Annotated in this window: 51 protein-coding genes (1 of these 51 cut by a window edge); 21 read left to right on the forward strand and 30 right to left on the reverse strand. The window is 71.6% G+C overall.

Features of this window, described 5'->3' with window-relative positions; genetic code table 11:
• Positions 1 to 306: 306 nt before the first annotated feature.
• Positions 307 to 1314, reverse strand: coding sequence for a stage II sporulation protein M (locus IE273_RS06495; protein WP_189814197.1), 1008 nt, complete (start codon positions 1312 to 1314; stop codon positions 307 to 309).
• Between the two features lie 143 nt (positions 1315 to 1457).
• Here IE273_RS06495 and IE273_RS06500 point away from each other — a divergent pair, with 143 nt between their 5' ends.
• The gene (locus IE273_RS06500; protein ID WP_189814198.1) at positions 1458 to 2429 is read left to right on the forward strand and encodes an RDD family protein; all 972 of its coding nucleotides are present in this window, start codon (positions 1458 to 1460) and stop codon (positions 2427 to 2429) included.
• Between the two features lie 56 nt (positions 2430 to 2485).
• Here the strand turns inward: IE273_RS06500 and IE273_RS06505 are convergent, their stop codons facing one another.
• Both IE273_RS06505 and ahcY read right to left on the reverse strand, forming a co-directional pair.
• Entirely contained in the window at positions 2486 to 3100 is a 615-nt protein-coding gene (locus IE273_RS06505; RefSeq protein WP_189814199.1) for a hypothetical protein, read from the reverse strand.
• 293 nt (positions 3101 to 3393) lie between these two features.
• Entirely contained in the window at positions 3394 to 4851 is a 1458-nt protein-coding gene (ahcY, locus tag IE273_RS06510; protein ID WP_189814200.1) for an adenosylhomocysteinase, read from the reverse strand.
• Positions 4852 to 5366: 515 nt separating this feature from the next.
• Between ahcY and lepB the strand changes: the two genes are divergently transcribed.
• On the forward strand, positions 5367 to 5924 hold the full coding sequence (lepB, locus tag IE273_RS06515; protein ID WP_189814609.1) for a signal peptidase I: 558 nt from the start codon (positions 5367 to 5369) through the stop codon (positions 5922 to 5924).
• 21 nt (positions 5925 to 5945) lie between these two features.
• Here the strand turns inward: lepB and IE273_RS06520 are convergent, their stop codons facing one another.
• From IE273_RS06520 to IE273_RS06545, 6 genes are all read right to left on the reverse strand, one after another.
• A complete protein-coding gene (locus IE273_RS06520; protein ID WP_189814201.1) occupies positions 5946 to 6926 on the reverse strand; it encodes a cation diffusion facilitator family transporter in 981 nt (326 codons plus the stop codon).
• 168 nt (positions 6927 to 7094) lie between these two features.
• The gene (manA, locus tag IE273_RS06525; RefSeq protein ID WP_189814202.1) at positions 7095 to 8246 is read right to left on the reverse strand and encodes a mannose-6-phosphate isomerase, class I; all 1152 of its coding nucleotides are present in this window, start codon (positions 8244 to 8246) and stop codon (positions 7095 to 7097) included.
• A gap of 94 nt (positions 8247 to 8340) precedes the next feature.
• The gene (locus IE273_RS06530) at positions 8341 to 9468 is read right to left on the reverse strand and encodes an SIS domain-containing protein (RefSeq protein ID WP_189814203.1); all 1128 of its coding nucleotides are present in this window, start codon (positions 9466 to 9468) and stop codon (positions 8341 to 8343) included.
• Positions 9469 to 9523: 55 nt separating this feature from the next.
• A complete protein-coding gene (locus tag IE273_RS06535; RefSeq protein ID WP_014673093.1) occupies positions 9524 to 9694 on the reverse strand; it encodes a Trm112 family protein in 171 nt (56 codons plus the stop codon).
• A 73-nt stretch (positions 9695 to 9767) separates the two neighbouring features.
• Positions 9768 to 11132 carry a phosphomannomutase/phosphoglucomutase gene (locus tag IE273_RS06540; RefSeq protein ID WP_189814204.1) on the reverse strand — a complete coding sequence of 455 codons (1365 nt, stop codon included), beginning with the start codon at positions 11130 to 11132 and terminating at the stop codon, positions 9768 to 9770.
• A 208-nt stretch (positions 11133 to 11340) separates the two neighbouring features.
• Positions 11341 to 11766 carry a DUF3499 domain-containing protein gene (locus IE273_RS06545; protein ID WP_014673095.1) on the reverse strand — a complete coding sequence of 142 codons (426 nt, stop codon included), beginning with the start codon at positions 11764 to 11766 and terminating at the stop codon, positions 11341 to 11343.
• Between the two features lie 351 nt (positions 11767 to 12117).
• Here IE273_RS06545 and IE273_RS06550 point away from each other — a divergent pair, with 351 nt between their 5' ends.
• A complete protein-coding gene (locus IE273_RS06550) occupies positions 12118 to 12504 on the forward strand; it encodes a metallopeptidase family protein (protein ID WP_189814205.1) in 387 nt (128 codons plus the stop codon).
• 109 nt (positions 12505 to 12613) lie between these two features.
• On the opposite strand, the gene IE273_RS06555 is transcribed toward IE273_RS06550, so the two are convergent.
• The 3 genes from IE273_RS06555 to IE273_RS06565 all read right to left on the reverse strand — a co-directional run bounded on the left by IE273_RS06555 (position 12614) and on the right by IE273_RS06565 (position 18370).
• The gene (locus IE273_RS06555) at positions 12614 to 14122 is read right to left on the reverse strand and encodes a DUF5719 family protein (protein WP_189814206.1); all 1509 of its coding nucleotides are present in this window, start codon (positions 14120 to 14122) and stop codon (positions 12614 to 12616) included.
• Positions 14119 to 17910, reverse strand: coding sequence for a glycosyltransferase family 2 protein (locus tag IE273_RS06560; RefSeq protein WP_229887108.1), 3792 nt, complete (start codon positions 17908 to 17910; stop codon positions 14119 to 14121). Before IE273_RS06560 ends, IE273_RS06555 begins: the two co-directional genes overlap by 4 nt.
• Positions 17911 to 18106: 196 nt before the next feature.
• Positions 18107 to 18370 carry a WhiB family transcriptional regulator gene (locus IE273_RS06565; protein ID WP_003975777.1) on the reverse strand — a complete coding sequence of 88 codons (264 nt, stop codon included), beginning with the start codon at positions 18368 to 18370 and terminating at the stop codon, positions 18107 to 18109.
• 689 nt (positions 18371 to 19059) lie between these two features.
• Here IE273_RS06565 and IE273_RS06570 point away from each other — a divergent pair.
• The 4 genes from IE273_RS06570 to IE273_RS06585 all read left to right on the forward strand — a co-directional run bounded on the left by IE273_RS06570 (position 19060) and on the right by IE273_RS06585 (position 23065).
• The gene (locus IE273_RS06570) at positions 19060 to 19614 is read left to right on the forward strand and encodes a cysteine dioxygenase (RefSeq protein ID WP_229887109.1); all 555 of its coding nucleotides are present in this window, start codon (positions 19060 to 19062) and stop codon (positions 19612 to 19614) included.
• Between the two features lie 34 nt (positions 19615 to 19648).
• Positions 19649 to 20608: a 2-phospho-L-lactate transferase gene (cofD, locus tag IE273_RS06575; RefSeq protein WP_189814207.1), complete on the forward strand. Its 960-nt coding sequence runs from the start codon at positions 19649 to 19651 to the stop codon at positions 20606 to 20608.
• Positions 20605 to 21930, forward strand: coding sequence for a coenzyme F420-0:L-glutamate ligase (locus tag IE273_RS06580; protein ID WP_189814208.1), 1326 nt, complete (start codon positions 20605 to 20607; stop codon positions 21928 to 21930). Before cofD ends, IE273_RS06580 begins: the two co-directional genes overlap by 4 nt.
• Positions 21931 to 22042: 112 nt before the next feature.
• Positions 22043 to 23065, forward strand: a complete 1023-nt coding sequence (locus IE273_RS06585) for a DNA-3-methyladenine glycosylase family protein (RefSeq protein ID WP_189814209.1) — start codon at positions 22043 to 22045, stop codon at positions 23063 to 23065.
• A 363-nt stretch (positions 23066 to 23428) separates the two neighbouring features.
• Here the strand turns inward: IE273_RS06585 and manB are convergent, their stop codons facing one another.
• Both manB and IE273_RS06595 read right to left on the reverse strand, forming a co-directional pair.
• Complete coding sequence (gene manB, locus IE273_RS06590) at positions 23429 to 24511, reverse strand: mannose-1-phosphate guanylyltransferase (protein WP_189814210.1); 1083 nt, start codon at positions 24509 to 24511, stop codon at positions 23429 to 23431.
• Positions 24512 to 24666: 155 nt separating this feature from the next.
• Positions 24667 to 26184 carry a peptidoglycan recognition protein family protein gene (locus IE273_RS06595; RefSeq protein ID WP_189814611.1) on the reverse strand — a complete coding sequence of 506 codons (1518 nt, stop codon included), beginning with the start codon at positions 26182 to 26184 and terminating at the stop codon, positions 24667 to 24669.
• Positions 26185 to 26295: 111 nt separating this feature from the next.
• Here IE273_RS06595 and IE273_RS06600 point away from each other — a divergent pair, with 111 nt between their 5' ends.
• The 4 genes from IE273_RS06600 to IE273_RS06615 all read left to right on the forward strand — a co-directional run bounded on the left by IE273_RS06600 (position 26296) and on the right by IE273_RS06615 (position 32135).
• A complete protein-coding gene (locus tag IE273_RS06600; RefSeq protein WP_189814211.1) occupies positions 26296 to 27051 on the forward strand; it encodes a TIGR03089 family protein in 756 nt (251 codons plus the stop codon).
• Between the two features lie 138 nt (positions 27052 to 27189).
• On the forward strand, positions 27190 to 28371 hold the full coding sequence (locus IE273_RS06605; protein ID WP_189814212.1) for an LCP family protein: 1182 nt from the start codon (positions 27190 to 27192) through the stop codon (positions 28369 to 28371).
• A 244-nt stretch (positions 28372 to 28615) separates the two neighbouring features.
• The gene (locus IE273_RS06610) at positions 28616 to 30394 is read left to right on the forward strand and encodes an LCP family protein (RefSeq protein WP_189814213.1); all 1779 of its coding nucleotides are present in this window, start codon (positions 28616 to 28618) and stop codon (positions 30392 to 30394) included.
• A gap of 82 nt (positions 30395 to 30476) precedes the next feature.
• Positions 30477 to 32135: an LCP family protein gene (locus tag IE273_RS06615; protein WP_229887110.1), complete on the forward strand. Its 1659-nt coding sequence runs from the start codon at positions 30477 to 30479 to the stop codon at positions 32133 to 32135.
• A gap of 61 nt (positions 32136 to 32196) precedes the next feature.
• Here the strand turns inward: IE273_RS06615 and IE273_RS06620 are convergent, their stop codons facing one another.
• Entirely contained in the window at positions 32197 to 33228 is a 1032-nt protein-coding gene (locus tag IE273_RS06620; protein WP_189814214.1) for a glycosyltransferase family 2 protein, read from the reverse strand.
• Between the two features lie 128 nt (positions 33229 to 33356).
• Here IE273_RS06620 and IE273_RS06625 point away from each other — a divergent pair, with 128 nt between their 5' ends.
• The gene (locus IE273_RS06625; protein WP_444545919.1) at positions 33357 to 34877 is read left to right on the forward strand and encodes an LCP family protein; all 1521 of its coding nucleotides are present in this window, start codon (positions 33357 to 33359) and stop codon (positions 34875 to 34877) included.
• A gap of 33 nt (positions 34878 to 34910) precedes the next feature.
• Here the strand turns inward: IE273_RS06625 and IE273_RS06630 are convergent, their stop codons facing one another.
• Complete coding sequence (locus IE273_RS06630) at positions 34911 to 35471, reverse strand: acyl-CoA thioesterase (RefSeq protein WP_189814216.1); 561 nt, start codon at positions 35469 to 35471, stop codon at positions 34911 to 34913.
• A 119-nt stretch (positions 35472 to 35590) separates the two neighbouring features.
• On the opposite strand from IE273_RS06630, the gene IE273_RS06635 reads away from it, so the two are divergent.
• Positions 35591 to 36916 carry an LCP family protein gene (locus IE273_RS06635; protein ID WP_189814217.1) on the forward strand — a complete coding sequence of 442 codons (1326 nt, stop codon included), beginning with the start codon at positions 35591 to 35593 and terminating at the stop codon, positions 36914 to 36916.
• A gap of 62 nt (positions 36917 to 36978) precedes the next feature.
• On the opposite strand, the gene IE273_RS06640 is transcribed toward IE273_RS06635, so the two are convergent.
• From IE273_RS06640 to IE273_RS06655, 4 genes are all read right to left on the reverse strand, one after another.
• Positions 36979 to 37353 carry a four-helix bundle copper-binding protein gene (locus IE273_RS06640; RefSeq protein WP_189814218.1) on the reverse strand — a complete coding sequence of 125 codons (375 nt, stop codon included), beginning with the start codon at positions 37351 to 37353 and terminating at the stop codon, positions 36979 to 36981.
• A 294-nt stretch (positions 37354 to 37647) separates the two neighbouring features.
• Positions 37648 to 38562, reverse strand: coding sequence for a hypothetical protein (locus IE273_RS06645; protein WP_229887111.1), 915 nt, complete (start codon positions 38560 to 38562; stop codon positions 37648 to 37650).
• 23 nt (positions 38563 to 38585) lie between these two features.
• Positions 38586 to 39041 (reverse strand): NUDIX domain-containing protein, encoded by a 456-nt coding sequence (locus IE273_RS06650; protein WP_189814219.1) that lies wholly within the window; start codon positions 39039 to 39041, stop codon positions 38586 to 38588.
• 360 nt (positions 39042 to 39401) lie between these two features.
• Positions 39402 to 39632 carry a DUF7848 domain-containing protein gene (locus tag IE273_RS06655; protein WP_189814220.1) on the reverse strand — a complete coding sequence of 77 codons (231 nt, stop codon included), beginning with the start codon at positions 39630 to 39632 and terminating at the stop codon, positions 39402 to 39404.
• 443 nt (positions 39633 to 40075) lie between these two features.
• On the opposite strand from IE273_RS06655, the gene IE273_RS44915 reads away from it, so the two are divergent.
• From IE273_RS44915 to IE273_RS06665, 3 genes are all read left to right on the forward strand, one after another.
• Entirely contained in the window at positions 40076 to 40279 is a 204-nt protein-coding gene (locus tag IE273_RS44915; RefSeq protein ID WP_308437028.1) for a helix-turn-helix domain-containing protein, read from the forward strand.
• Between the two features lie 596 nt (positions 40280 to 40875).
• The gene (locus tag IE273_RS44920; RefSeq protein ID WP_308437029.1) at positions 40876 to 41223 is read left to right on the forward strand and encodes a hypothetical protein; all 348 of its coding nucleotides are present in this window, start codon (positions 40876 to 40878) and stop codon (positions 41221 to 41223) included.
• 225 nt (positions 41224 to 41448) lie between these two features.
• Positions 41449 to 41706, forward strand: a complete 258-nt coding sequence (locus tag IE273_RS06665; protein WP_229887112.1) for a site-specific integrase — start codon at positions 41449 to 41451, stop codon at positions 41704 to 41706.
• A 199-nt stretch (positions 41707 to 41905) separates the two neighbouring features.
• On the opposite strand, the gene IE273_RS06670 is transcribed toward IE273_RS06665, so the two are convergent.
• Positions 41906 to 43063 (reverse strand): acyl-CoA dehydrogenase, encoded by a 1158-nt coding sequence (locus tag IE273_RS06670; protein WP_268257494.1) that lies wholly within the window; start codon positions 43061 to 43063, stop codon positions 41906 to 41908.
• Between the two features lie 191 nt (positions 43064 to 43254).
• Here IE273_RS06670 and IE273_RS06675 point away from each other — a divergent pair, with 191 nt between their 5' ends.
• Positions 43255 to 44598, forward strand: a complete 1344-nt coding sequence (locus IE273_RS06675; RefSeq protein ID WP_189814221.1) for a UDP-glucose dehydrogenase family protein — start codon at positions 43255 to 43257, stop codon at positions 44596 to 44598.
• Positions 44599 to 44689: 91 nt separating this feature from the next.
• Here IE273_RS06675 and IE273_RS06680 read toward each other — a convergent pair whose 3' ends face one another.
• Complete coding sequence (locus IE273_RS06680) at positions 44690 to 45196, reverse strand: CGNR zinc finger domain-containing protein (protein ID WP_189814222.1); 507 nt, start codon at positions 45194 to 45196, stop codon at positions 44690 to 44692.
• An 86-nt stretch (positions 45197 to 45282) separates the two neighbouring features.
• On the opposite strand from IE273_RS06680, the gene IE273_RS06685 reads away from it, so the two are divergent.
• Together IE273_RS06685 and IE273_RS06690 are read left to right on the forward strand one after the other, a co-directional pair.
• Complete coding sequence (locus IE273_RS06685; RefSeq protein ID WP_189814223.1) at positions 45283 to 45651, forward strand: VOC family protein; 369 nt, start codon at positions 45283 to 45285, stop codon at positions 45649 to 45651.
• A 21-nt stretch (positions 45652 to 45672) separates the two neighbouring features.
• Positions 45673 to 46065: a VOC family protein gene (locus IE273_RS06690; protein WP_189814224.1), complete on the forward strand. Its 393-nt coding sequence runs from the start codon at positions 45673 to 45675 to the stop codon at positions 46063 to 46065.
• A 60-nt stretch (positions 46066 to 46125) separates the two neighbouring features.
• On the opposite strand, the gene IE273_RS06695 is transcribed toward IE273_RS06690, so the two are convergent.
• The 3 genes from IE273_RS06695 to IE273_RS06705 are packed head-to-tail and all read right to left on the reverse strand — an operon-like array spanning position 46126 to position 48985.
• Positions 46126 to 47319: a dipeptidase gene (locus IE273_RS06695; protein ID WP_373309314.1), complete on the reverse strand. Its 1194-nt coding sequence runs from the start codon at positions 47317 to 47319 to the stop codon at positions 46126 to 46128.
• Positions 47320 to 47324: 5 nt separating this feature from the next.
• Positions 47325 to 47849 (reverse strand): 5-(carboxyamino)imidazole ribonucleotide mutase, encoded by a 525-nt coding sequence (gene purE, locus IE273_RS06700; protein WP_079082684.1) that lies wholly within the window; start codon positions 47847 to 47849, stop codon positions 47325 to 47327.
• Complete coding sequence (locus IE273_RS06705; RefSeq protein ID WP_189814226.1) at positions 47846 to 48985, reverse strand: 5-(carboxyamino)imidazole ribonucleotide synthase; 1140 nt, start codon at positions 48983 to 48985, stop codon at positions 47846 to 47848. The genes purE and IE273_RS06705 overlap by 4 nt, the downstream gene beginning before the upstream one ends.
• Before the next feature lie 182 nt (positions 48986 to 49167).
• On the opposite strand from IE273_RS06705, the gene IE273_RS06710 reads away from it, so the two are divergent.
• On the forward strand, positions 49168 to 49680 hold the full coding sequence (locus IE273_RS06710) for a GtrA family protein (protein WP_189814227.1): 513 nt from the start codon (positions 49168 to 49170) through the stop codon (positions 49678 to 49680).
• Between the two features lie 29 nt (positions 49681 to 49709).
• Here the strand turns inward: IE273_RS06710 and IE273_RS06715 are convergent, their stop codons facing one another.
• Both IE273_RS06715 and IE273_RS06720 read right to left on the reverse strand, forming a co-directional pair.
• On the reverse strand, positions 49710 to 50981 hold the full coding sequence (locus IE273_RS06715) for a sensor histidine kinase (RefSeq protein WP_189814228.1): 1272 nt from the start codon (positions 50979 to 50981) through the stop codon (positions 49710 to 49712).
• 35 nt (positions 50982 to 51016) lie between these two features.
• On the reverse strand, positions 51017 to 51694 hold the full coding sequence (locus IE273_RS06720) for a response regulator transcription factor (protein WP_030653180.1): 678 nt from the start codon (positions 51692 to 51694) through the stop codon (positions 51017 to 51019).
• 491 nt (positions 51695 to 52185) lie between these two features.
• Here IE273_RS06720 and IE273_RS06725 point away from each other — a divergent pair, with 491 nt between their 5' ends.
• Positions 52186 to 53691 (forward strand): peptide MFS transporter, encoded by a 1506-nt coding sequence (locus IE273_RS06725; RefSeq protein WP_189814229.1) that lies wholly within the window; start codon positions 52186 to 52188, stop codon positions 53689 to 53691.
• Positions 53692 to 53782: 91 nt separating this feature from the next.
• Here the strand turns inward: IE273_RS06725 and IE273_RS06730 are convergent, their stop codons facing one another.
• From IE273_RS06730 to IE273_RS06740, 3 genes are all read right to left on the reverse strand, one after another.
• Positions 53783 to 55075: a hypothetical protein gene (locus IE273_RS06730; protein ID WP_373309309.1), complete on the reverse strand. Its 1293-nt coding sequence runs from the start codon at positions 55073 to 55075 to the stop codon at positions 53783 to 53785.
• Complete coding sequence (locus IE273_RS06735) at positions 55072 to 56190, reverse strand: hypothetical protein (RefSeq protein WP_189814230.1); 1119 nt, start codon at positions 56188 to 56190, stop codon at positions 55072 to 55074. The genes IE273_RS06730 and IE273_RS06735 overlap by 4 nt, the downstream gene beginning before the upstream one ends.
• 122 nt (positions 56191 to 56312) lie before the next feature.
• Positions 56313 to 56668: the 3' portion of a COG1470 family protein gene (locus IE273_RS06740; protein ID WP_229887113.1), read on the reverse strand. Its footprint extends 679 nt past the window's final position; the window shows 356 of its 1035 coding nt (coding positions 680-1035); the start codon falls outside the window, past its right edge; it ends in the stop codon at positions 56313 to 56315.

The following is a 56668-nucleotide window of genomic DNA, read 5'->3' on the forward strand; positions in this document are numbered from 1 at the left end:
GCGATCCGATTTCCTCGGTGCTTTCCAGGTTCCCGCTCTCGCGTTTCCCTTTCCGGCGTTTCCGACTTTATCAGAAGTTTTCGGCCGGTTGAACCAGCCGCTCATTTCTGAGTAATCGGGGGGTGCTTCTCGGAATATCACTCAGGACTTCTGAGGAAGCTCATAGATTCTATCGGCTGCCGGGGAGCTTGTCCAGCTCCGGGCAACTGTTTGAATCTACCTCCCCAGTCCCTCCGTGTCAACGGCTCTCGTGGGGCGAAGAGGAGATTAGCAGCTCACAGGGGTCGAGCGCACATCCGCCGGCCGTCAGGCGGACGCGGGGACCGAGGCGCTGCGGTCCATCGCTTCGAGATCGCCGGTCTCACCGGCGCGCGCGGCACGTCCGCCCAGTACGTAGACGTACGCCAGGAACCCCAGCTCGGCCGCGACGCCGATGCCGATGCGGGCCCAGGTCGGCAGGCCGGAGGGGGTGACGAAGCCTTCGATGGCTCCGGAGACGAACAGGACCAGGGCGAGTCCGATGGCCATGCCGACGGCGGCCCGTCCCTCCTCCGCGAGCGCCGCGCGCCGGGTGCGCGGGCCGGGGTCGATGACGGTCCAGCCGAGGCGCAGGCCCGTACCGGCGGCGACGAACACGGCGGTCAGTTCGAGCAGGCCGTGCGGGAGGACCAGGCCGAGGAAGGTGTCGAGGCGGCCGGCCGAGGACATGAGGCCGAAGCCGACGCCCAGGTTGAGCATGTTCTGGAAGAGGATCCAGAGGACGGGCAGCCCGAGGAAGACGCCCAGGACCAGGCACATCGCCGCCGCTTGGGCGTTGTTCGTCCACACCTGGGCCGCGAAGGCGGCTGCCGGATGGCTGGAGTAGTAGGTCTCGTACTCGCCGCCGGGCCGGGTCAGCTCGCGCAGCTGGCTGGGTGCCGCGATGGACGACTGCACCTCGGGGTGGGTGCCGATCCACCAGCCCAGGAGCACGGCGACGGCGGTGGAGACCAGCGCGGTGGGCACCCACCAGTGGCGGGTGCGGTAGACGGCGGCCGGGAAGCCCTGGCCGAGGAAGCGCGTGACGTCTCGCCAGGAGGCGCGGCGGGTGCCGGCGACGGTGCTGCGCGCGCGTGCCACGAGCCGGCTGAGCCGCCCAGTCAGTTGCGGGTCCGGAGCGCTCGACTGGATGAGGGACAGGTGGGTGGCGGTGCGCTGGTAGAGGACGACGAGTTCGTCTGCTTCGGCGCCGGTGAGCCGACCTCGGCGGCCGAGCAGCGCATCGAGCCGGTCCCATTCGGCTCGATGTACGGAGACGAAGACGTCCAGGTCCATCGGGTCTGCCTGCTCCTCGGCTGGTCGTCCACGGCTCGTCGTGGGTGCTCGGGCTTGCTGTCAGCTTGTCGTACTGCGGCGCGACGCGCCCTCAGCTTGGCAGACTTGCGGTTCAGGGGGCAGACCAGGGAAGGGCGGCGGGCGTGAGTGAGCTGGTGACGGGCGAGGCGGTGGCGCTCGAACTGCGGCCCGCGAAGCTGCCGAGCAGGGCGCTGGCCGTTTTGTTGGACCTGGTCGTGGCGGTGGTCGCGTACGTCGTCGTGCTGATGGTGCTGGCCGTGTCGACGGCTTCGCTGGACGAGGCCGCGCAGCTGGCGCTGTCGATCGCGACGTTTCTGCTGGTGCTGGTCGGCGGGCCGATAGCCGTCGAGACGCTCAGTCGCGGGCGTTCGCTGGGGAAGCTGGCGTTCGGGCTTCGGGTGGTGCGGGACGACGGTGGGCCGATCCGCTTCCGGCACGCACTGGTGCGGGGCGCGATCGGGGTGGTGGAGATCCTGATGACGTTCGGGGTGGTGGCCTGTATCGCCTCGCTGGTCTCGGCCCGGGGGCGACGGCTCGGGGACGTTTTCGCGGGCACCCTGGTCGTGCGGGAACGGATACCCGCCGGGCGGGCCGGTTTCGTTCCGCCTCCGCCGCCGTGGCTCGTGGGGCGGTTCGCCGGGCTGGACCTGTCGGCGGTCCCGGAGGGGCTGTGGCTCGCCGTCCGGCAGTACCTGACGCGGATGCAGCAGCTTGATCCGCAGGTGTCGGCGGGTATGGCGCAGCGGCTGGCGGCCGATCTCGCGGAGCGGACCGGGACGCCGGTGCCGCGGGATCTGCCTCCCGCCGCTTTCCTGGCGGCCGTGGTGCACGAGCGGCAGGCCCGTGAGGCCCGGCAGGCGTTCGGAAGGGGCGGCGGCGCGCCGTCCGGCGGCTTCGCTCCGCCGGTGACAGCGCCCGCGACCCAGCCGGTGGCAGCGCCCGCAGCACCGCCGGTGGCGCAGCCGTCGGTACCGCCGATGGCATACGGTGCCGCACCGCAGCCGCCGCAGGCCCCTCTCGCTCCCTCGTCGGCGCCGCCGCGGGAGGAGCCGCGGGCCGACCGGCCGGCCACGGGGTTCGCGCCGCCGGCGTAGCCCGGAGTGCGGTCCCACCGTGCTCGCCGCACGCGGGGCCGCCGGAGGTAGTGGGGTCAGTCGAATCGCGACGGTGGGGACTGGAGGTCTTCCAGTTCGATCCCGGGCGCGGCGAGGACGACGTCGCCGGCGATGTGGACGGTGTGCTGTTCCCCGGTGTCCAGGGCTGTGACCTGGTATTCGTCCACGGTCAGGGGGCCGTTGTCAGTGGCGTGTGCTTCGCTGTTCACCAGAGCCCAGGACTGGTCCACGGTGCGGGGGGCGAGGACGGGGTCGGTGAAGGCCACGAGGCGTACACGGGTCGCGGCGGACGAGGGGGTGAGGCGCAGGAGCCGTGCGGTGGCGACGAGGAACGCGGGGGACGTGCCGGTGAAGGCGTGGGCGCGCACATTGCCTTCGGTGGCCTGGGTGCCGGTGGGGTCGGTGCGGACCCAGGTGACGCCGTCGAGGGCGGCGCCGCGCACCTGCCAGTCACCCGCGTGGAGTTCGAGGCGGAGGGGACGGCCGAGGTCGTCCAGGGCGAGGTCGACCGAACCGCGGTGGTCGCCGGCGGGGCCGGTCAGCCGGGAGACATAGCGCCAGCCGGACGGGCCGGGGGCGCACTGGAAGTGTTCGTCCGCGAGGGGGGTGTGATCGTGCGGATCGTGGAGCGAATAACGGCCGCGGGGCATGGGGGTCCTGGGTCTTGACGGGCTGATCCGGCCGGGAGGTATGGGTCCGGAAGCGGTGCGGCGAGGGGTCCCGCAGATTCCTGGCTCCCTAAGGCTTCGGGGCCCGGAAGCCATGGGTCAGGGCGCCGGAGGACAGGCGCTCCGGTGGCCGGAGGGGCTGGTCCTCAGGGAGCCAAAGGGGCAGGCCCCCGGCACGGGGGTGCGGGGGCCTGCCTCGGAGGACCTGCTGCCGGGGAGGGTGCGTCGGTGCACCGGCGCACTCCCCCGGCGGGCCGGACTACGCGCTCACCGGATCAGTAGCGGTAGTGGTCCGGCTTGTACGGGCCGTCGACCTCCACGCCGATGTACGCGGCCTGCTCCGGGCGCAGCTGGGTGAGCTTGACGCCGAGCGCGTCCAGGTGGAGGCGGGCGACCCTCTCGTCGAGGTGCTTGGGCAGCACGTAGACGCCGATCGGGTACGCGTCGGGCTTGGTGAACAGCTCGATCTGGGCCAGGGTCTGGTCCGCGAAGGAGTTGGACATCACGAACGACGGGTGGCCGGTGGCGTTGCCCAGGTTCAGCAGGCGGCCCTCGGACAGCACGATGATCTTCTTGCCGTCGGGGAAGGTCCAGGTGTGGACCTGCGGCTTGACCTCGTCCTTGACGATGCCGGGGATCTTGGCGAGGCCGGCCATGTCGATCTCGTTGTCGAAGTGGCCGATGTTGCCGACGATGGCCTGGTGCTTCATCTTGGCCATGTCCGAGGCCATGATGATGTCCTTGTTGCCGGTCGTGGTGATGAAGATGTCGGCCTTGTCGATGACCTCGTCGAGGGTCGTGACCTGGTAACCGTCCATCGCGGCCTGGAGGGCGCAGATCGGGTCGATCTCGGTGACGATCACGCGGGCGCCCTGGCCGCGCAGGGACTCGGCGCAGCCCTTGCCCACGTCGCCGTAGCCGCAGACGACAGCGGTCTTGCCGCCGATCAGGACGTCGGTGGCGCGGTTGATGCCGTCGACCAGGGAGTGGCGGCAGCCGTACTTGTTGTCGAACTTCGACTTGGTGACGGCGTCGTTGACGTTGATCGCCGGGAAGAGGAGGACGCCGTCGCGCTGCATCTCGTACAGGCGGTGGACGCCGGTGGTGGTCTCCTCGGTGACGCCGCGGATCTCCGAGGCGAGCTGGGTCCACTTCTGGGGGTTCTCGCCCAGGGTGCGGTGCAGCAGCTGGAGGATGACGCGGTGCTCGTCGGACTCGGCGGTGTCGAGGGCGGGGACCTCGCCGGCCTTCTCGTACTCGACGCCCTTGTGGACGAGGAGGGTGGCGTCACCGCCGTCGTCCAGGATCATGTTCGGACCGCCGGTGGGGCTGTCCGGCCAGGTCAGCGCCTGCTCGGTGCACCACCAGTACTCCTCCAGGGTCTCGCCCTTCCAGGCGAAGACCGGGACGCCCTGCGGGTTGTCCGGCGTGCCGTTCGGGCCGACGGCGATGGCGGCGGCGGCGTGGTCCTGGGTGGAGAAGATGTTGCAGGAGGCCCAGCGGACCTGGGCGCCGAGGGCGACCAGGGTCTCGATGAGCACGGCGGTCTGCACGGTCATGTGCAGCGAGCCGGTGACGCGGGCGCCGGCGAGCGGCTGGGCCTCGGCGTACTCCTTGCGGATCGCCATCAGGCCGGGCATCTCGTGCTCGGCGAGGGTGATCTCCTTGCGGCCGAACTCGGCCAGCGAGAGGTCGGCGACCTTGAAGTCCTGTCGGTTCTCGACAGTCGTCATTACGAGCTGCTCCTCGGGGTTGGGTCGAGGTGGGTACGGCTGGTCTGCGCGGCGGCGGACACAGGGGTGCCCAAGAAGAGGACACAGGCATGCCCGCGTACGCGCAGCGCAGTCCGTCGGAGGCCCTCTCTCCCTCGGTCGGTCCGCGTGGGACCGCCCGACCGCCATCAGCAGCGACGTCTGGCTCCGTCCCAAGCTACACGGTCGGCCCGGTCGGCCCCAGTCCGCCTGAGCATTCGATGGGCCGGGTGCGCGGCGTTTTCGTCAGTGGGGCCTGGTGACGGACGGGGTGCGCCGGGCGGTCACGGCGAGCCCGGCGCACGGAGCGTTCACAGAGGGCCGCTATGCTCCGCGCCGCGGACGGGCCGCATGGACAGGGGCGGGACATGGCGGGCAGAGGGCGGGGACTGGGGATCGCGGCGCTGGTGGTGGGGCTGCTGGGTGTGGTGCTGGCCCGGGGTGCCTTCGTCTACGGGCGTGGCGCGTACGGCACGGGCACGCAGCCGAGCCGGAGCATGGAGCCGACGTACCAGCGGGGTGACCGGATCATCTGGGAGCGGGTGGACGGGAGTGAGGTGCGGCGCGGGGACGTCGTGGTGTTCTCGATGCCGGGGCGCTACCGGGCCGAGGGTGTTTTCATGCAGCGGATGATCGGCGTGGGCGGTGACCGTGTGGCGTGCTGCACGACCGTGGGCTCCGAGGAGCGGGTCACCGTGAACGGCGAGCCGGTCAGGGAGCCGTATGTCTATGAGGGCGACGCCGACGGTGTGCACCGGCCGTACGACGTGAAGGTGCCGCAGGGCCGGCTGTTCCTGATGGGTGACCACCGGTCCGACTCGATGGACTCCCGCTTCTTCGCCGCCGATCACGGCGGGACCGTGCCGGTGGACGCCGTGCGGGGGCGGGTGACGGACGACCGTACGGGCCCGGCTCTGCTGGGCACGGCCCTGCTCGTGGGCGGTCTGCTGGTCCTCACCGGTGCCGGGCTGGGGATCGCCGCCGTGGTGGTGTGGCGGCGGAAGGCGCCGACGGTGCCGCCGGCGCCTTGGCCCACGCAGCCGGCTCAGGGCTGAGGGGCGTACCGCCCGGCTTGCTCAGTGACCCGCCGGGTGCGGGGTCGGGCCGCCCGGGGTCGCCTTCGGGTCCGGGCCCTTGGCGGCCTCAGCCTCGCTGTAGATGTCCGGTTCCAGGTAGATGACGCGGGCGATGGGGACGGCGGCGCGGATGCGGGCCTCGGCGGCGTTGATGGCGCCGGCGACCTCGGTGGCCGTGTCGTCGTGCTGGACGGCGATCTTCGCGGCGATCAGCAGCTCCTCCGGGCCGAGGTGGAGGGTGCGCATGTGGATGATGCGGGTGACCGTGTCGCCGTCGACGATCGCGGCCTCGATCTTCTTTATGTCGTCGAGCCCGGCGGCCTCGCCGAGCAGCAGCGACTTGGTCTCGGCGGCCAGGACGAGGGCGATCAGGACGAGCAGGACTCCGATGCAGAGGGTGCCGATGCCGTCCCAGACGCCGTCGCCGGTGAGCAGGGAGAGGCCGACGCCGCCGAGGGCGAGGACCAGGCCGATGAGCGCGCCGAAGTCCTCCAGGAGGACGACGGGCAGCTCGGGTGCCTTGGCGCGGCGGATGAACTCCTTCCAGGAGAGCGTGCCGCGCAGCCCGTTGGACTCCTTGATGGCCGTGCGGAAGGAGAAGCCCTCGGCGATGACCGCGAAGACGAGGACGCCGACCGGCCAGTACCAGTGCTCCAGGTCGTGCGGGTGGCGGACCTTCTCGTAGCCCTCGTAGATGGCGAACATGCCGCCGATGGAGAAGAGGACGATCGAGACGAGGAAGGCGTAGATGAACCGCTCGCGGCCGTAGCCGAAGGGGTGCTGCGGGCTCGCCTGGCGCTGCGCCTTCTTGCCGCCGACGAGCAGCAGGAACTGGTTGCCGGAGTCGGCGAGCGAGTGGACGCCCTCGGCGAGCATCGAGGAGGAGCCGCTGAACGCGAACGCCACGAACTTCGATGCCGCGATGGCGAGATTGGCGCCGAGTGCCGCCACGATCGCCTTGGTACCGCCTGACGCGCTCATGTGGTCGCGTTGTCCCTTCGCCTCTGTCGTCCTGGTGCGTCCGTCCGGACGAGTGCCCGGCTTTGCCCGGCCTTTGCCGGTGGGCCATTCTTGCAGCCCGGCCGGGCACTGGTGCGTCAGGTATCCACAACCCCGGTCATATGATCCACAGGCCGTCCGCGGCCTCGGTCACACGATCACGGTGGCGCGGAAGACGGTGCCCGCGCCGCTGATCTTCGCCTGCTCGCCGGCCGGGACGAAGACCGACTGGCCGGGGCGCAGTTCGTACTCGCCGGCCCGGACGGTACCGGCCGTGCAGAGCAGGATCTGCGAGGTGTCCCGGGTGAGGTCGTGGGCGGCGCCGCCCTCGGGGAGGACGTACCGGGAGAGCCGGAACTCGTCGATCGGGGTCTCGTAGACCTCCTCCCCCTCCGGGGAGGCCTCCGGGCGCAGCACGCCCGGGTCCATGGGCTCGAAGCGGACGATCCGCAGGAGTTCGGGGACGTCGACGTGCTTGGGGGTCAGGCCGCAGCGCAGGACGTTGTCGGAGTTGGCCATGATCTCGACGCCGAGGCCGTTGAGATAGGCGTGCGGGATGCCGGCGCCGAGGTACAGGGCCTCGCCGGGCTGGAGCCGGACGTGGTTGAGCAGCATGGCCGCGATGACGCCGGGGTCGCCAGGGTAGTGCCGGGCGATGTCGGCGTAGGGGGCGTAGGCACCGCCGAGGCGGGTGCAGGCGGCGGTGGTCTCGGCGACCGCGTGGGCCATCTCCTCCGGGTCGGCGCTGAGGATCGCGGTGAGGACCTCGCGCAGGGCCGCTTCCGCGGGGTGTGCGTGCAGCAGGTCGACGTACGGCTTGAGGGAGTCGACGCCGAGCCCGTCGAGCAGGTCGGCGGCCTGGACCGGGTCGCGGAAACCGCACAGGCCGTCGAACTCGGTGAGGGCGCAGATCAGTTCGGGCTTGTGGTTGGCGTCCTTGTAGTTGCGGTAGGGGGCGTCGACCGGGATGCCGCGCCGCTCCTCGTCGGCGTACCCCTCCTTGGCCTGCTTCAGGTCGGGGTGCACCTGGAGGGACAGGGGCGCGCCGGCGGCGAGGATCTTGAGCAGGAACGGCAGGTGGGGGCCGAACCTGGCGACCGCGCGGGCGCCGAGTTCCCGAGCCGGGTCGGCATCGATGACCTCGGCGAGGGTCCCGCGCGCGGTGCGTGACGGGGCGCCCGGATGCGCGCCCATCCACATCTCCGCCTGGGGTTCCCCGGTCGGCTCGACGCCGAGGAGGTGCGGTATGGCTGTGGGAGAACCCCAGGCGTAGGGGCGGATGGTGTTGTCGAGGCGGTCCATGTGTCTTCTCTGTCTCCGTACGTACGCTGCTCGGCCGCACCGGCGACTGTGCCGGGGGCAGGGGCGGGCTCGGGTCGTCCGGCCCGGAGCAGGATCAGGCCCCGGAAGCGAGCGCCAGGTAAACGGCGGCGAAATCCGTGACGGCGATCAGTTCCGCGAGGGTCTCCAGTTCGCCGCCCTCCTCCGGTTCGAGCTCGCTGATCGCGGTGTCGTGGCTGAGGGCCACGTCACGGGCGGCGGGGGCGGCGGTGAGGCCGCTGAGCGGGCGGTCGCGGAGCAGCACCACGCGCGCGTGCAGCGCGGGCGGCTCTTCGACGCGGTCGCGGAAGAAGTCCTCCGGGTCGGCGCTGGCGGCGAGCGGGCCGGCCAGCAGGGCGCTGTGCGCGGCGAGCGCCTCGGGCAGTTCGGCGACCAGGGCGGGGCGGCCGGCGAGTTCGGCGAGCGCGGCGGCGAAGCGGCGGCCCGCCGGACCGGCCGAGGGCCCTTCCGTCCACACCAGGGGGAGCGCGTCGGCGAGTTCGGCGGCGAGGGTCTTCGCCGGGTTGCTGTACGTCGCGATGGCGGGGCCGCAGCGCTCCGCGATGTGGTCGAGGCGGTCGGCGGCCTTCTCCAGGGCGTCCGGCGGGGCGACGATCAGGCCGATCCGGTCCAGGAGCGCGAGCAGCGGGGTCAGCAGCGCCCAGAAGACGCCCGGGGAGGACGCGGCGAGCGGTTCCTCCTGGTCGTACGGCGCCGTCGCCATCGGTACGAACAGACCGTGCGCGCCGGCGACCGCTTCGGCGAGCGGGGTGCGGGGCGGGGCCACGGCGACGACCGAGCAGCCACGGCGGTAGGCCTGGTCCGCGAGGAGGGACAGGCTCGGTTCGCTGCCGTCCGGGGTGGCGATCAGCAGCAGGTCCACGGAGCCGGCCCAGCCCGGGAGTTCCCAGCGCAGGGCGCCCGCGGCCGGGGCGACGCCGGTCGGGGCGAGCCGGACGACGGGGCTGCCGGGGCCGGCCAGGGTGCCGAGGAGGTCGGCGGTGTGGGTGGCGGCGGCGCCGGGGCCCGCGATGAGGACCGCGCGGGGGCGGCCGTCGGGCTTGAGCTCGCCGACGCCGGCCTCGGTGGCGTGCCGGGCGGCGGTGCGCACGCGGGCGCCGGCCTCCGCCGCGCCGCGGAGCAGACCCCGGTGGTCGGCCTCCGCGAGGCCCTCCGGGGTGTCGAGCAGCGATTCGTCCAGCATGGGCGGCAGCCTCCGATCGCCGGGATCCTGGGGTGCTACGAGGTGACGGGCCCCGTCACTCGGGGCGGCGGGCCTCGTCGACCAGCAGGACCGGGATGCCGTCGCGGACCGGGTAGGCGAGGCCGCAGTCCTGACCCGTGCAGATCAGCTCGGTGTCCTGCTCCTTCAGGGGGGCGTGGCAGGCCGGGCAGGCGAGGATCTCCAGGAGGCCGGCTTCGAGCGGCATGTGCTGTCCCTTCAGAGGGCGTACGGGTGTCTGTGCATATGCCTGGTCAGCGTACCGCTCATGGGCAGGCCGCTCAGCCCCTGATGATCGCCAGTGCCTCGTCGCGGATCTTCGTCATGGTGGCCTCGTCCTTCGCCTCGGCGTTCAGGCGGAGGAGCGGCTCCGTGTTGGACGGGCGGACGTTGAACCACCAGTCGGCCGCGGCGACCGTGAGGCCGTCGAGGTCGTCGAGGGTGACGCCGGCGCGGCCCTCGTACGCGGTGCGGATCGCGGCGAGGCGGGCGGACTGGTCGGCGACGGTGGAGTTGATCTCGCCGGACCCGGTGTAGCGGTCGTACTGGGCGACCAGGGCGGACAGCGGGCCCTCCTGGCCACCGAGGGCGGCGAGGACGTGCAGGGCGGCCAGCATGCCCGTGTCGGCGTTCCAGAAGTCCTTGAAGTAGTAGTGGGCGGAGTGCTCGCCACCGAAGATCGCGCCGCTGCGGGCCATCTCCGCCTTGATGAAGGAGTGGCCGACGCGGGTGCGGACGGGGGTGCCGCCGTTCTCCTTCACCACCTCAGGGACCGTGCGGGAGGTGATCAGGTTGTGGATAACCGTGCCCTTGCCGCCGTTGCGGGCCAGTTCGCGGGCGGCGACCAGCGCGGTGATCGCGGACGGGGAGACCGGGTCGCCGTTCTCGTCCACGACGAAGCAGCGGTCGGCGTCGCCGTCGAAGGCGATGCCGAGGTCGGCGCCCTCCGCCGGGACCCGCTTCTGGAGGTCCACCAGGTTGGCCGGGTCGAGCGGGTTGGCCTCGTGGTTCGGGAAGGTGCCATCCAGTTCGAAGTACATCGGGACGAGGGTCAGGGGCAGGCCGGCGAAGACCGGGGGGACCGTGTGGCCGCCCATGCCGTTGCCGGCGTCGACCACGACCTTCAGGGGGCGGATGGCGGTGAGGTCGACCAGGGAGCGGAGGTACGCCGCGTAGTCCTCCAGCGTCTCGCGCGCGGAGAGGGTTCCCGGCCGGTCCACTGAGTCCGGGGCGCCCTCCGCCAGCCAGCGCTCGACGCGTTCGCGGATCTGCGCGAGGCCCGTGTCCTGGCCGACGGGGGCGGCGCCCGCGCGGCACAGCTTGATGCCGTTGTACCGGGCCGGGTTGTGGGAGGCCGTGAACATCGCGCCCGGCAGGTCCAGCGCGCCGGAGGCGTAGTACAGCTGGTCCGTGGAGCACAGGCCGATCTCGGTGACGTCCGCACCGCGGTCCGCCGCGCCGCGTGCGAAGGCGCGGGAGAGGCCGGGGGACGAGGGCCGCATGTCGTGGCCGACGACGATGGCCGCCGCTCCCGTCACCTCCGCGAAGGCGGCGCCGAAGAGTCCGGCCAGTGCCTCGTCCCACTGGTCCGGGACCACTCCGCGCACGTCGTACGCCTTCACGATCTGCGACAGATCAGCAGTCACGGCCAACCCTCCTGAAGTCCTATGGGTGCCCACAAACTACCCGGCGGGAGCGAGGGCGCCCGCGCGGACACCAGCCGGACGCCCGGTGGGCCCTCTTCCGTAACGTCCGGAGGGTCCGGACCGTCACGCGGGGCGGGGGTGGCGCGGGGTGGCGTTCGGCCGTGGCGCGCGGTGGGGCCTCAGGCGTGGTGCCGGCCGGTCGACGCGCTCAGTTGTCCGGGGAGCGCAGGACCCTCAGGTGGCCGCGGCGGGCGACCTCCATGGGGTCGGCGGCGCGCGATCCGCCGCCGCCCGCCTCGGCCGCGCGCTCCTGCGGGCGGGCCGCCTCGCGCACGGCGTTGGCAAGCGCTTCCAGGTCGTCCCCGCTGGGCCGCGCGGGCGCGGAGGCGTCGAGGAGTCGTACGACCTCCCAGCCGCGCGGGGCGGTGAGGCGCTCGGAGTGTTCGGCGCACAGGTCGTAGCAGTGGGGTTCGGCGTAGGTGGCGAGCGGGCCGAGGACCGCGGTCGAGTCGGCGTAGACGTACGTCAGCGTCGCGACGGCGGGTCGGCCGCAGGCGGTGCGCGAACAGCGACGTACAGGGCTCACGACGTTGGACGGTACCGCACTCTTGAGCGGGCCGCGACGACTCTCCACCAGGTCACTCCCCCGTGTCGTGCTGTGAAACGCCCCACACACCCCTTTGAGCGGACTTCGTTGACCTGCATGGACGCATGTCCGGCGGGTGCCGGGCGGGACCGCGTCCGGTCATGAGCCGGTACAAACACCGTCAATTGCCTTGAGTTCGGCGGTCTCGGAGAGTTACGGAATCGAGCCAGACCTTGGCTGAAATGGTCATCCTGTGACATGCGGAGGCATGGGCCGGTTGCCGCGCGGAGCCGGACGTGCGGAGGGCGCGGGGACTACCCTTCACCAGTGATGGACAACCGTGTACCGCCCCGTACCGCCGGCCCAGGGCCCCGTCGCCGTGATCGCCACGGGCGGGGCATGCGAGGGCCGATCGCGCCGCCGCAGGTGCCGCTGGCGGCCAGCCGTGCCGAGGTGTTCGCGGACCTGGTGCAGGACTCCGTGGAACGTCTTGAGCGGCGGTGGCCACAGTTGGCCGACATCGACTTCCTGGTGCTGGAGGTGCCCCGGCTGGAGGGGCCCGGGGATCAGGCGGCATGGACGGACGACGCCGTTCCGCTCGGTGGGGTCATCCCCGCGCGGGACGGGCGGCGGGCACGGGTGGTCGTGTACCGGCGGCCGGTGGAGATCCGCACCAAGGGGCGCGACGAGCGGGCCGCGCTGGTGCACGAGGTGGTCGTGGAGCAGGTGGCCGAGCTGCTGGGGCTGACACCGGAGACCGTGGACCCCCGGTACGGGGAGGACTAGGGCGCCTTCGTCGGCCCGGTGCCGGTGCCGGGCGGGGCGGAACGGGGCGGGTTCACCCGACGGCGATCGGCCGCCCCGGCCCTCACCGCCGATCGGCCGCCCCGGCCCCTCACTTCTGGAGGATCGACAGGTCCTGCTCCGTCGTCGGTACCGACACCGTTCCGCGGTCGTTCGGGAGGGTCTGGACGGTGAAGGCGGGGACGCCCCCCTCGGTGGCCGCGAGGGTGCGGGAGGCGTAGACGGGGGCGCCGGAGACGGGTTCGACCGTGAGGGCGTACGTGCCCTTCAGGCCCGACGGGACGGGGACGTCGACGTTCTGGGTGGTGCCGGACTTGATCGTGTACGTCTTGGTCACCGCCGTCCCGCCCTCGCTGCCCGCCGACGCCGTCACCTTGACGGTGGCCGTGCCGGTGGGGGCCGTCAGGGCGAGCGTCGTACCCTTCGCGCTGTTGTCGGCCGCGGTCGCGCGCGTGCCGACGGCGGCCGTGGCCGGGATGAACGCCGTCTCCTTCTTGTCGCCCTTGCCGCGCACCACTTGGAGCGCCGCGACGACCGGGACGCTCTGGTCGGTGGGGGTGAGGAACAGCGAACCGGCCTCGCCACGGGTGACGTCGCCGAGATCGACCGCCGTGGTCATGCCGGCCTTGACGTGCAGGGTCTCGTTGCCGGCCGGGGTGATCAGACCGCTGGGCGAGGCCAGGCGGATCTTCAGGTCGGCGTCGTCGTCGCCGGGGGCGAAGGCGATCAGGCGGACGTCGGTGGCGTCCTTCGGGATGCCGGGGAGGACCTGGCTGCCGGCCGGGTCGGCGGCGGCGGCCAGCCAGTCGCCGCCCTCCTTGTCGTCCAGGGCCTGCACGGCGGCGCCGACCCGGCCGCTGCGCACGCTGACGTGCACGGTCAGGTCGGTCTGCCGCTCGTCGGTGAGCGTGGAGAGCAGGATCGGCTCGCTCGCGTGCGGCTTGACGGTGAGGTTCTCGCCCAGCGGGGACTTGATCGCGCCGTCCTTGCCGTACAGCTCGATGTCGACCACGGCGGCGGAGTCGTCGGGGTTGGTCAGGTGGACGTAGTCCGTGCGGCCGGCGGCCGTGCCGGCGCCCGGGAACCAGAACTCGGTGTCCGCACCGGTGCAGTTGACGCCCAGCAGGCCCCGGCCGCTGCCTACGGCGACCTCGGTGGTCTCCTGGACGGTCCAGCCGGACGCGAACCTGCCGTCCGCAGTGCCGACGAGCGCGGGCGCGTCGGCACCGGAGATCTCTCCGGTGGCCGGCGTGCCCGGTGCCTTCGGGGTGAGCACCGGCTCGTCGGACTTCTTCCCGGCGCCCTTGCCGCCCTTGCCGCCGTCCGTGCCGTCGGCCGACTGCCCGACGGCCGCCTGGAGTCGGGCCTTGCCGCCGCTCCCGGCGCCCTCGGTGACCGGCGTGAACGACGTGTAGGCCGTGTCGGCGACGTCCGACGTGCTCGGCGCCGGGCACAGCAGGCTGGTGCGCTCCACGGGCAGCCGGGCCGCCGCCTGGGGCGCGGCGGCGCCGGACGCGGACGGCGAGTCGATCGCGGCGAACGCGGTGACGGCGGCCAGCGCGGCCGTGCCGGCGATCAGAGACAGGGTGGTGCGGTTCACTGCTGGCTCCCGTCGGGGCGCTGGCTGCCGGTGCCGTGGGGGTGCTGGGCCGGGTCGAAGCCCTGCTGGGCGGGGTCATAGCTCTGCTGGGCGGGGTCATAGCCCTGCTGGGCGGGGTCATAGCTCTGCTGGGCGGCGTCGTAGGCCGGGTCGTAGCCCTGCTGGTAGGCCGCCGGGTCGTACGGCATCTGGTCGGAGGTGCCGCTGTAGCCGTACGGGTCGTACGGGGCCGTCTGGTAGGGGTCGGACTGCTGGTACGGCTGCTGGTCGTAGCCGGTGGCGGTCCCGTACGGGTCCGCGCCGTACCCGGCGTACTCGGCGTACCCGGCGTGCCCGGCGGTCTCGGCGTGCCCGTAGGTGGCCGAGTCGCTCCCCCAGTCCTCGTTCCGCTCGGCCGGGGGGACCCCCATGTCGTACGCCTGCTGGTGCGGCACGGCGGCCGGGGCCTGCTCGGGCTGAGGCGTGCCGGGCTGTTCCTCGGCGGCGGTCTCCTCCGCCTGGGCGCGCAGGCGGCGGGCGCGGCGGCCCTCGCCCGCGGTGGCCTGGACGGGCAGGGGCTGCTCCTCGGGCAGGTCGTCGTCGACGTCGCGGCGGCGGCCGGGCAGGGCGAGGACGACCAGGACGACGGCGAGCGCGCCCTGTGCCAGGAGCCAGGCCGTGTGGGCGATCGGGGCGTCGTAGGTGACGTCCAGCCTGCCGCCGCCGGAGGGGAGTTGGAAGCCCTGGGCCCAGCCGTCGACCGTGGTCCGGGTGAGCGGCTTGCCGTCGAGGGTGGCCGTCCAGCCCTCGGCGGCGCTGTCGGCGAGGCGCAGGACGCGGCTGCCGGAGCCGGAGGGGATCGTCGTGTGGATCTCCACCGGTCCCGCGGTGACCGGCTGGGCCTTGCCCGAGCCGGAGGCGGGCACGATGGCCGCGCGGCCGACCTCCTGGTCGACGCGCCACAGGGCGCTGCCGTTCTGCTGGCTGAGCCGGGCCAGGCCGGGGGTGGCGTCGAGGACGCGGGTGATGTCGCGCGGGGCGCCCTTGTGGACGAGGACGTACCGCACGGCGAAGCCGCCGAGTTCGTCGGCCTGGTCGGCGCCCGAGCCGGCGACGAGGTTGGCGACGGTCTTGTCCAGGCGGGCGTTGCCGCCGTCGGCGGCGGTGAGTTCGGCGTCGCCCATGCGGGCGCCGGAGCCGCGGACCAGGGTGTAGCGCACGCGCGCGGTGGAGTCGCTGTCGAGGACCAGGGTGCGGGCCTGATCGCCGCCGCTGGAGTCCTCGGCGACGAACGCGGGCACCTGGGCCGGGTCGCGGCGCTCCAGCGGACCGTCGGCGCCGCGGATCATCCAGCCGGCGGCGACGAGCAGCGGGCCGGCGGCCGAGGCGAAGGCGATCAGGGCGGCGACCGGCTGGCGCCAGCCGAAGCTCTGCTCGGCAACGCGCGCGCGTGCGCCGTCGGCGCCGAGAGCGGCGGCGGCCAGCAGGGCGATGCCGTAGACGAGGGTGGCCGGTCCGGCCCAGGCGGACTTGTTGGACAGGACCGCGAAGACGAGGCCGGTCAGGGCGACGGCCCAGGCGGTGCGGATGCCCAGCTGCCGCTCGGAGCGCAGCAGGGCGGCGAGCGCGGCGAGCACGATGCCGATGAGCATCAGGCCGTGCACGGTGCCGGGGCCGCCGGGCGCGGCGCCGAGCAGATCGAGCGCGGAGGCGGCCGAGGGGCCGTACTCCAGGCCGGCCTCCTGGAAGAAGCCGGTCGGCAGGAGGGTCAGCGACCAGGGGGCGAGGAGCAGCAGCGGGGTGCCGAGCTGGGCGAGGAAGCGCAGGCCGTGGGCGACGAGGTCGCGGCGACGCAGCACCAGTACGCCGAGGCCGAGCAGCAAGGCGATGGGCCAGACGATCGGGGTGAAGGCGGTGGTGACGGTCAGCAGCAGCGCGTACGCCCAGGTGGCGCGCCAGCTGCCGCGCGTGCCGGCGCGGCCGGCCAGGCCGCTCGCGGCGATGCCCGCGCGGGCGATGAGCGGCAGCAGCACGGCGAGGACGGCGGTGCCGATGCGACCGCCGGCCAGGGCGCCGGTGGTGGCGGGCAGGAAGGCGTAGGCGATGGCCGCCCAGGCACGCAGCAGCCGGGAGGTGACCAGGGGCCGGGAGGCGAAGTAGGCGGTGAACCCGGCGAGCGGCACCGAGCAGACGAGCAGGACGGTGACGGTGAGTCCGGTGGAGCCGAACAGGATCGAGGCGAGGGTGGCGACGATCGCCAGGTACGGGGGCGCGGACGGGCTGCCGCCGACGCCGACCGGGTGCCAGGCGTCCAGGTAGCGGGACCACAGGTCGCCGGCGCCGGCCGGGACGGGCAGCAGGGCGCCGCCGGCGAGCGCGCCGCCGGCGAGCAGGGCGCGGCAGGCGGCGAGGGAGATGAGCAGCAGCGCGAGGAAGAGCACCGGGCCGGGTCTGCGGGCGATCCGCTTGAGCCGGGCGAACTGCTCGACCTCCAGGAACTCGGCGTCGTCGCCGCCGGGCCCGGACTCCACGGCGCCGCCGTGCCGGCCGGCCGAGGCGGTGTCGCCGTCGGTGCCGCTGGAGAAGTTGCCCGCGATCTGCTCCACGGTGGCCCGGATGGTGGCGCCGGGCGGCGGGAACAGCTGGCGCAGTTCCCCCTTGTCGATCTGGGCGGGGCCGCGGCTGCGCCGGGCGGCGATGATCCGCTCGGGCCGCAGCAGGGTGCTCAGCAGGCCGCGGATCTCGTCGACGGCCTGGCCGGGGACCTTGCCGACGAGGTAGGCGAGGGTGCGCAGGACGGTGCCGAGGAGCAGCCGCAGCAGGACCCAGGGCAGCGCGGCCGTACGGGTGTTGGCGAGCAGGGTGTAGACGGCGCCCGCCTTGTCGACCTTGTGCGGGGAGGCGGTGGTGCGGCCCGCGCAGTCGACCGTGCGGCGCTCGCGGGAGGCGGCCTCGGCGTGCCGGACGACGGCGTCGGGGGCGACCAGGACGCGGTGGCCGGCCGTGTGGGCGCGCCAGCACAGGTCGACGTCGTCGCGCATGAGCGGCAGCCGGCGGTCGAAGCCGCCGAGCTGTTCGAAGACGTCGCGGCGGATGAGCATGCCGGCGGTGGAGACGGACAGCACGGTGCGGACGTGGTCGTGCTGACCCTGGTCCTGCTCACGGCGGTCCAGGCCGGTCCAGCGGCGGCCGGAGTTGGCGATGGAGACGCCGACCTCCAGCAACTGGCGGCGGTCGTACCAGCCGCGCAGCTTGGGGCCGACGACCGCGACGTCGGTGCGGCCGAGTTCGAGTTCGTTCTCGACGACCCGCAGCAGTTGGGCGAGGGCGTCGGGTTCGGGGGCGCAGTCGTCGTGCAGCAGCCACAGCCACTGGATGGGCTCGCCGTGCGGCAGTTCGGGCAGGTCGTAGGCGTCGTCGCGCCAACTGCGCGTGACCGGGTCCCAGCCGCTGGGGCGCTTGAGGTACGGCAGGTCCTCCGGGGTGAGGAGGGGCGCGGTGCGGCTCGCCTCCTCCACGGCCTGGCCGAAGCCGGTACGGCGGGCCAGGTGCAGCACATTGGCGTCGCCCAGGGCGTCGGTGAGCAGCCGGGCGGAGTCGTCCGCGCTGCCGGTGTCGGCGGCCACCGCGTACTGGACGGGGCGCTCCTGGCCGAGCAGCCCGGCGAGCGCGTCGGGCAGCCAGCGGGCGCCGTCGTGGGAGACGAGGACCGCGGTCACCACATGACGCGGGAACTCGGGCGGGCGGGCTGGGTCGAACGCTGCTGTGGCGGTGCCGCTTTGGGCTGCCGTATGGCTGTGCACGGACATCGAGGTACGGGCCCCGGTTCGATGGACTGCGGTGGACGCCTGCGCCTCCCCGTGCGTCGAGCGGATCGACTGCGTCGGGACAGCGGGGCGTCTCGGACGAGCGACCACACTATCGGCTGGCCATGACGACGGCCCGCCGCCTGTGGATAACCCACTGGCGACGGGCCGTTCGCGACGTTGGTGGCCGGCCGTACGGTCACACGGCGGCCTTCTTCAGACGGCGGCGTTCCCGCTCGGACAGGCCGCCCCAGATGCCGAAGCGCTCGTCGTTCGCGAGGGCGTATTCGAGGCACTCGGAGCGGACCTCGCAGGCGAGGCAGACCTTCTTGGCCTCTCTGGTGGAGCCGCCCTTCTCGGGGAAGAAGGACTCGGGGTCGGTCTGGGCGCACAGCGCGCGCTCCTGCCAGCCGAGTTCCTCGTCCGCGTCGTCGACCAGCAGTTGCTGCACCAGCTCGGTCATGTGCGCCCCTCGTCTGTCTTTCGCGTCCCCGTGCGTAGCCGTTACCGATTTCGGCTGAACGACACGAGTGAAATTACAAGTGTGCTGCTCCGGGCGAGTCAAGCCGAGATCTGCTATTGGGTCCGTTATTCACTCTGCGGAACCAAGGCCGTGCGGAAAGTGTTCAAATCGGCATAAACCTTGACACGCAGCAGGACCCCGGGGGGCGGTCACGACCCCGTACAGATCTCTGTACGGAGAAGGACGCCTCCGCGTTCGATCCCGTTCCGCGAAGCTCAAGCGCTCGGATGTGCCCCATGTGTCCCGACCCCCCGGTGAGCAAACCTTTCACTTTTCAGATGAACCGGATGAGGTGAAACATGTCCCACATACCGGGCGTCGAGTTGACAGTGCGGGTGTGAACCGATGTCCTAGTGGGCATGCTCGCGAACTTGGCACCCACCTCGACCCGCACCGCCGGGTCCCTCGGTGCCGCCCGCGCGCGCTGTAGCTGTTGTTGCTGTTCCAGCTGTTGAGCCAAGCCGCTCCGGCTGTCCCCGAGCCCATCCCGGCCCGGCCGCGTCTCCACGCTTCGTGATCCCTCATCCAGGGCACCCCGCCCGCCCGTGACCCGGGCGGACCGTGCGCGTCACCCAGCACCACACCCCGGCTCCAGCCCCCCACTCTTCACCGAGGACCACCGAACCCCGATGAACAGCGACAACGACCTCCAGATCGCCGGCGACATCCTCGAAGTCCCGCACCTGCTCCAGCCGCCGCGCGAGCACCCGGCCACGGTCGCCGAGTTCGCGGGCCTCGCCCGCTCGATCGCCGCCGACCGCGCCCAGTGGGCGCACCTCGTCCGTTACGACGCCACCACCCGCTGGTACCACCGGCTGCGCACCGGCCCCGGCTACGAGGTGTGGCTGCTGTCCTGGGTCCCCGGGCAGGGCAGTGGGCGGCACGACCACGGGCGCTCGTCCGGCGTCCTCACCGTCCTGGAGGGCACCCTCACCGAACGCACCGAGCGCGGCACGCACGCGCTGTCGGCGGGCGCGCAGCGGGTGTTCGCGCCGGGCTACGTCCACGAGGTCGTCAACGACGCGCTGGAACCGGCGGTCAGCCTGCACGTGTACTACCCCGGCCTGACCGAGATGCCCATGCACACCTCTCCCCACTGCGAGGCGCGCGACAAGGCGCGCGACAAGGCGCACGACGAGGCGCACGGCGAGGCGCACGGCGGGGCGCGTCCGGTGACTGCCTGACGCGTTGTCGGACCGGCCTGCGAGACTTGCTCCCATGCGCATTGTGGTTCTGGCAGGCGGCATCGGCGGTGCCCGTTTCCTGCGCGGTCTGAAGCGGGCCGTGCCGGACGCGGACGTCACGGTCATCGGCAACACCGGCGACGACATCCACCTCTTCGGGCTCAAGGTCTGCCCGGACCTGGACACGGTGATGTACACGCTGGGCGGCGGCATCAACGAGGAGCAGGGCTGGGGGCGGACGGACGAGACCTTCCACCTCAAGGAGGAGCTGGCGGCCTACGGCGTCGGCCCGGAATGGTTCGGGCTCGGCGACCGGGACTTCGCCACGCACATCGTGCGGACGCAGATGCTGGGCGCCGGCTATCCGCTGAGCGCGGTCACCGAGGCGCTGTGCGACCGCTGGAAGCCGGGCGTGCGGCTGATCCCGATGACCGACGACCGCGTCGAGACGCACGTGGCCGTCGAGCTGGACGGGGAGCGCAAGGCGATCCACTTCCAGGAGTACTGGGTGCGGCTGCGGGCCTCCGTCCCGGCCGGGGCGGTCGTCCCGGTCGGCGCCGAGCAGGCCAAACCGGCCCCGGGCGTGCTGGAGGCCATCGCCGAGGCGGACGTGATCCTCTTCCCGCCGTCCAACCCGGTCGTGTCCATCGGCACGATCCTCGCCGTGCCCGGCATCCGCGAGGCCATCGCCGAGGCGGGCGTGCCCGTGGTCGGCCTGTCCCCGATCGTCGGCGACGCGCCCGTGCGCGGCATGGCCGACAAGGTGCTGGCCGCCGTCGGCGTGGAGTCCACGGCTGCCGCGGTCGCCGAGCACTACGGCTCCGGGCTGCTGGACGGCTGGCTGGTCGACACCGTCGACGCGGGCGCGGTCGAGCGGGTCGAGGCGGACGGCATCCGCTGCCGGGCCGTACCGCTGATGATGACCGACGTGGACGCGGCGGCGCGGATGGCACGGGAGGCGCTGGCGCTGGCCGAGGAGGTGCGGGGGGCGTGAGCGACACGGCGTCCGCCGGGGCCGGACGGCCCGGGTACCGCGTCTGGGCCCTGCCCGGCATCCCCGAGGTGCGGCCGGGCGACGACCTCGCCAAGCTGATCGCCGCGACCGAGCCGGGACTGGCCGACGGGGATGTGCTGATCGTCACCTCGAAGATCGTCTCCAAGGCCGAGGGCCGGGTCGTGCGGGCGGCCGACCGGGAGGCCGCGATCGACGCCGAGACGGTCCGGGTCGTGGCCCGGCGCGGCCCGCTGCGCATCGTGGAGAACCGGCAGGGCCTGGTCATGGCCGCCGCCGGGGTCGACGCCTCCAACACTCCCGCCGGGACCGTGCTCCTGCTGCCCGAGGACCCGGACGCGTCCGCGCGCGCGATCCGGGCCGGCCTGCGCGCCGCCCTCGGCGTCGACGTCGGCGTCGTCGTCAGTGACACGTTCGGGCGGCCCTGGCGCGCGGGGCTCACCGATGTCGCGATCGGCGCCGCCGGGGTGCGCGTGCTGGACGACCTGCGCGGGGGCACGGACGGGTACGGCAACCCGCTCAGCGCGACCGTCGTCGCCACGGCGGACGAGCTGGCCGCCGCCGGTGATCTGGTCAAGGGCAAGGCGGCGGGCCTGCCGGTGGCCGTGGTGCGCGGGCTGCCCCACACCGTGGCCGACGAGCACGGGGAGGGGGCCCGGGCCCTGGTGCGCGGCGCGCGGGACGACATGTTCCGGCTCGGCACCTCCGAGGCCGTGCGGGAGGCCGTGGCCCAGCGCCGCACCGTGCGGGCGTTCACCGACGAGCCGGTGGACCCCGGCGCGGTCCGGCGCGCGGTGGCCGCCGCCGTCACCGCGCCCGCCCCGCACCACACCACGCCGTGGCGGTTCGTGCTGCTGGAGTCGGAGGAGTCGCGGGTACGGCTGCTCGACGCGATGCGGGACGCCTGGATCGAGGACCTGCGCCGGGACGGCAAGAGCGAGGAGTCCGTCGCGAAGCGGATCCGGCGCGGTGACGTGCTGCGCAACGCCCCGTACCTGGTCGTGCCGTGCCTCGTCATGGACGGCTCGCACACCTACGGCGACGCCCGGCGGGACGGTGCCGAGCGGGAGATGTTCGTCGTCGCGATGGGCGCGGGCGTGCAGAACCTGCTGGTCGCGCTGGCCGGGGAGCGGCTGGGCTCGGCGTGGGTGTCGTCCACGATGTTCTGCCGGGACGTGGTGCGCGAGGTGCTTCGGCTGCCGGCGCACTGGGATCCGATGGGCGCGGTGGCGGTCGGTCACCCGGCGGAGGAGCCGAGACCGCGGCCCGAGCGGGACGCGGGGGCGTTCCTGGAGGTGCGGTGAGTTCGACGCGGCCCGGTCCGCTCCGGGGCGGCACCGGTGACGCGTCGAGCGCCTAGTCTCGTAGACGGCACCGGCACGGCACCGCACCCCTCGGACTCATAGGAACCCCTTCGTGGCAGGACGTTTCCCCCAGCGGCCCACGCGTACGACCGTGCGCGGCGGGCATGTCGCCGTGCCCGCGGGGGCCGCCGCCGGGATACCACGGCAGGCGGTCGCGCCCGCGCGGGTACGGCGGTGGGTGCCCAAGGGGCCGCTGGACCTCGGGCTGACCCTCGGGCCGCTGCGGCGCGGTCCCGCCGACCCGACGTTCCGGGCCACGGCCGACGGCTCCGTGTGGCGGGCCTGCCGTACGCCCGCCGGGCCGGGGACGCTGCGGGTGCGGGCGCAGGGCGATGAGGTGCTCGGCGAGGCGTGGGGGCCGGGTGCCGCGTGGCTGCTGGAGCAGTTGCCGGAGCTGCTCGGTGCCGGTGACGATCCCGAGGCGTTCGTGCCGCGGCACCGGCTGGTCGCGCTGGCGTGGCACCGGCGGCCGGGGCTGCGGCTGACCCGGACCGGGCTGGTGCTGGAGTCGCTGATCCCGTCCGTGCTGGAGCAGAAGGTCACCACCGACGAGGCGTACCGGGCGTGGCGGCGGCTCGTCCGGAGGTTCGGGGAGCCGGCGCCGGGCCCCGCGGGGGTCGGCGAGCGGCCGATGTGGGTGATGCCGGAGCCGCGGACCTGGGCGCTGGTTCCGTCGTGGGAGTGGCACCGGGCCGGGGTCGACGACAAGCGGGCGTCCACGATTCTGCGGGCCGTACGGGTCGCTGCGCGGCTGGAGCAGGCGGTGGGGATGCCGGCGGACGAGGCTCGGGCGCGGTTGGAGGTCGTGCCGGGGGTGGGGCCGTGGACGTCGGCGGAAGTGGTGCAGCGCAGTCATGGGGCGGCGGACGCGGTGACCGTGGGGGACCTGCATCTGCCCGGGATCGTGGGGTGGGCGCTGGCGGGGGACCGGGAGGCCGACGATGCGGAGATGCTGCGCTTGCTTGAGCCGTATGCCGGGCAGCGGCATCGGGCGGCTCGGTTGATCCTGCTGAGCGGGCACGTACCGGCGCGACGTAAGCCGAAGATGCGGCGGGTGGACATCGGGTTGCTGTGACCCGGCGCGGTCTGGGCAACCGGCCTCGCTTGCCGGCGCCGGCGGGGTGCCTCTCCCGGAGGGACCCCCAGCCCACCCGCAGCGGCACGACTGCCCGCAGCTACACGGGTACGGGGCTGGCCGTAGAACGGCGCACGGCACTGTGCGGCCGACGGCGGTGCAGTTCCCCAGGGTCGCGGGGAACTGCGCGGGTGACCCACCACGGGCCGCGGACGACCTCCGGCGGCTTGCACCCTGGCGGGCCGACGGCATCCGGCGGGTGGGGCCCCTGGCCAGTCGACGGCATCCGGCGGGTGGGCCCCCTGGGCGACGGGGGTCCGGGGGCGTACCTCCATGGGCGGCGGCCGAGGCTCCGGGTGCCCTCTACTGGTCGGAAGAGAAACGCACCGCTCCCGCCGGGATCCGGGCATCGCACCAGACCCGCGCGCCGTCGCGGAGCTCGTTGTCGGCGCCCACGATCGCCCCGTCGCCGATGACCGTCCCGGTGAGGACGGAGCGTTCGCCGACGCGGGCGCGGGTGCCGATGAGGGAGTCGGTGATGACGGCGCCGGGTTCGATGACGGCGCCCGGCAGGATCGTGGAGCCGAAGATCCGCGCGCCCTGCGCCACGAACGCGCCCTCGCCCACCACCGTGCCGCCCGTCAGCTTGGCGTCGGGCGCCACCGTGGCCGTCGGCAGCACGAGCTGGTCGCCGCAGCGGCCGGGGACCGCCGGGGACGGGGCCCGGCCCAGGACCAGGTCGGCCGAGCCGCGGACGAAGGCGGCCGGGGTGCCGAGGTCCAGCCAGTAGGTGGAGTCGACCATGCCTTGCAGATGGGCGCCGGCCGCCAGGAGGCCGGGGAAGGTCTCGCGTTCCACGGACACCGGGCGGCCCGCCGGGATGGTGTCGATGACCGAGCGGCGGAAGACGTACGCCCCCGCGTTGATCTGGTCGGTGACGATCTCCTCCGGCGTCTGCGGCTTCTCCAGGAAGGCCAGGACGCGGCCGGTCCCGTCCGTGGGCACGAGCCCGTAGGCGCGCGGGTCCGTCACCTGCGTCAGATGGAGCGAGACGTCCGCGCCCGTCGACTCGTGGGTGTCCACGAGGGCCCTGATGTCCAGCCCCGTCAGGATGTCCCCGTTGAAGATCAGCACCGGGTCGTCGGGGCCGGAGTGCAGTCGGGCGGCGACGTTGCGGATGGCTCCGCCCGTGCCGAGCGGCTCCTCCTCCGTCACGTACTCGATGTGCAGGCCCAGCGCGGAGCCGTCGCCGAAGTACGGCTCGAAGACCTCGGCCAGATAGCTGGTGGCGAGGACGATGTGCTCGACGCCCGCCGCTCGCGCCCGCGCCAGCTGGTGGGTGAGGAACGGCACCCCGGCGGCCGGGACCATCGGCTTGGGTGTGTGCACCGTGAGCGGCCGCAGCCGGGTGCCTTTGCCGCCGACCAGGAGGATCGCTTCTGTCACCTGTCGTCTCTGCTTCCTGCCGGGACCGGCCGAACTACTCGTCACACTCGTTTCGGCCGGTCAGTGTATGCAGACCGTGCGACGACGCCCTCGATGGCCGCGCGGTGTCCCGCGAGATCGGCGTGCGGTTTCCCCCGACCGCCCCCGCTCGGGCCTCAGCGCCCCTGGTAGCCCGCCGCGCTGGAGCGGGCCGTGCCGAGCTTGGCGTAGAGCCGCTTGCCGGGGCACTCGGTGGCGAACCCGTCGCGATGGCCGGAGATCACGTTCAGCCGTACGTTCTTCCCCTTGGGGTAGAGATTCCCACCGCCCGACGTGAGATATGTCTTTCCCCTCGGATCGACCCCATAGAGCCCGAGCTTCCACGCGGTGAGCCGGGCGATGGCCTTCACCGCGGCGCTCGACGGCTTGGTCGCGCCGTACGTGCCGATCACCGCGATGCCCATGCTGTTGGTGTTGAACCCGAGGGTGTGCGCGCCGAGCACCGCCTTGGCGACGCCCCCGGCCCGGCCCTCGTAGAGGGTTCCGCACTTGTCGACGAGGAAGTTGTAGCCGATGTCCCGCCAGCCCATGCTCTTCACGTGGTAGCGGTAGATACCGCGGATGACGGAGGGGGCCTGGGCACAGGTGTACGCGTTGCCCGTGGCGGTGTGGTGGACGAAGGCCGCCTTGATCTTCTTCGTGTGGACGAACCCGCGCTCGCGCAGTGACTCGTCCGCGCCCCAGCCCCGGCGCGTGACGATCCGCGGGCGCGGCCCGATGTACGGCTTCCCCCGCACCGGTCCCTGGAGGCGGGTCAGCTCCTGTTCGGTGGCCGACCGGTCCCGTTCCGGGATCGCGGTGGCGCCGAACCCGGTGATGTCCGCGTTGGCGGCCGAGGCGGCCAGCGCGGCCTCCGTGTCCAGGGCGGTACGGGGCGGGTCGTCGCCGCGCGGGTTCCCGGGCAGCCCCTCACCGGTCATCCGGCCCTGGCCGCCCCCGGGATCCACCAACTCCAGCCGCAGCCCCGGCGGCAGCGACGCCCCCGGACCGCCGGCCCGCTCCCCGGACGGGAGCCCGGTGCCGTCCCCGCGGCCCGGCCCGGCCGCCCGCACCCGCACGTCCACACCGTCGGAGTCCCCCACCCACAGCGGCGCCGTCGCCCCGCGCACCCGCCGGGACGAGCCCTCCTCCGTGTCCGGGTCGGCGCCGTGGTCGGCGTGGTGCGCCTCGACGTCCTGCCAGCCGGACCACTGCCCCGTCACGGCGGACCGGGTGCGCACCCGCACCTGTCCCCGCAGTTCGGTGCCCGGGTCGTCCCAGACCACGCCGACCAGCGCGAACCGGTCGAGGCCGGTGCGGTACAGCCCCTGTTCCGGGGCTCCGCCGAGGACCCGCTCCCGGGAGAGCGGGACGAGCGGCAGCGACCGGGTGCTGCCCGGGACCGCGGCCTGACCCCAGCCGGTCGCGGTGGTCACGGCGGTCGCAGCGGTCGCGGCGGAGACGGGCGCGGTCGCGGCGGTCGCGGCGGAGACGGGCGCGGTCGCGGCGGTCGCGGGCGCGGTCGCGGCGGTCGCGGGCGCGGCGGGAGCGAGCGCGAGGGCCGTGGCGAAGGTGAGGCCGATCGAACAGGTGGCGAGCGGGGAGACGCCAGGACAGGAGGTGAGGAATCCACGCATGTGCATGATCTTGGACATAGCCATACATATCTGTCCATCCATGAACTGACGGCCTGTCGGGAGACGTTCCGCCGAACCGGTGGCCCCACCGCCCGCCGCGCACGCGCGCCCGCGCGTACCCTGTCCCGGGTGAACGCCACCGATCGCACCCCTGCCGACCTGCTGACTTCCGCACTCGCCGCGGATCCCGGCCGCCCGCTGGTGACCTTCTACGACGACGCCACGGGCGAGCGCGTCGAACTGTCCGTGGCCACCTTCGCCAATTGGGTGGCCAAGACCGCCAACCTCCTCCAGGGCGACCTCGCCGCCGGACCCGGCGACCGGGTCGCGGTGCTGCTGCCCGCGCACTGGCAGACGGCGGTGTGGCTGCTGGCCTGTTCGTCGGTGGGTGCGGTCGCGGACGTCGCCGGGGACCCGGCGGCGGCCGACGTCGTCGTGAGCGGGCCGGACTCGCTCGACGCGGCGCGCGCCTGCACCGGTGAGCGAGTGGCGCTGGCGCTGCGGCCGTTGGGCGGGCGTTTCCCGCAGACTCCTCCCGGGTTCATCGACTACGCCGTGGAAGTCCCGGGTCAGGGCGACCGGTTCGCCCCGTTCGCCCCGGTGGATCCGGAGGAGCCGGCGCTCATCGTCGCCGGGCGGGAGTTCAGCGGGGCCGAGGTCGTCGAGCGGGCCGCTTCCGAAGCGGGGGCGCTCGGGCTCACGGGTCCCGGGTCACGGTTGCTGTCGGGGCTGCCGTACGACACCTGGGAGGGGCTGAGCGCGGGGCTCTTCTCGCCGCTGGCCGTCGGCGGGTCGGTGGTGCTGTGCCGGAACCTGGACCGGCTGGACGAGGAGGCGCTCGCCAAGCGGGTGGAGAGCGAGAGGGTGACCACGGTGCTGCGCTAGGTCCCGTCCCCGAACCCCGCCTTCCGGGCGGTGCCGTCACCCGACTGGAGCAGCAAAGGGCGCCTCCCCCTCCCCCGCCCCGCCATCGTCGTAAGTGCAGGACGCGCCGCTCGTACGCCATGAGGGGATGGCCCTACCGTGACCGACACCGCAGGCAAGCCCGTCGGTCCCGGTCCGGGGGCGGGGGCCTCCGCGACCGGGGACGGGCTGATACGGCGCCGGCGGCGGCGGTGGGGGCGGAACTCCGCGCTGGGGGCTGCCGTACTCCTCGTCGTGGCCGCGGGTGCCGGGTGGGCCGTCTACGCGAGGCTCAGCGCCAACATCACCGCCGACGAGGCCGCCGCCGCCGAGCTGGCGCGGTTCGAGCGGGAGCGGCCCACCGCGCTGGTGCGGGACGCGCAGAACATCCTGCTGATCGGGTCCGACACGCGGGCCGGGGCCGGCAACGGCAAGTACGGGAAGGACGCCGGCACCGAGCGGTCGGACACGACGATCCTGCTGCACCTCGCCGCCGACCGGCACAGCGCCACCGCCGTCTCGCTGCCCCGGGACCTGATGGTGGACATCCCGAGCTGCGGGCAGAAGGACGGCAGGCGCAGCGATCCGGTGTTCGCGATGTTCAACCACGCCTTCCAGGTGGGCGGTTCGGCGTGCACGATCCGGACCGTCGAGAAGCTGACCGGCATCCGGATCGACCACCACATGGTCCTGGACTTCAGCGGGTTCAAGGAGATGGTGGACGCCGTCGACGGCGTGCAGGTGTGCCTGAAGGAACCGGTGGACGACAAGGCGGCGAAGCTGAAGCTGCCCGCGGGGAAGGTCAGGCTCGACGGGGAGCAGGCACTCGGGTTCGTCCGCGCCCGCAAGTCGCTGGGGAACGGCAGCGACACCGAACGCATGGAGCGGCAGCAGCGGTTCCTCGGCGCGCTCGTCAACAAGGTGCAGAGCATCCTGCTGAACCCGGTGAAGCTGTATCCGGTGCTGAACGCGGCGACCTCCTCGCTGACCACCGATCCGGAACTGGCAAGTCTGGGCGGTTTGTATCAGTTGGTGCGTGGACTGCGTGACATCCCCAGCGAACATGTCCAGTTCCTGACGGTGCCGAGGGAGTCGTACGTCTACGACGCCAACCGCGATCAACTCGTGGAGCCGGAGGCCGAGACGCTGTTCGCCCGGCTGCGGGCCGATCGCCCGGTCGTGGTGACCCGGGAGAACGCACAGGAAATCCCCGGGCAGGACACGGGGTCCGGCACGGCGGACGACCCCTCGCCCGCCCCGACGTTCCGCGGGAGGACCGCCGCCGAACAGACCTGTGAGTGAGCCGCGCACCGGGGTGGTGAACTGCCGTTCAGAAAATCCGTTCAGAAAATGAGGGGGATTGCCCGGTTGTAGGCATGTCGAATTTGTCACCAGCGTCGCTCGACGCTCAACTGGGCGGATAGTGTGAGCGATCCGGTGCACCTGGCCGCGAGGTCCGACCTGGGGTCGTGCACTGTTTCACCGAGACCCGAGCGCCTTGGAGGGGGAAGGCGCCGCGTGGCCCCGACGGAGGATTCGGACAACCGTGGACGCGCAAGGCCGTGGGCGGGCGGACAACATCGACCCCGCAGACCAGTGGGTGCTCAATCCGAACACCGGCGAATACGAACTGCGACTGAGCCCTTCCGCAGCGCAGTCGCCGGTTCCCGGACCGCGCAGACCGTCCCCCCGGGACGGCGATGACGCGGCGGGCGGCCGTGCCCGGCAGACGGCCGGTGAGGACCGGCAGACGACCGGCAAGGACCGACAGACGCCCCGGGCGCGCGGCGCCGAGGTGCCGGCTCCGCGCTCGGCCCGGCGCCGGGGCGCCGAGCCGGAGGCACCGCAGGGCAGGCGCGCCTCCCGGCGGCCGGTGAAGAAGAAGTCGACGGCGAAGAAGGTGCTGCTGTGGACCGGCGGGTCCATGGCCTTCGTACTCGTCGCCGTGTCGGCCGCCGGCTACCTCTACATCAAGCACCTGAACGACAACATCACCTCCGTGTCGGACGACGGCGCCAGCACCGGCGGCTTCCGCAAGGACGAGGCGATCAACATCCTGGTGATCGGCACGGACAAGCGCACGGGCGCGGGCAACGAGGGCTACGGCGACTCGGGCAGCGTCGGGCACGCCGACACGACGATCCTGCTGCACCTCTCCAAGGACCGGTCCAACGCCACCGCGCTGAGTATCCCGCGCGACCTGATCGTGGACGTCCCGGACTGCCCGACCGAGCAGGAGGACGGCACCACCAAGGTCATCCCGGGCTCGCAGGGCGTCCGCTTCAACGAGAGCCTCGGCCAGGACGACCGTACGCCGAGCTGCACCATGCGCACGGTGACCGAGCTGACCGGGATCAAGCCGGACGACTTCATGGTCGCCGACTTCAACGCCGTCAAGACGCTGACCGAGGCGGTCGGCGGCGTCGAGGTGTGTCTGGCCAAGGACATCGACGACCCCAAGTCGCATCTGAAGCTGTCCGAGGGCAAGCACACGATCTACGGTGAGCAGGCGCTGGCGTTCGTGCGCACCCGGCACTCCGTCGGCTTCGGCGGCGACCTGAGCCGGATCGAGCTCCAGCAGCAGTTCCTGGGCGCGCTGATGCGCAAGCTGAAGGGCAACGCCACGCTCACCAGCCCGACGAAGATGGTGAAGCTGGCGGAGGCGGGCACCAAGGCCCTCACCGTCGACGACAAGCTCAAGGACATCGGCAAGCTGAAGGACCTGGGTCTGGAGCTGGGCAAGCTCAACCCCAAGAACCTGACCTTCACCACGGTGCCGGTCGTGGACAACCCGGCGGAGAAGATCCACGCCACGGTCGTCCTCAACGAGTCGAAGGCTCCGGCGGTCTTCGACGCCATCAGCAACGACGTCTCCTTCACCGACGTGAAGAAGAAGGAGAAGGCGGCGAAGGACGCGCAGGCCGCCCGGCTCAAGGGCACCAAGGCGCCCGCCTCCGAGGTGCGGGTGCGCATCCTCAACGGCGGGGCCCAGGCGGGCAGCGCCCAGGCGGTGCTCAACTGGCTCCAGAACGACGAGGGCGTGACCAAGTCGGAGAACGCGGGCAACGCGCCCGCCGAGTTGGCCAAGACCACGCTGGAGTACGGTCCCGACCAGGCGGCCCAGGCTCGCCGGCTGGCCGCGATCATGGGCCTGTCCGGGGCCGCGCTGAAACCGGGCGAGAGCGTGACCAACTCCCAGGGGCTGCCGGCGATGACGCTGACCCTGGGCAAGGACTTCAAGGGAGCGGGGGTCTCCCTGACGGCGCCGACGAAGGCGCCGGACGTGGACAAGTCCACGGCAGACAAGGTCAAGTGCGCCTCGTAGGTAACCCTATGGGCCCGTCAAGCGTCTAACCGGACGCGGGACGGGCCCGTTGCTTGGCGCAAGGGTGGGGAGGGCAGGGAGTTTGGCGCAGAGCGAGGTGCGCGGGGAGGCTCCGGCGGTCGAGGACACGAAGTCGCTCGCGCCGAAGAACTCGGACGCGCCGGCGCGTTCCGGCCGGCACGGCAGTGGACGTGGCGGCGGACGGCGGACGGGTGGGCCGAAGACCGAACGGCGGCGCAGACGGCGGGTGCTGCGCTGGTCGGCCACTGTGCTGGCGGTGGTGATACTCGGCACGGCCGGTGCCGGATATCTCTACTACCAGCATCTCAACAGCAACATCGAGAAGGGCAAGCGGGCCAACGGCGACGACTCCAAGGCGCACAGGACCCGCCCGAACGCGGCCGGCCAGACCCCGCTGAACATCCTGCTGATCGGCTCCGACAGCCGGAACTCCAAGGAGAACGTGAAGCTCGGCGGCAGCAGGGACCACGTCGGCGACCCGCCGCTCGGTGACGTGCAGATGCTCATCCACCTCTCGGCGGACCGCAAGAGCGCCGCCATGGTGAGCATCCCGCGGGACACCCGGGTGGACATCCCCGAGTGCACGGACCCCAAGACCGACCACGTCTATCCGGCGACGAACGACATCATCAACGTCAGCCTGGCCCGCGGTGGGGCCGGCTGCACCCTGCTCACCTGGGAGAACCTCACCGGGGTCTACATCGACCACTGGATGACGATCGACTTCGCGGGCGTGGTGCGGATGGCGGACGCGATCGGGGGTGTCGAGGTGTGCGTCAACCAGAACGTGTGGGACCACTCGACGCCCCGCCAGCGCGGCGGCTCCGGCCTGAAGCTGAGGAGGGGTTCGCACCAGGTGAAGGGCGAGCAGGCACTTCAGTGGCTGCGCACCCGGCACGCCTGGGGCAGCGACCTGATGCGGGCCCGCGCGCAGCACATGTACCTGAACTCGATGGTCCGCACGCTGAAGCAGCAGAACGTGTTCACCGACACCGGCCGGCTGATGGACCTGGCCGACGCGGCCACCAAGTCCCTGAAGGTCTCCGAGGAGATCGGCACGGTCAAGAAGCTGTACGACCTGGGCATGGAGATGAAGTCGGTGCCGACCGACCGCATCACCAGCCTGACGATGCCCAACATCCCGGACCCGCAGGACCCGGACAACCACGTCGTACCGGACGAAGACAAGGCCGCCAAGGTGTGGCAGATGCTCCAGGACGACGTGCCGCTCGACAAGAACGGCGGGGACTCCGGGCCGAAGAAGGACACGGGCAAGGACGAGCCGGCCAAGAAGCCCTCGCTCGACGCGAGCCGGCTCGGGGTGCTGGTGCAGAACGCCACCCGGACCGGCACCGAGGCCCCGGTGCCGCAGCGGGCGTCGGCGATCGGCCAGGTGCTCGTGCAGAAGGGCTACGCGCGGGCGCAGGCCGACACCTCGGGGAGCCTGGCCGAGGACAAGACGGTCGTGCGGTATCCGAGCGCGGACCTGGAGGGTGACGCCCAGGCGGTGGCCAAGGCGCTGGGCATCCCGATGAGTTCGGTCAAGAAGTCGACCGACGTGTCGGGGGTCACCGTCGTCGTCGGCGCGGACTGGCGCTCGGGCAGCAGCTACCCCAAGCAGTCCCAGCCGGAGGCGGGCGACCTGCCCGAGGGCACCGACGCCGTCAACGCCTCGGACAAGGGGGACTGCATGGACGTGTACGGGCCCTACCAGTGGTAGTGACGCCCCTGCGCGCATGAAGGGGCCCCTCCCGCGCGGGAGGGGCCCCTTCGGGTGTCCGTCAGGCGGCGGCGTCCACGACCGCGGGCCGCCGGGAGGCGATGACCCTCTTCGCCAGGGACTTCGGGCTGGTCAGGAAGCCCCAGCCCCACGACATGTGCATGGTGGCGAGGGCCACCGGGATCTGGAGCCGGGCCTTCGGCCGCAGCCCCTTGCCGGCCGGGACGGAGCCCGCGGCTATCGCGGCCAGGTAGCCGCCGGGGATCACGAGGCCCCACGGGGTCAGCGCCGCGCCGACGACCAGACCCGCGGCTATCGCGCACACCGCCGTCGGCGGCGCCAGGTAGCGCAGGTTGATCGAGCCGGAGTGGTAGCGGGCGACGACGTGCCGCCAACGGCCGTAGTCCTTGTACTGCTTGGCCAGCGCCCGCACCGACGGCCGCGGCCGGTACGACACCTTCAGCTCGGGCGAGAACCAGATGAGCCCGCCCGCCTCACGGATGCGGAAGTTCAGCTCCCAGTCCTGGGCGCGGATGAACTCCTCGTTGTAGCCGCCCTGCTGCTCCAGCGCCTCGCGGCGGAAGACGCCGAGGTAGACCGTCTCGGCGGGGCCGGCCTGGCCGCCGGTGTGGAACGCCGCGTTGCCGACGCCGATCTTCGAGGTCATCGCGGCGGCCACCGCGTGCTCCCAGTCGGTCTCCCCCTCGGCGTGCATGATGCCGCCGACGTTCTGCGCGCCGGTCTCCTCCAGGAGCCGCACGGCGGTCGCGATGTAGTTCGGCGAGAGCATGCCGTGGCCGTCGACGCGGACCACGATGGGGTGCCGGGAGGCCTTGATCGCCGCGTTCAGCGCCGCGGGCGTGCGGCCGGTCGGGTTCGGGACGGTGTGCACGCGCGGGTCTTCGGCGACCAGCTCGGCGGCGATCTCGTCCGTGCGGTCCGTGGACGGACCGAGGGCGATCACGACCTCCATCTCGCCGGCGTACTCCTGCGCGAGGATCGCTTGGACGGCCCCGCGCAGATGCCGCTCCTCATCGAGGACGGGCATGATCACGGACACTGCGGGGAGCCGCACGTCGGGCTTGGCGTTCATAGGGGCCTCACGTTACCGCGAACGGGGGATACGGGTGCGCGCCGCCGGGCCTGCGACGCGGGCTGGAGATCGTATCGGCCTACTGTGCTCACGGATCCCACGTACGGCCTCGTCCGGAGGTGTCCCCCTTGCCCAGCCCGCCCCGGTCCCCCTCCCCCACCGCCAGAAGCGTGGGAGGGGCTCCCAGCCCGCAGCGCCGCCCGCGGTCACCCCGCCGGGTGCCGCGCCCGCCCGAGCGGCGGGTACGGCCGGTCCGGCCGCCGCGGCGGCCACGCTGGGCCATGCGGGCGGTCACCACGCTGTCGGTCGTGGTGCTCGCCTCCGCCGGGATCGGGCACGCGGTGGTCGCCAGCCTGGACGCGGGCATCGCCCGGATCGACGCCTTCAAGGACATGAAGAACCGGCCCCGGGCCGGGCACGGCATGAACGTCCTGCTGGTCGGCACCGACGGCCGCGACAAGCTCAGCGAGCGGGACCGGCGGGCCTACCGGCTGGGCGGGGCACCCTGTCACTGCACCGACACCATGATGATCGTGCACATCGCGGAGGACCGGGAGCGGGCCACCGTGGTGAGCCTGCCGCGCGACTCCTACGCCGAGACGCCCGCGCACGTCGACCAGAACACCGGGCAGCGGCACGGCCCCCACCCGGTCAGGCTCAACGCGGCCTACGCCGAGGGCGGCCCCCAGCTGACCATCCGCACGGTCGAGGGCATGACCCATGTGAAGATCGACCACTATCTGGAGGTCGACTTCACCAGCTTCATGAGGACCGTGGACGTCCTCGGCGGGGTCAAGGTGTGCACGCCGACGCCGCTGAAGGACCGGTACACCGGACTCGACCTCGCGCCCGGCACGTACACCCTCCGGGGCGGGCAGGCGCTCCAGTACGTACGGGCCCGGCACGTCGACGGTGCCAGCGACCTGGGCCGGATGAAGCGACAGCAGCGGTTCCTGGCCGCGCTGCTGGACAAGGCGACCTCCTCCGGGGTGCTGCTGAACCCGATGCGGTTCCGGGACGTGACCCGGGCGGTGCTCGGCTCGGTCCGCGCCGACGCGGGCTTCGGCACCGACGAGCTGCTCGACCTCGGCCGCGCGATGCGGAACTTCTCGCCGTCCTCGTCCGAGTTCACCACCGTCCCGATCGGACGGATGGACTACCCGGTCAAGGGCATCGGCTCGACCCTGAAGTGGGACCTGCCCAAGGCGGAGCAGTTGTTCGGGGCACTGCGGGACGACAAGCCGCTCGCCGATCGGCAGCCGCGCCGTGACCCGGCGCGGACTCCGGTGCCGGTGGAGGTGTCCCCGGACACGATCCGGGTCCAGGTGGCGAACGGCAGCGGCACGGTGGGGCTGGCCAAGCGGGTCGACGCGGCACTCGCGGCGACCGGCTTCGCCACCACCCGCCGGCCGGTGACCGCGCCCGCCCGGGTGGCGCGCACGGTCGTCTTCTACGACCCCCGCTGGGACCGCTCCGCCCGTTCCCTGGCCGCGGCGCTGCCGGGCAGCGAGCTGCGGGCCGTGCCGGGCCAGGGACCGCTGCTGAAGGTGACGGCGGGCGCGGAGTTCACGACCGTGCGGAAGGTACGGTTCGACGACCCGGCGCAGCCGGAGCAGAGCGTCGTACGGGGCAACGAGGTGACGTGCTGAGCCCGTCCCCCAGCCCTCGGATCGGTCCCCGGATCAGTCCTCGAAGCCTTCCGCCGCCCGCTTCTCCCGCAGTTCCCGGATCGCCCGGCGGCGGGCCAGGCGGTGGGTGCGGCGGATCTGGGCCTCCTGGTAGCGGCGGCGGTCGCGCTCGGTCTCCGGTATCACGGGCGGCACCCGGCGCGGCTTGCCGTCGGCGTCGACGCCCGTGAAGACCAGGTAGGCGGAGCCGACCTGGGTGGCCGGGTCCGACTCGTTCCAGCGCTCGGCGAGGACCCGGACGCCGATCTCCATCGAGGTCCGGCCGGTCCAGTTCACCTGCGCCTTGACGTGGACCAGGTCACCGACGCGGACCGGCTCCAGGAACACCATCTCGTCCATGGACGCGGTGACGGCGGGACCGCCGGAGTGCCGGCCGGCCACGGCGCCCGCCGCGTCGTCGACGAGCTTCATGATCACGCCACCGTGCACGGTCCCCAGCAGGTTGGTGTCGTTGTGGGTCATGATGTGGCTGAGGGTGGTGCGCGAGGCGGACGTGGGTTTGCCCGGGATGTCCGGTTCCATCGCCGGATCCGTGTCCGTGACCTGGTCTGTCATGCCCCCTACCTTATGCCGAAGCCTCTTTCGCGGACTTTGTGTCGGGTTCGCAACAGCGAGGCCCTGATTTCCCGACATCCCTTGTCGAGCACATGGCCGGGCCCTGCACACTGGGGCGCATGAATGACTGGCCCGAGGGATGGTCCGACGACAACCGCGGCCCGCGCTACGGACGCGGCAGTGCCGGCGCACAGCCGGAGGGGGCCCGCGTGATGCGTCAGGTGCGGCGCGGCCCGGCGGTACCGCCCGGACCGCGCTCGGCGTACGGCGACCCCGGCCCGGCGGCGCCGCCGCACGGGGCCGGTGTGCCGCGACAGCCGTCGTACGTCGACGGCCAGGGGCACGAGGAAGGCGCCGGCTACAGCGACTACGACAGCGGCTACAACACCGGCCAGGTCTACGGCGGCTCCGGCGGCCGGGGTCCCGGCGGTACGGCGGGGGCGCCCACCCGGGCGCCGCGCCCCGCGCCGAACTGGCGGCGCCGGATCAAGTGGACGGCGATCACGCTGGCGACCGTGCTGGTCGTCACCTCGATCGCGACCTACTTCTGGGCCGACTCCAAGCTGCGCCGCGAGGTCGACCTGTCGAAGGTCATCGACCGGCCGGAGGGCGGCGACGGCACGAACTACCTGATCGTCGGCTCGGACAGCCGTGAGGGCATGTCCAAGGAGGACGAGAAGAAGCTGCACACCGGCGGCGCCGAGGGCAAGCGCACCGACTCGATGATGATCCTGCACGTCGGCGGCAACGGCGACACGCTGATCTCGCTGCCGCGCGACTCCGACGTGGTGGTCCCGTCGTACCAGGGCTCGACGTCCGGGAAGACCTACCCGGCGCAGGGGCGGCACACGAAGCTGAACGCCACCTACGCCGAGGACGGGCCGACGCTGCTGGTCCGCACGATCGAGGCCAACACCGGACTGCGCATCGACCACTACGTGGAGATCGGCTTCCAGGGCTTCGCCGGCATCGTGGACGCGGTGGGCGGCGTGGACATCACCATCGACAAGGGCTTCAAGGACAAGTGGTCGGGCGCCGACTTCAAGGCCGGCAAGCAGACCCTGAACGGCCAGCAGGCGCTCGCCTTCGTCCGTACCCGGCACGCGTTCGCCGCGTCCGACCTCCAGCGCACCAAGAACCAGCAGAAGTTCCTGGCCGCCCTGGCCCACCAGGTGGCCACCCCCTCGACGATCCTCAACCCGTTCAAGTTCTACCCGACCATGAGCGCGGGCCTGGACTCCCTGATCGTCGACAAGGACATGTCGCTGTGGGACCTGGGCTCGATGTTCTGGGCGATGAAGGGCGTCAGCGGCGGTGACGGCACCTCGATGAACATGCCGATCTCCGGCTCCGTGGGCGGCAACCTCGTCTGGGACAAGGCCAAGGTGAAGACCCTGGTGGACGAGCTGAACAACGACGAGAAGGTCACCGTCTCCGGCAACTGACGTCGTCACGCACCGGTTTCGAGGGCACCCCGCGGGGTGCCCTCGGCCGTGCCGGGGTGGGCTCACATGCTGGCGCCCGCCATCGCCCGGCAGGTCTCCGCGCAGCGGCGACACGCCTCGGCGCAGCGCATCATCATCTGGTCGTCGGGCATGGACATACACGCCTCGGCGCACATGTCACAGGCCCGCGCGCAGACGGCGCACATCTCGCCGGCCATGGGCGAGCGCCGCATCATCATGTCGGCGCACATGCGGGTCGTCTCGGAGCAGTCCATGAGCGCGCGCATGATCTGCATCTGCGCCTGGCCGCCCTGCTGCATGCAGGAGCTCATGGCCTCCTCGCAGATGTTGTGGCAGTCCATGCAGGCGTCGATGCAGTCCTGCATCTGCTGCGTGAGGGCGGGCATCATTCCGGACCGGGACTGGGACTGGGTCATGGCTCCTCCTCGGAGGCATGCGGGACCCGGAGCGGGCCCCGTGTGCTTCCGTCCTACGCCGGGGAGCGACGTCCCGCATGTCGGATCACGGCAGGTTGCGGGCCATGACGATGCGCTGGACCTGGTTCGTGCCCTCGTAAATCTGGGTGCTTTACAGGCCGTACGGCTGCGACCTGCATGAAAGATCCCTTCAGAGGGGGTCTCCCCAGGATTTCCCCAGGATCACCGGGGCAGCGGAATGCCCCCGCCATGCGCCACGGGGGAAGCACACGACGGGGGCCACCGAAGGACCGCTCAGGCGGTCAAGCCGGGGTTGAAGTACCCCGGTGTTCGGAACAGGCCCGTGAAGGTGTCGGGGCCGTGCCGTTCGTCCAGCCACGCTCCCAGCGCCGTCACGTCACCGCTGATGATGGCCGCGAGAAGGTGCGTGTGGCACTCGACCTCTTCCCCAGGGGCGAACTCCTCAAGGAAGTGCGCGTACCGGCGATTGACGCCCTTCTCGTAACCGCTCAGAGCCGCCGCGTACCGCGTCTTCTCTTCGCTCCCCACCACCCCCGCCGCGCGCCTGGCGTCCTCCTCCGTCAGCGTCCCGGTCACGTCCCGGAACGCAAGCGCGCCAAGAAGGTCTGAGGGCTCGGCCACGCCGGAGCGTTCTGCCGTCTGCCGGGTGATGGAGCGCGCCTCTCTGTCGCACGCACCTTCCATGACGATTCCGAGGTTCCGCGTGTGGTGGCTTCCACGCTGGTCGACAGCCGAGTAGGGCTGTCCGGTGGTGCGGCGGTAGTTGATTCCGTACTGAGTGCGGACGGGCATCCCTGCCACTTCCACGTACCGCCGACGCGACCCGTAGTGAAGGCAGTCATGCGCGTACGCGCGCAGAAGATCGAGAAGGGCCAGCTCGGGGCACTCGGGATTTCGGCGTTCCATGGGCCCGTACATGGTGATGACGGCCAAGGCACCGACTCGCGAGGATTCGCAGCCGACCAACACACGGTCAAGCGGCAGCATCTTCGTCAGGCCGTACCCGGCGTACCGGCGTTTCGCGTTTTCGACGCCCGCATGGAAAGAGGTGGTGTCGATGCCATCCGCCGCCCACCGACTGAGCATTTCCGACAGCGGCCGGAACACGTGTGCAGGGTGCTTACCCGTGAGCGCGGGCGCGTCCATGCGCATGGCCGCCAATGCCGCCATTGCCTTAACGCCGGTCACGGACTCGTTCGGGGCGAGTTCCGTTAAGTCGCCGCGCCCGCCTTGATGAGCTGGATGTGAGACTCTTGCATGCCCTCCGGGAGCGCGTCCGGGCTGAACCATTTCGCCTCCAGAATTTCGAAGCCGTCGAGCTTGAGAGTTCCACCCACGTGAAGCGCTTCGTAGGCGATTTCCACGCGGAGTTTGTAGCCACTGGTTACTTGAACCAGTCGTCCCGGAACAACTTCAAGACCAGTTTCCTCCCGGACCTCTCGAACGATGGTCTTAGGAAACTCTTCGCTCTTGATCGCGTAGCCGGTCGGAAGTCCCCATGGCCGGTCTGCGGGCCACATTCGGTGCTTGAGGAGCAGGACTTCTCCCGCCTCGTTCCGCACTACGCCCGTAACGCCGATCATGAATTTGGCGTGCGCAAACCATAGGACACGCCATTGCAGAGGGCCGCGAATGAGTTTCCACACTCCGGCAATGATTCGCTTCATACGCACCCTTTCGATAGGGCAAGCGCGTCGGGCGCTTGCTGTACCTGACTCAACCTATGCCGTGGGGTGCGGGTCACGCCCAGGCTTTGCCTGCTCCGTCTCTAGGCGGCGATTCCTCGCGCGACAATCAGCGCGACAGTCACGACCCACGCAAGCCAGGCGACAGCGGCCAGCGAGCCGCGTAACGCCCTCACGCCGACAAGCACTCGGCGCACGACACGGTGCGCTGCCACTCGGTCAGCTTTCCGACAGCACCGCAAACCGGCTTGCCCTCGTCGTCCAGGGCGTGGACGGTCTTCAGGTCTTCCCCGACCGTTGCCGTGATCGGCCGGACGGGTGCCAACAGTTCTTGATCAGTACTCACTGCCATGCTCCGGGCTCGAATCGGTACGACCGCTCGATGTGTTCTTGGTAGGTGAAGTGGCCAGGGTTTGCTTTGAAGTGGTCAGCCGCCCATCGCGTGCCGTCCGTGGGATCTGCGCTGTCGACGCTCGCCTGTCCGCACGCCTGACACTCCATGGTGTGCAAGGTCGGCTTGTCACGTTCCGGCGTCAGCGTGTGCTCACGGAACCGGAAGGTGGCGCGGGCCATCACGCGCCCCTCCGCTGGGCGCACCGTTCACACCGAAACGGGCACGGTGGCAGGGAGTTGAGCGGGAACGTGATCACGCCGGACACCGGGTCAAGGGTGCCGCCGTACTCCTCCCACCAGCCGTCATCTGCGCGCCGTTCCGAGCCGTCAACGAGGCTCACTAGTTCAGGCTCGGGCAGAGCGTTCACACGGGTACTGGTGCGCCTCGCGGGGGCCGTCACGCCTCACCCCCGGTCAGGCACTTGATGCACGCGTCCGGCCGGCCGTTGGGTTCCACATTGAGCACTGTCGTCTACCCCTTGGCTGGTTGGTGGCCAGGCCCCAGACGATCGCGCGTCGCGGGGTCCTGTTTGTGCCTGCCTACTGAACCGATTCCGCGCATACTTGGGGCAGTTGACCAGCGTTGACTACGATGGCAGTCAACAGTCAACGGGAGCTGCACCATGATCGACTTTGGGTCTCAGGTACGGACGGCACTCAAGGAACAGGGAAAGAGCCTGCGAGGTGCAGCCAAGGAACTCCATTACGACGTTGCCTATCTGAGCCGGGTACTCAACGGGAAACAGGCCCCCTCACCCGAGCTGACGCAACTCTTTAAACGAATACCTCGGCCTATCTCTGGATGCAGAAGACAGCAGTTCCCATGACGATGAGATGGACGCTTGGGAATTGTCCCGGCGCGTACAGGCTAGCGACGTAGGGAATGCCACCCTTGAGCGTCTGGAGCGCGCATTTGACGGTTTAGCTATGGCTTACCCCAAGGCCAAGCCGGAAGACTTACTGAGGCAGGTGCGTAAGTATTCTGCCTATGTTGGAAAACTTCTTGACGGCCGGAAGACGCTTTCAGAGCATCGTCGGCTCCTAGTGGTCGGGGGTTGGCTATCCCTGCTAGGCGCTACGGTCCATATCGACCTTATGCAAGACGACGCCGCTACGGCGCGACTTGAAACAGCCGCAACGCTTGCTAAGGAAGCCGGACATCGTGAAATTGAAGCGTGGTGCTATGAAACTGAGGCTTGGCGAGTCCTCACCGATGGGGATTACGTCCAAGCCGTCGACCTCTCACGAGTCGCGCAAGAAATAGCGCCCGCCAACGGCTCCGCAATCATCCAGGCAACAGCGCAAGAGGGCAGAGCGAGCGCACGGCTAGGAAACGGAAGAGACACCTACTCAGCAATTGAACGAGTACAGGCGCTTTCCTCTGCTATCGGCGCCCCCGACACCCCAGAGCATCATTACCGCTATGACCCTGCTCGCATGGCTCGGAGATTCAGCGGCAGAGCCGTACGCAAGAGAAGTAATCAAGAGGCTGAGCCCGAGCGATGACGTAAGCCAGTGGCCACGACGTGTAGCTAGCGCGAATATCGATCTGGCTCTGGTTCTCCTCAAGGAAAACCGGATGGATGAAGCGTGCAATTCTGCCCAGAAAGCGATTCTGTCCGGAAGGGTAGTTCCGTCAAATCATTGGCGCGCACTGGAAGTCGTCAAGGCGGTAGAGGCTCGAAAACTGCCCGAGAGTGCAGACCTGCGGGAGGCATACCAAAACCTCAAGGCCATTGAGAAGGGAAAGGTACTGCCCCGACCCGCGTAGGGTCGGGGCAGTTGCTTTGATTGCTTAGAGCAGGGCGAGGAAGGGATTCGCGTCCCTGAGCGATTCCGGCCGCTTCGGTTCGGGCTTCGGAGCCGGGGGCTGCTCCGGGGCCGGGCGGTAAGCGTCCAGCCGGACAACTCGTGCGCGGTTCTGCTCGCACTCCGCGCTTGCCGGCCGCACCTCTGCGTGACGTGAAGTGTTCCCGTTCTGCTCACCCTCTGGCTGGTGGCTCTCGACAAGGCCGGGGTGGCCTACTGCAAGCCTCACAGCTTCCGGCACTACTACGGGTCCCGTCCGCTGTACGCGGGCGTCCCTGAGAACGACGTGGCCGACTGGATGGGTCACAGCAGCACGGACGTCCTGCGGGAGCACTACCACTACATCTTTGAGGGAGCGGAACAGCGCGGCCGGGCGGCCATCGCCTCGATGCTGACACCTGGAGCCGACGACCCGACGGAGCGAGAGCAGACCGAGGTGGCCTAACGGCCCCCACGCGAACGGCCCCCGGCGATGCCGGGGGCCGTTGTTTGTTTCCGCAGGTCAGATCGCCTTCTAGCCTCATCGCCAGCCCAGGATTTCCCCAGGATGACGCCCAGGAGCGGGCCGAAACGGGCTCCGACAGGCCGCAAGTCGTGACCGGCTCTCCGAGCCGTCGAAACGGCATCTGACCTGCAAAGCCCTGCTAGGGAAGGTTCCTTGCCATCACGATCCGCTGAACTTGGTTCGTGCCTTCATAAATCTGGGTGATCTTGGCGTCGCGCATCATGCGCTCGACCGGGTAGTCACGGGTGTAGCCGTAGCCGCCGAGGAGCTGGACGGCGTCGGTGGTGACCTCCATGGCGACGTCCGAGGCGAAGCACTTGGCGGCGGCACCCAGGTAGGTGAGGTCGGCGTCACCGCGCTCGGAGGCGGCGGCGGCCTGGTAGGTGAGGGCGCGGGCCGCCGAGATCTTCATGGACATGTCGGCGAGCATGAACTGGATTCCCTGGAAGTCGGCGATCGGCTTGCCGAACTGCTTGCGCTCCTGGACGTAGCCCTTGGCGTAGTCGAAGGCGCCCTGGGCGACACCGAGGGCCTGGGCGGCGATGGTGATGCGGGTGTGGTCCAGCGTCTTCATGGCCGTCATGAAGCCGGTGCCCTCGTCGCCGATCATGCGGTCGGCGGGGATGCGGACGTTGTCGAAGTAGACCTCGCGGGTCGGGGAGCCCTTGATGCCGAGCTTCTTCTCCGGGGCGCCGAAGGAGACGCCCTCGTCCGACTTCTCCACGACGAAGGCGGAGATGCCCTTGGAGCGCTTCGAGGGGTCCGTCACGGCCATGACCGTGTAGTACTCGGAGACGCCCGCGTTGGTGATCCAGCGCTTCACGCCGTTGAGCACCCAGTGGTCGCCGTCGCGGACCGCCTTGGTCTTCATGCCGGCCGCGTCGGAGCCGGCCTCCGGCTCGGAGAGGCAGTACGAGAACATGGCGTCGCCCTTGGCGAGCGGCGTCAGGTACTTCTTCTTCAGCTCCTCGCCGCCGGAGAGGATCACCGGGAGCGAGCCGAGCTTGTTCACGGCGGGGATGAGGGAGGAGGAGACGCAGGCGCGGGCCACCTCCTCGATCACGATGACCGTGGCGAGCGCGTCGGCGCCGGCGCCGCCGTACTCCTCGGGGACGTGCACGGCGTGCAGGTCGTTTGCTACGAGGGCGTCGAGGGCCTCCTGCGGGAAGCGGGCCTCCTCGTCCACCGCCGCGGCGTACGGCGCGATCTTCGCCTCGACCAGGGAGCGGACGGCGTCCCGGAGCATGTCGTGCTCCTCGGACGGGCGGTACAGGTCGAAGTCAGCCGATCCGGCCACGGTCTCTCACGCTCCAAAGACGCAGTGATACTGACGCTAATTACCGTTAAGTAACTGAATTTTAGAGCCCCCGTGTGAACCCGCCTACGTGAGCTTGGTGACAGCGGGGAAACTGCCCGCCGAGCGGCCCGACTATGCTCAGGCACCGCATGACCGAGCAGGACCGACGGACCGGAGCTGGAGCGCACCCCATGAGCCTGAAGATCACCGTGATCGGCACCGGCTACCTCGGCGCCACGCACGCCGCGGCCATGGCCGAACTGGGCTTCGAGGTGCTGGGCCTGGACGTCGTACCCGAGAAGATCGCCATGCTGGAGCGCGGCGAGACGCCGATGTACGAGCCGGGGCTCGAAGAGCTGCTGCGCCGGCACGTGGCCGGGATCGAGGGGTCCACCGGGCGGCTGCGGTTCACCACGGACTGGGCCGAGGTCGGCGCCTTCGGCGATGTGCACTTCGTGTGCGTGAACACCCCGCAGAAGCACGGCGAGTACGCCTGCGACATGAGCTACGTCGACTCCGCCGTCGCCTCCCTCGCCCCGCATCTGCGCGGCCCCGCCCTGGTCGTCGGCAAGTCGACCGTGCCGGTAGGCTCCGCCGACCGGCTGGCCGCCTACCTGGCCGAGCACGCCCCGGCGGGCGGCGACGCCGAGCTGGCCTGGAACCCGGAGTTCCTGCGCGAGGGGTTCGCCGTCCAGGACACCCTGCACCCGGACCGGATCGTCGTCGGTGTGCGCAGCGAGCGCGCGGAGAAGCTGCTGCGCGAGGTGTACGCGGGCCCGGTCGGCGAGGGCACGCCGTTCGTGGTCACCGACTTCCCGACCGCCGAGTTGGTGAAGACGGCCGCGAACTCCTTCCTCGCGACCAAGATCTCCTTCATCAACGCGATGGCGGAGGTGTGCGAGGCCGCCGGCGGTGACGTGGCGAAGCTCGCGGAGGCCATCGGCCACGACGACCGGATCGGCCGCAAGTTCCTGCGGGCCGGCATCGGCTTCGGCGGCGGCTGCCTGCCCAAGGACATCCGGGCGTTCATGGCCCGCGCGGGCGAGCTGGGCGCCGACCAGGCGCTGACCTTCCTGCGCGAGATCGACTCCATCAACATGCGCCGGCGCGGCCAGATGGTGGAGATGACCCGGGAGGCGCTCGGCGGCGGCTCCTTCCTCGGCAAGCGGGTCGCGGTGCTCGGCGCCACCTTCAAGCCGGACTCGGACGACGTCCGCGACTCGCCCGCGCTGAACGTGGCCGGCCAGATCCACCTCCAGGGCGGCCAGGTGACCGTGTACGACCCGAAGGGCATGGAGAACGCCCGCAAGGTCTTCCCGACCCTGGGCTACGCCGGCTCCGCGCTGGAGGCCGCCCGGAGCGCCGACGTCGTCCTGCACCTGACCGAGTGGCGCGAGTTCCGCGAGCTGGACCCGGTGGCGCTCGGCGAGGCGGCGGCGGCCCGGGTGATCCTCGACGGCCGCAACACCCTCGACCCGGAGCTGTGGCGCCGGGCCGGCTGGACGTACCGCGCGATGGGCCGCCCCAAGGCGTAGGCCCCCGAGGCCCGTATGGCGACGCCGGTTCGGCCGAGGCTCAGTCGGCCGAACCGGCGTCTGTCCGCATTCTGCACCACACCGCCGCCGCTCACGCGCCCTTCGCCCGGTACCTGCGCATCTTCGCGCGCGCCCCGCACACCCGCATCGAGCACCAGCGCCCGCGCCCGGCGGGGCTGCGGTCGTAGTACGCCCAGTGGCAGGTGTCGGCCTCGCACGCCTTGAGCCGGGTCCAGGTGCCCGCGACGAGCGCCTCGGCGACGGCGGCGGCGACCCGGGAGAGCAACGGGTCCGCGTCGGCGGGGGCGAGGCGGGCCGAGCCGTCGTGGTCGTCGACGGCGACGTACAGCGGGGCCCGTGCCAGCAGGGTGCCCAGCGGGGTCACCGGGCGGTGCGGCGGATGTCCGGCGTGCGCGAGCAGCGCGGCCCGCAGCGACTCGCGGAGCTCCCGGGCGCCGGCCAGCCCGTCCCGCGTGATCCCGAGGCGGGCGCGGCCCTCCGGCGTGTCCAGCCCGTCCGCGCCCGACTCGATGTCCAGGGTGTTGACCAGGGACTCGATCAGGGCCAGGGCGCCGGGAGCAACCGATCTCTCGCTCATGCTTGCGACGTTACCCCCTATACGGGAGCATGCAGTAACGGTTACCGGTTACCCGTCTCCACAGGTAACGCTACGAGGAGGTAGTCATGGCTCTCGCCAAGCTCGGCGTCGTCGTCCTGGACTGTCCCGACCCCCGCGCGCTGGCCGGTTTCTACGCCGGTGTGCTGGGCGGCACGGTGGAGGAGCACCCCGCGGACAGCGCGTGGGTGGACCTGAAGGTGCCCGGCGGGACGGCGCTGGCCTTCCAGCGGGCGGAGGGGTTCGTGCCGCCGGAGTGGCCCGCGGCGGACCGGTCGCAGCAGTTCCACCTGGACCTGGTGGTGGAGGACCTGGACGCGGCGGAGAAGGGCGTGCTGGAACTGGGCGCCAAGCCGCTGGACGCGCAGGACCGCGAGCGGACCTTCCGTGTCTACGCCGACCCGGCGGGGCACCCGTTCTGTCTCTGCGCCTGCTGACCCGTCCCGGAGGAGGACCCCATGGCATCCGTGGCCCGTTTCCGCAACGTCGTGCTCGACTGCCCCGATCCGCACGTGCTGGCCGCCTTCTACGCGGCGGTGGCCGGGGGAACCCCGCGGCCGGAGGACGACGACTGGGTCGTGCTCCAGGTGCCGGACGGGCCGCGGATGGCCTTCCAGCGGGCGAAGGGACACACCCCGCCGGAGTGGCCGCGCGCGGACCGCAACGGCCAGCAGCTCCACCTCGACTTCGACGCGGGCCCGACCTGGGCGGACCTCGACGCGGCACACGAGCGGGTGCTGGCGCTCGGCGCCCGCCCGCTGGACCTGGAGGACCGCGAGACGAAGGACTTCCAGGTGTACGCCGACCCGGCCGGGCATCCGTTCTGCCTGTGCCGGATCGAACGGTCGTGACGCTCCGGGAACGTCCGGCCCGGTGATCTCGGCCCTCACCGGGCGGGCGTACCCCGGTCGTCAGTTCTCGCCGCGCGTGCCGTCCAGCGACTCGATCGTGGCGAGGGACGGCGCGCGGGTCGCCTGGAGGTCCCGGGCGACGTCCTCCGCCGCGCCGAGCACACGCACCGCGTTCTGCCAGGTCAGCTTGGCCAGGTCGGCCTTGGACCAGCCGCGGTCCAGCAGTTCGGCGAGCAGGTTCGGGTACCCGGAGACGTCGTTCAGGCCGTCCGGGGTGAACGCGGTGCCGTCGTAGTCGCCGCCGATGCCCAGGTGGTCGATCCCGGCGACCTCGCGCATGTGGTCCAGGTGGTCGGCGACCGTGGACACCGTGGCGACCGGGCGCGGGTTGCGCTCCTCGAAGGCCCGGTGGATCTTCATCGCCTCGGGGCTGGTGTCCAGGGGGTGGAAGCCGTGGGCGCGCAGGTTCTCGAAGGCCACGGCCGTCCAGTCGACGGCGGCCTGGAGCACGAACTTGGGCACGAACGTCACCATCGCCACGCCGCCGTTGGCGGGCAGGCGTTCCAGGACGTCGTCGGGGATGTTGCGGGGGTGGTCGCACACCGCGCGGGAGGAGGAGTGGGAGAAGATCACCGGCGCGGACGTGGCGTCCAGCGCGTCGCGCATCGTCGTCGCCGCCACGTGGGAGAGGTCGACGAGCATGCCGAGGCGGTTCATCTCCGCCACGACCTCGCGGCCGAAGGCGGACAGCCCGCCCACGCCCGGCTCGTCGGTCGCGGAGTCGGCCCAGTCCACGTTGTCGTTGTGGGTGAGCGTCATGTAGCGCACGCCGAGCGCGTACAGGCCGCGCAGGGTGCCGAGCGAGTTGGCGATGGAGTGCCCGCCCTCGGCGCCCATGAGCGAGGCGATACGGCCTTCCCCGCGCGCCGCCTCCATGTCGGCGGCGGTCAGCGCGGGCGCCAGCGCCGCCGGGTAGCGGGCCAGCAGCTGCCGGACGCAGTCGATCTGCTCCAGCGTCGCCGCGACCGGATCCGGCTGCTCGCAGGGCACGTACACCGACCAGTACTGGGCGCCGACCCCGCCCGCGCGCAGCCGCGGCAGGTCGGTGTGCAGCCGCTCGCTCCGGTCACCGGCGATGTCCAGGGCGTCCAGGTCGTAGCCGACCTGCTCGCGCAGTGCCCAGGGCAGGTCGTTGTGCCCGTCGACCACGGGGAACTCGCGCAGCAGCGCGTGTGCTTCGTCCAGGGTGGCCACGGCGGTCACTTCCCGAAGCCGAAGCCGCTGCCCGCGCCCTCGACCTTGGAGCGCAGCCGCTTGCCCTTCTCGGTGGCCTGGTCGTTGAGGTCCTGCTGGAAGTCGCGCATCCGGTGCAGCAGGTCCTCGTCGTGCGCGGCGAGGATGCGGGCGGCGAGGAGACCGGCGTTGCGGGCACCGGCGACGGAGACCGTGGCGACGGGGACACCGGCCGGCATCTGCACGATGGAGAGCAGGGAGTCCATGCCGTCCAGGTACTTCAGCGGCACGGGCACGCCGATGACCGGCAGCGGGGTCACGGAGGCGAGCATGCCGGGCAGGTGGGCGGCGCCGCCCGCACCCGCGATGATCACCTTCAGGCCGCGGTCGGCGGCCTGCTCACCGTACGTGATCATCTCGCGGGGCATGCGGTGCGCGGAGACGACGTCGACCTCGTAGGCGATCTCGAACTCGTCCAGGGCCTTGGCGGCGGCTTCCATGACGGGCCAGTCGGAGTCCGACCCCATGACGATGCCAACAACGGGGCTCATTCGGTGATGGTGCCTCTCAGGTAGCCGGCTGCGTGACGGGCGCGCTCCAGCACGTCGTCCAGGTCGTCGCCGTAGGTGTTGACGTGTCCGACCTTGCGGCCGGGCTTCACGTCCTTGCCATACATGTGGATCTTGAGCTTGGGGTCACGGGCCATGCAGTGCAAGTACGCGGAGTACATGTCCGGGAAGTCGCCGCCCAGGACGTTGACCATCACGGTCCACTTGGCGCGCGGGCGCGGGTCGCCCAGCGGCAGGTCCAGGACCGCGCGGACGTGGTTGGCGAACTGCGACGTGATCGCGCCGTCCATGCTCCAGTGGCCGGAGTTGTGCGGGCGCATCGCCAGTTCGTTGACGAGGATGCGGCCGTCGCGGGTCTGGAACAGCTCGACGGCGAGGTGCCCGACGACGCCCAGCTCCTTGGCGATGGTCAGCGCCATCTGCTCGGCATGCAGCGCCAGTTCCTCCTCCAGGTCCGGCGCGGGGGCTATGACGGTGTCGCAGACGCCGTTGACCTGCTGCGACTCCACCACCGGGTAGGCGACGGCCTGGCCGTGCGGGGAGCGTACGACGTTGGCGGCCAGCTCGCGGACGTAGTCGACCTTCTCCTCGGCGAGGACGGGCACGCCGGCGCGGAACGGCTCGGCCGCCTCCTCGGCGCTGTCCACGACCCACACGCCCTTGCCGTCGTAGCCGCCGCGGACCGTCTTGAGGACGACCGGGAAGCCGTCGCCCTCCTCGGCGAACCGGACCACGTCCTCCGGGTCGCTCACGATCCGGTGCCGGGGGCAGGGGATGCCGATCGCGTCGAGCTTCGCGCGCATCACCCCCTTGTCCTGGGCGTGCACGAGCGCGTCCGGCCCCGGGCGCACGGGGATGCCGTCCGCCTCCAGGGCACGCAGGTGCTCGGTGGGCACGTGCTCGTGGTCGAAAGTGATCACGTCGCAGCCGCGCGCGAACTCGCGGAGCGTGTCCAGGTCGCGATAGTCGCCGATGACGACGTCGCTCACGACCTGCGCCGCGGAATCCTGAGGAGTGTCACTGAGAAGCTTGAACCTGATGCCGAACGGGATGCCCGCCTCGTGCGTCATACGCGCGAGCTGACCCCCGCCGACCATGCCGACTACCGGGAACGTCACACCCCTAGCGTATCGGCCACGCGCAGGCTGCCGGATCGCGTCCCTCGCACAGACTCTTACCCGGTGCTTCCCCGCCTCTTTCCGACCTGTTTCCACGGCGTGGCCCGGTCCACGGGCACCGGCGACCCCGCCCGGCTAGCATGGCGGGGTTGAGGAAACCTACCGACGGGAGCTGCACAGCCATGGAACCTCGTTCCTCGGGGCTGCAACGGCTCGTAGGAGAGGTGGTCAAGTTCGGTGCCGTGGGCGGTGCCGGCGTCCTCGTCAATCTCGGCGTGTTCAACCTGGTCCGGCACGTCTCCGACCTGCCGGTGGTGCGGGCCAGCGTCATCGCGACCGTCGTGGCCATCGTCTTCAACTACGTCGGCTTCCGTTACTGGACGTACCGGGACCGCGACAAGAGCGGGCGCACCAAGGAACTCACGCTGTTCCTGCTGTTCAGCGCGATCGGCCTGGTGATCGAGAACGGCGTGCTGTACCTGGCGACCTACGGCTTCGGCTGGGACAGCCCGCTCCAGAGCAACGTCTTCAAGTTCGTCGGCATCGGCGTCGCGACCCTCTTCCGGTTCTGGTCGTACCGCTCCTGGGTGTTCCGGGCGCTGCCCGCCCGCGAGACCGTGGCGGGCGCGGAATCGATTCTGGAGCCGGACCCGACGAACCCCACGAAGCGGACGCCCAAGCAGCACGTGCCGTAGGCGCGCGGACCGGCCGGCGGGCGGACCGGCTAGCGGACCGTCGGCTGCTCGTCGTCCGGGGTGCGTGCCGGGGGCGTGCGCGAGAGGAACAGGCCGAAGACCGGGGGCTGCGCCTGGAGCAGCTCCAGGCGTCCGCCGTCGGCCTCCGCGAGGTCCCGGGCGACGGCCAGGCCGATCCCCGTGGAGTTGCGTCCGCTGATCGTGCGCTCGAAGATCCGCGCGCCGAGGTCGGCCGGCACACCCGGCCCCTCGTCGGTGACCTCGATCACGGCCTGGTTGCCGGTCACCCGGGTGCGCAGGGCGACGGTGCCGCCGCCGTGCATGAGCGAGTTCTCGATCAGCGCGGCCAGCACCTGGGCGACCGCGCCCGGGGTGCCCACCGCCTGGAGGTGCCGCTTGCCGGAGCTGACGATGGCCCGGCCGGCGCTGCGGTAGGCGGGCCGCCACTCGGCGAGCTGCTGCTGGATGACCTCGTCCAGGTCGAAGGTGACGGCGGAGCCGGTCCGCGGGTCCCTTGAGTTCGTCAGCAGCCGCTGCACGACGTCCGTCAGCCGCTCGACCTGCGTCAGCGCGATGGTCGCCTCCTCCTTCACCGTGTCCGGGTCGTCGGTGAGGGTGATCTCCTCCAGCCGCATGGACAGCGCGGTCAGGGGCGTGCGGAGCTGGTGGGAGGCGTCGGCCGCGAGGCGCCGCTCGGCCGTCAGCATGCGCCCGATCCGCTCGGCGGAGGCGTCCAGCACATCGGCGACCCGGTCCAGCTCGGGCACGCCGTACCGCTTGTGCCGGGGGCGTGGGTCGCCGGAGCCGAGGCGTTCCGCGGTCTCGGCGAGGTCGGTCAGCGGGGAGGCGAGCCGGTTGGCCTGCCGTACGGCGAGCAGCACCGCCGCCACCACGGCGAGCAGCGCGACCAGCCCGATGATCAGCAGGGTCCGGCCGACCTCGCGGGTCACCGCGGAGCGGGGCTCCTGCACGGTGACCGTCTCGCCCTCCTCGCCGCGCTGCGTGTACTGGATGGTGTCGCCCTCGGGCTTGGTCCCGATCTCGATGGGCGGCTTGCCGGGCATGCGGATGACCGCGTACTGGTCCTTGCTGACCGGGTTGCGCAGCACGTCCGCGTTGACGTTCTCCGCGGCGAGGATCCGGCTGTCCACGATGCTGGCCAGCCGCACCGCCTCCGACTCGACCCGCTCCTGGGCGCTGTTGCCGATCGTCCGCGTCTCGACGATCACCAGGGACACGCCGAAGACCGCGATCACCACGAGGACGACGGCGAGGGTGGACTGGATGAGACGTCGGCGCATGCTCCGTTACCTGGGGTGCTCGCTGGGGCCCGGACTCAGCTCTTCTCGAACCGGAAGCCCACGCCACGCACCGTCGCGATGTACCGGGGGTTCGCCGCGTCGTCGCCCAGCTTCTTGCGCAGCCAGGAGATGTGCATGTCCAGGGTCTTGGTGGACGACCACCACGTGGTGTCCCAGACCTCGCGCATCAGCTGGTCCCGGGTCACCACCCGGCCCGCGTCCCGCACCAGCACCCGCAGCAGGTCGAACTCCTTGGCGGTGAGCTGGAGTTCCTCGTCGCCCATCCAGGCGCGGTGCGACTCGACGTCGATCCGCACCCCGTGCGTGGCCGGCGGCTGCTGCGGTTCGGCGGCGCCGCGCCGGAGCAGGGCCCGCACCCGGGCGAGCAGTTCGGCGAGCCGGAACGGCTTGGTGACGTAGTCGTCGGCGCCCGCGTCCAGGCCGACGACGGTGTCCACCTCGTCGGCCCGCGCGGTCAGGATGAGGATCGGCACGGTGTGACCGTCGGCGCGCAGCCGGCGGGCGACCTCCAGGCCGTCCATGCCGGGCAGGCCCAGGTCCAGCACGACCAGGTCCACGCCGCCCTGCATTCCGGCGTCGAGCGCTGCGGGTCCGTCCTCGCGCACCTCGACCTCGTAACCTTCCCGGCGCAGGGCGCGGGCCAGCGGCTCCGAGATGGACGCGTCGTCCTCGGCGAGCAGTACACGGGTCATGAGGTGATGGTAGACCGCCCGCGTGCGGTGCCGGGGCGTGATCGCCACCCCGGCCTCTTACCTTCGTATGCTGCTGGTACGAACCATTGACCTGGGGATGCGATCGTAGAAGAGACCTTCGATCCGGTCCCGTGGTTCCCGCGACACCTGTGATCCCTGTCTCAAGTCCTTCCATATCCGGCGGTGTGCTGCCGTATGGTGATCTGAACGCCTGTAGTACACCGGGGACCTTTGGCGGGCATATGACGCTGAGGGTCTTCTTTGTGTGCGGGCTGGTCCAGACCAGCCTTGAAAGGAATGACCTCTGGCCGGGCTCCGGACGCAGCGACGCGTCAGGGGCGTGGATCCCGGTGGTCGCCGTCCGCCGCTCCGCGATCCGGGGCGGACTCCCCCTGGGCGTGGGGGTGGACGACCGACCCCGCCGGTGCCGGCCGACACCCCCACCGGGCGCGCAACGCTCCACCGCGCGTCCCGACCAGCAAGGAACGACCATGGCGTCCAGCCTGACGAAGGACTCGGTCCGACCGGGCACCCCCGGTTCCGAGAAGACCTTCTTCGGCCACCCCCGCGGACTGGCCACTCTCTTCATGACCGAGATGTGGGAGCGTTTCTCCTACTACGGCATGAGGGCCCTTCTCCCGCTGTACCTGGTGGCCCCGGGCGGCCTGCACCTGAGCGCGGGCACGGCGACGGCGATCTACGCCGTGTACCTGTCGCTCGTGTACCTGCTCGCCCTGCCCGGCGGCTGGTTCGCCGACCGCGTCCTCGGCCCCCGCAAGACGGTCGCCGTCGCGGGCCTGGTCATCATGCTCGGTCACCTGTGCCTGGCGCTGCCCGCCGCCGCGAGCTTCTTCGTCGGCCTGGTCCTCGTCGCCATCGGCTCCGGTCTGCTGAAGGCCAACATCTCCACGATGGTCGGCCACCTCTACGACGGCCCGGAGGACCCGCGCCGGGACGGTGGCTTCACGCTCTTCTACATCGGCATCAACCTCGGTGCCTTCGTCGCCCCGCTGGTCATCGGCACCGTCGGTGAGAACGTCAACTGGCACCTGGGCTTCGCGCTGGCCGCGCTCGGCATGGCGCTGGGCCTCGCCCAGTACCTGCTCGGCGGTCGCCACCTGAACGCCAAGAGCAGCGAGGTCCCGACCCCGCTGACGCCCGCCGAGAAGGCGTCCACCCTGCGCAAGGGCCTGATCTGGCTGGCCATCGCCGCGGTCTTCTACGGCGTCGTCGGCGGCACCGGCCACTTCACCCTGAACTGGGCGCTGATCCCGCTCACGCTCATCGGCCTGATCGTGCCGATCCTGGTCATCTCCCGGATCCTGCGCGACAAGGACCTGGAGCCGGCCGAGCGCTCCAAGGTGTCCGCGTACATCTGGTTCTTCGTGGCCGCCGCCGTCTTCTGGATGATCTACGACCAGGGCGGCTCCACGCTCTCGCTGTTCGCCGAGAAGAGCGCCGACAACACCGTCTTCGGCTGGGAGTTCCCGGTCTCCTGGTACCAGTCGGTCAACCCCGTCATGATCATGGCCCTCGCGCCGGTCTTCGCCTGGCTGTGGCTGTGGCTGAACAAGCGCGGCAAGGAGCCGAGCACGATCGTGAAGTTCGCCTCCGGTCTGGTGCTGGTCGGCGCGTCCTTCTTCGTCTTCCTCGCCCCGCTGTCGATCGCCGAGGGCGGTCACAAGGCCGCGGCGATGTGGCTGGTCGCGATCTACTTCGCGCAGACCGTCGGTGAGCTGACGCTGTCGCCGGTGGGTCTGTCGGTGACGACGAAGATGGCGCCGAAGAAGTACGCCTCGCAGATGATGGGTGTCTGGTTCCTCGCGGTGACCGCGGGCGACTCCGTCACCGCCCTGCTGTCGAACCCGGCCGTCGGTGGCGTCAACCTCGACAGGATGGGCTTCGTCGCCCTGGAGGCCGTGCTCGCCGTGGTCGCGGGTGTCGCGGTGTGGATGTACCGCGGCAAGGTGAAGAAGCTGATGGGCAACGTGAACTAGCCGTCGTACCCGGCCGGGAGGGCCGCCGCACCCAGGTGGGTGCGGCGGCCCTCCCGCTGTGCGGGGGATCGCTGAGCGCCGACGGGGTGGGCTATCGCGTCCCGCGCCTCGGCAGCACCGTGAACACCGCCGCCCCCAGCAGGATCGCCGTGCCCGCCACCAGGCCCAGGGCCTTCAGGGCGCCGTGGTCGCTCGCGCCGGTCTCGGCGAGGCCCCCGTCGCCGCCGTCGGTCGTGGCGGAACCCGAGGAACCGCCCGAGGTCGACGTGCCGCCCGACGTCGACGTGCCGCCCGCCGCGCCGCCCGGCTGCTCCGTCGTGCCCAGGGTGAGCGAGACGGCCGTCTTCACCGGCGTGCAGGTCGTGGTCGTACCGAGCGCCTTGACCGTCAGCACGCCCGGGGACAGCGTCGAGGTGCCGCTCGCGCCGGGCTTGTAGGTGCCCGTGAGGTCGGGGATCCCGATCGGGTCGCCGGACTTGATCGGATTCGTGTTCGTCGGCCCCTCCACATGCACCGTGCCCTTGTCGGCGCCGCCCAGCACGACCTCCATGGACGGCTTCACGGAGTCCTTCGGGATGTCGGCGGGGCTGTCCATCACCGACTTCTTGAACCGCACGGTGAGGTCGTAACCGCCGCCGCTCTTCTTCGCGTCGATCTGCACCGGCGAGGTCGCGCTCTTGTCGCCGATCGGGGTCTTGCAGGCGTACGGGATCTGTACTTCCTTGCCGGTGAAGTCGGTCTGCCCGGTGCCGCCGGTCGCCGTGGGGGTGGCGGTGGCGGTGGCGGATCCGGTCGGCGTGGCCGAGCGGGTGGGCGTCGCACTGGACGTGCCGCCACCGCCCGCCGTCACCTGGATCGTCGCCGCCTTCTGCACGGCCTCCTTCGGCGCGCACTTGGTGTCGGTGGACATGGCGTTGACGGTGTACGCGTCCGGCGTCAGCGTCACCTCGCCGGCCGCCGTCAGCTTCAGGCTGCCCTTCATGGCGGACAGCACCATGTTCCCGCCCTTGGGGATCGCCGGGTTCTCCCGCGGGCCCTCCATCGCGATGTCGGCGCTCTGCGCGCCGGCCGCCTTCAGCACGCCGGACGGCTGGACCGAGTTCGCGGGCAGGTCGATGATGTCCGGGTTCTTCGAGGCGGCCTGGACGAACTTCCACCCGATCTCCACCGTGTCGCCGACCTTGGCCGTGGCCGGCGCGGTGATCTCGACCTTGGTGGTGCCGTCGACGGGGTCGATGCCCGCGGGCGGCACGCAGTGGGTGGCGTACGACACCTCGGCCGCCTGCGCGGGGGTCGCCGCCGCGCCCAGCAGGACGCCCGCCGCACCGAGCACCAGCAGGGCGCCCGTGCCCCCGGCCGCTGTGCCTCTCCTTCGCTTGCTCACGTGGGTCCCTTCCTGGTGGGAGTGGTGGGAGTCGTGGGACTCGCCGGTCTGTCGTCGTGCGGTGCGGAGGTCTGGCCGGCCGGGCCGCCCGGAGCGGAGTGGGGGACGAACCACGGCAGGGTTGGGGCGGCCGGGTCGGTCACGGGGGCGGTGGCGGCCGGGGGCCCGGCGGAACGGGAGCGCGGGAGCAGGCGGCGCAGGCGCGGGCCCAGGAGAGGGCGGGGACTCTGGGAGGCGGACCGGTGCGGGCGGTGCCGGCGGGGCCGGACCCGGTCCACCACGGCCATCCCGGCGCGGAACAGGGCGGCCGGGACGACCAGGCAGAGCAGGACCCAGAAGAGCGTCACGCCCCAGGGCCGGCCCACGCCCCACGGTTGCTCGGCGAGCACCCGGCCGCCGTACTTCAGCGTCACGGTGTAGTCGCCGTGCGCCCCCGCCGACAGCTCGACCGGCAGCTTGATCCGTGCCTTCTTCCCGGGCGCCAGGGTGCCGTGCCACTGCCGCTCGTCCCATTCGGGGGCGAAGACGCCGTGCGCGGTGCCGACCTGGAACACCGGGTTCTCGATCGGGCCGGTGCCGGTGTTGCCGACGGTGAGGACCAGGGTGCGGCCGGGTGGCGCGCCGAACCAGGTGAGCAGTCCGCCGGCCCCGGTCAGCCGGGTGTCGGACAGCACCGCCAGCCGGCCCGCGGAGCGCTCGGCGGGCAGCGGGGCCACGGGATGGCCGGCGACCTCCAGGACGGCGTCCGCCTCGGCCTCGGCGCCGGTCACCGTGGCCACGTGCACCACGCAGGGGCAGGGCACGGGAGGTTCGGCGACCGGCAGTTTCCGGCGGAAGGCACCGTCGGCGCCGGTGGTCACGGCCCGGCCGTCGCCGTTCGCGCAGGAGTTGGTGCCGCCGACGACCCCTCGTGCCGGGGTGGCCCGCCCGCACACCAGCACCATGAGCAAGGTACGGGGCCGCCAGCCGGTACCCCTGACGGTGACCGAGCCACCGGCACCGGCCTGAACCGGCGACACCTCGACGACCGGCCCCTCGGCGGCCCGCACCTGCCCGGCGGGCCCGCCGAGGGCCACCAGCAGCGCACCGGCCACCGCCAGGGCGACCCGCCGCACGACAGCGCCACCGCCGGCTCGCCCGCGCGAGGACGGCGTCCGGGCCGGTCCCGCACGCCGTCCGGCACCGTCCGCACCGGCCGCCCGGCGCCGGTCCGGTGTCCGCGCCGGCCGCACGCGCCTCACGACACCGCTCCCGTCGGCTCCACCGCGCCGGGTCGCGGTCCGGGCCGTGCGGGGCGGCGGCGCCGGTGGCGGGTCCGGAGCAGTACGGCCGCACCCCCCGCCGCCACCGCTGCCGCGCCGCCGGTCACCGCGCCCCACGGCACGTACGCCGCCGTGGTGCCCGTCGTGTCGTGCGCGCCGCCCGCCGCCGTCACCGTCAGCCGTACGCGCACCCGGTCCAGTACCGGCCGGCCGGGCCACGGCTCGCTGAGCGTGCGCCGGGCGCCCGGGGCCAACCGGACCGGCAGGGTGCGCGGGGCGCGGTCCAGGACTCGGCCGAAGAGTCCGTCGGCGCGCACCGCGAGCTTCGGTA

Origin of the sequence: Streptomyces olivaceoviridis (assembly GCF_014650115.1) — a bacterium.
GTDB lineage: Bacteria > Actinomycetota > Actinomycetes > Streptomycetales > Streptomycetaceae > Streptomyces > Streptomyces olivaceoviridis.

What these genes read in the sequence shown, in the direction of transcription:
- IE273_RS06495 (WP_189814197.1), bottom strand. Translation starts at nt 1,314, where the DNA reads ATGGACCTGGACGTCTTCGTCTCCGTACATCGAGCCGAATGGGACCGG.
- IE273_RS06505 (WP_189814199.1), bottom strand. Translation starts at nt 3,100, where the DNA reads ATGCCCCGCGGCCGTTATTCGCTCCACGATCCGCACGATCACACCCCC.
- ahcY (WP_189814200.1), bottom strand. Translation starts at nt 4,851, where the DNA reads ATGACGACTGTCGAGAACCGACAGGACTTCAAGGTCGCCGACCTCTCG.
- lepB (WP_189814609.1), top strand. Translation starts at nt 5,367, where the DNA reads ATGGAGCCGACGTACCAGCGGGGTGACCGGATCATCTGGGAGCGGGTG.
- IE273_RS06520 (WP_189814201.1), bottom strand. Translation starts at nt 6,926, where the DNA reads ATGAGCGCGTCAGGCGGTACCAAGGCGATCGTGGCGGCACTCGGCGCC.
- manA (WP_189814202.1), bottom strand. Translation starts at nt 8,246, where the DNA reads ATGGACCGCCTCGACAACACCATCCGCCCCTACGCCTGGGGTTCTCCC.
- IE273_RS06530 (WP_189814203.1), bottom strand. Translation starts at nt 9,468, where the DNA reads ATGCTGGACGAATCGCTGCTCGACACCCCGGAGGGCCTCGCGGAGGCC.
- IE273_RS06535 (WP_014673093.1), bottom strand. Translation starts at nt 9,694, where the DNA reads ATGCCGCTCGAAGCCGGCCTCCTGGAGATCCTCGCCTGCCCGGCCTGC.
- IE273_RS06550 (WP_189814205.1), top strand. Translation starts at nt 12,118, where the DNA reads ATGCGAGGGCCGATCGCGCCGCCGCAGGTGCCGCTGGCGGCCAGCCGT.
- IE273_RS06560 (WP_229887108.1), bottom strand. Translation starts at nt 17,910, where the DNA reads ATGTCCGTGCACAGCCATACGGCAGCCCAAAGCGGCACCGCCACAGCA.
- IE273_RS06565 (WP_003975777.1), bottom strand. Translation starts at nt 18,370, where the DNA reads ATGACCGAGCTGGTGCAGCAACTGCTGGTCGACGACGCGGACGAGGAA.
- IE273_RS06570 (WP_229887109.1), top strand. Translation starts at nt 19,060, where the DNA reads ATGAACAGCGACAACGACCTCCAGATCGCCGGCGACATCCTCGAAGTC.
- cofD (WP_189814207.1), top strand. Translation starts at nt 19,649, where the DNA reads ATGCGCATTGTGGTTCTGGCAGGCGGCATCGGCGGTGCCCGTTTCCTG.
- IE273_RS06595 (WP_189814611.1), bottom strand. Translation starts at nt 26,184, where the DNA reads ATGTCCAAGATCATGCACATGCGTGGATTCCTCACCTCCTGTCCTGGC.
- IE273_RS06620 (WP_189814214.1), bottom strand. Translation starts at nt 33,228, where the DNA reads ATGAACGCCAAGCCCGACGTGCGGCTCCCCGCAGTGTCCGTGATCATG.
- IE273_RS06630 (WP_189814216.1), bottom strand. Translation starts at nt 35,471, where the DNA reads ATGACAGACCAGGTCACGGACACGGATCCGGCGATGGAACCGGACATC.
- IE273_RS06635 (WP_189814217.1), top strand. Translation starts at nt 35,591, where the DNA reads ATGAATGACTGGCCCGAGGGATGGTCCGACGACAACCGCGGCCCGCGC.
- IE273_RS06640 (WP_189814218.1), bottom strand. Translation starts at nt 37,353, where the DNA reads ATGACCCAGTCCCAGTCCCGGTCCGGAATGATGCCCGCCCTCACGCAG.
- IE273_RS06650 (WP_189814219.1), bottom strand. Translation starts at nt 39,041, where the DNA reads ATGAAGCGAATCATTGCCGGAGTGTGGAAACTCATTCGCGGCCCTCTG.
- IE273_RS06655 (WP_189814220.1), bottom strand. Translation starts at nt 39,632, where the DNA reads ATGGCCCGCGCCACCTTCCGGTTCCGTGAGCACACGCTGACGCCGGAA.
- IE273_RS44915 (WP_308437028.1), top strand. Translation starts at nt 40,076, where the DNA reads ATGATCGACTTTGGGTCTCAGGTACGGACGGCACTCAAGGAACAGGGA.
- IE273_RS44920 (WP_308437029.1), top strand. Translation starts at nt 40,876, where the DNA reads ATGACCCTGCTCGCATGGCTCGGAGATTCAGCGGCAGAGCCGTACGCA.
- IE273_RS06675 (WP_189814221.1), top strand. Translation starts at nt 43,255, where the DNA reads ATGAGCCTGAAGATCACCGTGATCGGCACCGGCTACCTCGGCGCCACG.
- IE273_RS06680 (WP_189814222.1), bottom strand. Translation starts at nt 45,196, where the DNA reads ATGAGCGAGAGATCGGTTGCTCCCGGCGCCCTGGCCCTGATCGAGTCC.
- IE273_RS06685 (WP_189814223.1), top strand. Translation starts at nt 45,283, where the DNA reads ATGGCTCTCGCCAAGCTCGGCGTCGTCGTCCTGGACTGTCCCGACCCC.
- IE273_RS06690 (WP_189814224.1), top strand. Translation starts at nt 45,673, where the DNA reads ATGGCATCCGTGGCCCGTTTCCGCAACGTCGTGCTCGACTGCCCCGAT.
- purE (WP_079082684.1), bottom strand. Translation starts at nt 47,849, where the DNA reads ATGAGCCCCGTTGTTGGCATCGTCATGGGGTCGGACTCCGACTGGCCC.
- IE273_RS06710 (WP_189814227.1), top strand. Translation starts at nt 49,168, where the DNA reads ATGGAACCTCGTTCCTCGGGGCTGCAACGGCTCGTAGGAGAGGTGGTC.
- IE273_RS06715 (WP_189814228.1), bottom strand. Translation starts at nt 50,981, where the DNA reads ATGCGCCGACGTCTCATCCAGTCCACCCTCGCCGTCGTCCTCGTGGTG.
- IE273_RS06720 (WP_030653180.1), bottom strand. Translation starts at nt 51,694, where the DNA reads ATGACCCGTGTACTGCTCGCCGAGGACGACGCGTCCATCTCGGAGCCG.
- IE273_RS06725 (WP_189814229.1), top strand. Translation starts at nt 52,186, where the DNA reads ATGGCGTCCAGCCTGACGAAGGACTCGGTCCGACCGGGCACCCCCGGT.